Below are 57,671 nucleotides of genomic sequence, written 5' to 3'. Positions count from 1 at the left end.
GATATGAAATTTGTTTTTTATAACCGTAGGATTCAATAACGATTTGCTATTGTCTTCCTGGACTTTTTTAATCTCTGCATCGCGAATCATCTTAATTATTTGCGCAGAGTTTAGCTCAATACTGCAAATAATATCATCGACAGATTTCCCGTAGATACGAAATGTGTTGTGCGGTAATGATTTGCTGTGGGTAATTTCGAATTTATCCGTATTGGCTTTTTTAACTACTATAATGCTGCGGCTATCGGTCACAAAACCTTCAAGTAATCGGGCCGGATATTGATTTATGGTGAATAACGGTTCTTCCTGGGTGAGACCCAAGACCGGTGAGGCAAATTTATTTCGGATACTGTCTCCTACTTCCCCGTACCACAATTGATCGTCTATAATGATAGAGATCGAATTGGTTTTACCGGATACTGGCTGAGATTGTTTTTCGTTCCTGAAACACGAAATGAGCACAAACGGAATTAACAGTAATAAAAAATGGGTTTTATTCATCTTCTTAAGTTATGAAATAAAACCCAAATTTATATAAGATTTTTTATTATCCGTTTATTTTAAGTTTCATTCCTGGTTTTATTTCTCCGTCTTTAATGTTATTCCATTTTTTAATATCAGAAATCGTAACTCCTGGATATTTTTTAGAAATACTATACAACGAATCTCCTTTTTTAACGTAATAATCTTCTCCAAGATCTTTAGCCGAAGTTGCTTTTTTCCTGAATGAATCAATCGAAGAATTGGAAGCTATTGCTGTGGCAACTGCATTTTCCTCAACGATTTCAGGAACTGCTTTCGCAACTACCAAAGTTTTACCTAAACCAATATTATTTGAAGTCAGACTATTTAGTTCTTTTAGGTCAGCAATAGTCGTACCGAATTTTTTAGCAATACTTCCTAAATTGTCTCCGGCTGCCACAACATACTCTTGTGGGTGTGTGTTGTTTTTATCATCAGCAGCAGCAATGGCTTCTTCTGATCTTTTCTCAACAGCAAGAGTTGATTTTATCTCTTTTGGATTTTTAATAACCGCATCAGCTTCTGATTTGATTTTTAAGCTTCTTCCCAATGCAACAGCATTTGTTTTAAGGTTATTCCATTTTTTCAAATCGATAACATTCACATTATACTTTGCAGCTATGGTGCCTAAATTATCACCTCTTTTAACTTTATACCATTTAACATCTGTATCGATTGTTCTGTCTGGTTTTGCATTTGCTTTAGGAGCCACTTTTAACGCCAATTGAGCCGGTAACGTTTTATTTTGTGATTGATACGCTACGTAATCGTAGATTTTATCTTCGTTTGAAACAAACGTGGCAATTTTATCTTTCGGTAAACGCAAATAATGTGGTTCTCCCTGATAAAAAGGTACTACATTTAATTTATACGAAGGGTTTAAAAGCTGTATCTGAGATTGCGGCATGTCTAACAAATCTGCAATTTGTTTGAATGACATTTGATTTTTGATCTGAACGGTATCGGTTTCAAAGTTTTTAACGACAGCTCTCTGCGGATTAATTCCGTGTTCTTTATGATATTCAAAAAGATACATTGTAGCTAAAAAAGCGGGAACATAACCTTGGGTTTCTTTTGGAAGATGGTTGCGAATGTCCCAGTAACTTGTTTTTCCGCCGGAACGACGAATCGCTTTGGTAACATTTCCGGGCCCTGAATTGTATGAAGCCAAAACAAGCTCCCAATCACCAAAAACATTATACATTTTGGTCATGTATTCAGATGCAGCGGCAGTAGCTTTAAGCGGATCACTGCGTTCATCAATATACGAATCTATTTTTAAGGCGTATTGTTTACCGGTTCCGTACATGAATTGCCAAATTCCGGTGGCGCCCATTTTAGAAACTGCTTTAGGATTTAAAGCAGATTCTACAACGGCTAAATATTTAATTTCTAAAGGTACGTTCTGTCTGGCAAAAGCGTCTTCAAAAATTGGGAAATAATATTCTGATAAAGCCATTAATCGGGAAAACGATTTTTTACGATTCTTAAGAAATGACTTTATTATATTTTCTAAACCTTGATTGTATTCAATATTAAATGGTGATTTTCCATTCATTGCATTCAAACGCTGTTTCAGCAATTCTGTTGGCAATTCTTCATCAACTGTAACATCTGTGTTGATGGTTTGAATGTCTTTTGTTAAGTCATCATAAATATCTAAACTTACTAATTCGTTCATCCAGAGACTGTCAACCCGGGTTGCCATTTCATCTTTTTTGAATGAGTTCTTAACAGAATCTAAATAGGATATCTTTACAATTGGCTTAATTTCGACATCTGTCTTTGCAACATCCTGTGCAAAAATCGACATGGAAAAAAACACCGAAACTACTATTGATATTTTTTTTACAATCATATAACATTTTTTTAAAATTCTATAATTCAAACGATTACAGAAACCTTACTTTTGCAAACTTAACCAGTTTATGCATGTAAACTATCTAAAAAAATGTTAATTGTGATAATTTAGTCTAAAATCGCAGCGATTCCAGGCAAAACTTTTCCTTCTAACATTTCAAGCATAGCCCCGCCACCAGTGGATACATAACTCATTTTATCTTCGAATCCGAATTGTTTTACTGCAGCAACAGAATCTCCACCACCTACTAATGAAAATGCTCCATTTTCTGTAGCTTCGGCGATATAATCTCCTAATGCAATTGTTCCTTTAGCAAATGATTCCATTTCAAAAACACCTAACGGACCGTTCCATAAAATAGTTTTTGACTCTAAGATTACTTTTTTGAAGTTCTCTAAAGATTTAGGACCTGCATCAAGACCTTGCCATCCATCAGGAATTTCTCTAACGTCTACTACTTTTGTATTGGCTGTATTTGAAAAATCATCTGCTGCAATTACATCAACCGGAATATGAATCTGAACTCCTTTTTCTTTCGCTAATCTTAAAATTTCAAGTGCTAATTCTTGTTTGTCGTCTTCACAAATAGAATCTCCAATTTTACCACCTTGTGCTTTAATGAATGTAAAAGTCATTCCACCGCCAATGATCATGTGATCTACTTTGTCTAAGATATTTTCGATAACGGTGATTTTAGAAGATACTTTAGATCCTCCAAGAACAGCAGTAACCGGTTTTTCGCTATTTTTAAGTACTTTGTTTAAACTTTCTATTTCTTTAGCCAACAATGTTCCGAAACATTTTTCTGTTGGAAAGAACTGAGCAATGATAGTTGTTGAAGCGTGTGCTCTGTGAGCTGTTCCAAAAGCATCATTTACATAAATATCTCCAAGTGATGCTAATTCTTTTGCAAAAGCAACATCTCCAGCTTCTTCTTCTGCATGGAAACGTAAATTTTCAAGCAATAAAACTTCTCCTGGTTTTAGGTCTTTGGCAGCAGCCTGAGCTACTTCTCCAACACAGTTTTCGGCAAACTTAACCTCAACTCCTAAAATTTCTGAAGCTGTTTTTAAAATATGTTTTAAAGAATATTTTTCCTCAACACCTTTTGGTCTTCCTAAATGCGACATCAAAATTACGCTTCCGCCTTGTGCTAAAATAGCATCAATAGTTGGTTTTGCAGCTTCGATACGTGTAGCATCCGTTACATTAAAATTTTCATCCAGTGGTACATTAAAGTCAACACGGATAATTGCTTTTTTATTTTTAAAATCGAAATCGTTTAAAGTTTTCATTAGATAATTTTTTAGTTTTTTTGAAAGAAAAACAAAGATATAACTTTTAAAGTACTAATAAATTTGATAAATAATAAAAATAACAATGCTATAACAACGAAAACGATGTAAATGATAAAAAAAAACAAATTATGTATTAAATACGCTAAAAAAGCTCACTAATCACGAACCGGACTTTGTGTACAAGGACAGTTACTGATTGCTTGTAAGAAATCGAAACCTATGGTTACGGAATGTGTTCCTGTATTGTAACTTCCAAGCTGGTTGAACATTACCTGATAAGAATATCCGAAATAAAATTTAGATTTCATAAAGCCTACCATTGGCCCGACTGATAGAGGTTTTGGGAACTGGTCGTTTAAGAAACGGTATGAAACTCCTATCCAATAATAGTCTTCGTAGCGGTTGTAACGTCTGTATTTGAAGTTGAAATCGGTTGTAGAACGTCCGTCACTTGCAAAATACTGGTAGTAAACAGAGGGCTCGTATTCGATACGGCTGTTTTCTCCATCTTTAAAAACATAACCGGAATATACCTGATAGTTGGAAAGCAGGTTGGGCTCAATACCTCTGTATTTATCGGTGTTTTTCTTTAGGATGTTATTGACATTCAAACTGGCATAAAATCCTTTATTACGATACAAAAGACTGACATCAAAGTTGTTGTTGGCATTATAACGATTATCTGTTACGGAAGGATCTATAACGGGATGTTCTATTGTGGTATCGAATTCATTGGTATTAATTCGAAAAGTATTAAAGTTGTACGAAATACCAAAAGACAAATATTGTTTCGAATAATAATCTAAAATGATATGATGCGCAAAGGACACTTTTGCTCCTGTCTGACGCGTATAACCGTTTTTATCATTATAAAGTGAAATACCTACTCCGGAACGATCCAGAACTCTAAAATCAGCATAAAGTGACTGATTATCGGGTGCATCTTTAATACCCACCCATTGTGTAAGACCATTGGCTCTAATTCTAAGATTATCCCCAATACCGGCAAAGGCTGGTGAGATAACAAAAGGATTGTCTGCTAAATATTGCGTAAAAACTGGTAGGTTTAACTCTTGGCTGTAACTTGTTGTTACAGCCATGAGTACTAAAGATAAAATAAACTTTTTCATTGTAATTAATTTTTTAGACAACATCATTAGGGGCTCTTATTTTGTTATCTGTATAAAGTGAAATGTCCTACAAACTCTCTGTCATCTTTCGGGTCATTCAATTTAAGAACATACCAGTAATCTCCTGAAGGTAATTCGGCGCCATTGTATCTACCGTCCCATTTTTGACCGTAATGGTACTTAACAATTACTCGACCGTATCTGTCGAAGATCGAGAACTCAAGGTTGTTGTAAATATTCGTACAACCAGGACCCCATGTGGTATTAGTAACACCGGCCGGAGTAAAGTAATTATCAAGACATACATCAACATAAATTGCAGGAAATGTTATTGTCGCAGTACATCCGTTTCTGTCTCTTACCACAACGACATAATCTCCAGATTTGTAGATTTTGTATCTGTTTGAAGAGGTAAACGGCTCTCCGTTGAAGCTGTACTCGTAAGCAGGAGCTCCACCACCGGCAGTCACCGAAATGATATTCATTTCTGGTTTTCCTCCAGACACAGCAAGTGTCAACGGATCGTATGCTTTGATATCGAAACTGGCCGTTGGTACTTTACAACCATTAGTATGTCTCGCTACAATAAAGTGTCTTCCCGGAGCAACATTTGTAAAGATGTTACCTGGCTGGAAAGGACCTACATCACTATCAAGCGAATAATCGATCTGGGTAAGATCTGTATTGCTGTTATCCACTGTAACGGTTACCATGTTTGTTTGTGCATTGTTTACACAATCGTAATTGATATCTGCAATTGGATCTAGAATAACCGGTAATGGCATGTCGATTGTAACTTCAGTCGTACATCCGCTGCTATCGATAATGTAAACTATGTGTTTACCTCCTGATAACCCACTGTAATCTTCTGTATCGCCATCAACTAAAAGGAAAGGACCTTTTTCATTATCAAGACTAGCTGTATAAGGAGCTGTTCCTCCAGTAATCTGAATAGCAAATGCACCATTTTTGTCTCCCACGCACACTTCCGGAATCATAGAATTTGGAACTTCAAGACCTGAAAGCGGCGCTGGTTCTTTTACTTCGATATCCTGAAGGAATACATAACATTCATTTTCATCCTGAACTAATACATCATAGAAACCTGGTTTCAGGTTTTCGAATACATTTTTATCAAAGAACTGTTTAAATTCCGGCTCAATTGCATATTTGTATTTTCCTACTCCGCCATTTGCGTTTACAGTAATTATACCATTATTATAACCATTACAAGTTAAAGGAGTTGCTACCGCATCAGCTGTTAATGAAGTATCCGGTTCTGTTAACTGGAACAATGTTGACACAGTATCACAATCCAAGCTTGTAACTTTTACGATATAATTTCCAATTGGCAAATCTGTAAATGAACCAGGAGTTATCTGTGCTGGAGCTGGGGTAATATCAATTCCTGCAGCATTTTGTAAAGTATAGATGTAATTACCTAAACCTCCTTTTGCCAACACTCTGATAGAACCTGTAGCACCACCTTTACATTTAATGTCAATTTCGCTTGAGCGTTCGAATTCTAATGCCGGAACTGGTGAGAACGCACTCGTGTTAGACACATAGCTTTTACAACCATTAGAATCTTTTACAAAATACTTGTAATCAACTTTTGTAGTTGTTACAGGTAATGTAATATCTACAAAAGAGTTGAATGGTCCTGTGTAATTCGTTCCATCTGCACTATAATAGTATGGCCCATTTCCTCCAGTAGCTGTCAATGTAACCACCGGAACTTGTTTACAACTTTCCGTTTTTTGTATTACTAAAGTTGCTTTTACAATTTCTGGCTGATTGATTGTAACTTTATTAGAGTCATTTGTACAGTTCCACGTATCATTTACAGTAACGTAATATGTTCCTGCTTTTAGACCTGTAAACTGTTTTGCTCCTTGTGATTGCTCAACTGTAACGCTTCCATCAGTTAATACTCCGTGCAGCGTATAAGTATAATTTCCTGAACCTCCGGTAACTGTATTGATTGTGACTATTCCATCTTCATTGTCGAAACAAGTAAGCATTGGTGTAGCACTAATTGTTACATCGATTCGTGTAGGGTTATTTAAAACTACCGGTACAAAATCTTCGCAACCTCCAAAGTCTTTAACATAAACCTGATAAGTTCCATTTGTTAAGCCTGTGAAATCAGGAGAAAGACCATACGGTTTAATAATATCCGTGCCAGATCTTAATTCGTATACATAATCGCTTGGCCATCCGCCTGTTGCTGTTACCGAAATTTTACCATCACCTAATAAACAAGTAATTTCAGAATGCTTTTCGGTAATGTCTAATGCAGCTGTTGGCTGATCTATTTTAAAGTTTTTCGAAACAGTACAGAATGGTGTTCCGCTTAACGTAGCTGTAATTTTATATGTACCTGCTTCCAAATTAGAAATCTTAACCGGTCCGGCAGTAGGAGAACTTCCTCTTTGTACTTCAATTCCTGCAGCATCAAATACTTTATAGTCAAATGGTCCCGCTTCATCAGGATTAAGAGGGGTTGTTGTGATTAATCTGTCGATAAAAGTAACATCAGCACTACCGTTATTACCCGCAAAACAAGTCACATTAACAATTTTATCAATAGTAAGATCGAATGTATTGGGTTCGTTTACATAATGATAGGTCTTCACACTACATTTTGTATCTAAATTCGTTACCGTTACTAAATAATTCGCTATCGGCAAATCAATAAATTTACCATCTGTACTGATTTGTTTAGGATATAAAATTCCCGTTGTTCCATCAGTAGCATTTACATCAACTAAAGTATATTCTAAATTAGTTGGTGCTGTTGCTCCGGTATGACTCACAGAAACCTGAATTTCCTGCAAATTATTACATGTTATTGCTTTGGTTACATCGACCGTTATAAGATCTAAACCAATAAATGGTTTAATTTCTACTGTAGCCGGTGCTGTACCAATACATCCCTTACTATCATAAACATTTACGATATAAGTCCCTCCAGCTAAATCATACTCTGTGTAAAATGGATCAGAGCCTTTGTATACAGGAGTTGGAGTTCCTACTTTAATAAACTCAAAAGTTTTGTAATCATTCGAACCTCCTGTGATACCAGCAACATTTACCGTAATGGTGGCAAAATTAGCATCATTAGTACCTGCAGTACATCCAAATGGAATTACCGCTGGAGCAGGTACAGTTATAATCAATGGTGAATCAACATCTGTTTCTGCTTCTTCAGGACAGCCTCTGCCCGAAAGAACCGTAATTTTATAATGACCAGCTGCTAAATCTTTAAATACATTAGACTCTTGAGATGTAACACCTCCGTCGATACTATACATGTATTTCGGATTATCGTTTACACCTGCAGATGGCGCAGTCATAGTTGCCGTTATTGTTCCGTCAGTAGATCCAAAACAAGTTACTGCTGTTGGAGTTAACGCAAATCCAGTAATTGGGGTAGCATTTTCTATAATCTCAGTAATCATTTTTTTACATCCTGTAACTCTGTCTCTAACATACAATTTATAAGTATTAGGCAGCAATAAAGTGAACGTTGGTGACGGTCCGTAAGTAACATCATCTTTGCTATATTCATAGTCAGTACTTCCGCCTTGCGCTTCTACAGTAATTTCTCCATCAGGATTGTTACAAGTTGACACTTTCTTAGCTTTCACTTTAAGTGATAACTCTTCTAAAATCGTTACTTTGAGCTCATTTGTACATCCGTTTTTATCTCTTACAGTAACAGTATATTCACCTGAATTATCTACTGTAAATGTACCGGTTGGTTGAAAACCATTACCAATACTATATTCAGCACCACCAGCTGTTGTCGCCGTAACTATAAAAGTATAAGTTCCTGTAGGGCTCGGACATGGATCAAATGCATTTACAGCAAGATCATAAGGACTTAAATCCTCAGCAATTGTAACCTCTTCTTTTATTGCACAATCGTTTTTATCTTTTACCCAAACATCCCAGTCTGTATTGGTTGCGGGATCCAGTATTGCAAAACTATCCGGACCATATTTACCTATTGGCGAATCATTTCTCTTAACGAATGCGTAACTGTTTCCTCCACTTCCTCCGGAAATAGAATTTAAATCGATCGAAACTCTTGAACCTGCATTAAAGCAATTTTTAGGAACATTTGTTACTGTAAATCCGGTTAATGCATCTGGTTCTGTAATAGTTACAGGATCAGTTGTAAAATCGCAAACAGGATAAGCCGTTTCTTTTACAAAAACAGTATAAGTTCCTGCCGCTAATAAATCAGGAAGTACAAAAGAACTTGTTGTTGTACTATTACCTACTCCTGTAACCGGTGGAGTTAAAGAAGCTCCTCCTTTGAGGATCTCATAGGTGTAAGGTCCTGCGTAATCAACAACATTAATTTCTATTTGTCCTGTTTTGTTTGTATTACAATCTACCATTGCATACGCATTAGCAGTTACGTTTATTTTGTTGAATACAGGAACGTTATAAGAAGTTGACATTATACTACATGATGTATTATTATCAAAAACTTCAAATTTATAAGTAGCACCTTCTTTTAATGCATCAAACACAAATATTCTGTCAGTAACCGTTTCTAAATTACCAATTGCCACACCATCTTCGTATGCCTTATAAGTAAACTGAAGTGGCGTATTTGTTCCTCCTGCAATAGTAACTGTCATTTCCTGTTTCTTATTTAAACAATCCATTAGGTCACCGTAATCTGCAACAACAGAAATTAATTTAGGGAACGGCTGAATTATGATCTGATCACTAACAATACATCCTTTTGCATCTTTTACATAGTATGTAAACGTTTTTGCCAATTCACTATCTGAAACAGTAAATGTATTTTCATCCTGCCAGCTTGTACCGTCTGTACTGTACTTGTAATCTGTAATTACAGTAGGTACAGCACCAGCACCTCCGCCTGGAGTAACAGTAACTATTTTTTCATTAAAAGTTGTACCAGTACATTTAAAGTCACTTTCGCTTAATGCTATTGTAACTGGTAATGGTGCAAAAATCTCCGTTTGATGTTTGGTTTCGCAACCTTTTGCAGATTTAACAGTCACTTCATAAACACCTGCTGTTAATCCTGTAAATAACTTAGTATTTTTAGTAAGCGCACTTCCTAATGGAGTTGGCGAAATTTTATTCAATGTATAAGTATACGGTGTATCGGTATTTGTTGTTGGCAACTTAACCGTAATAGTTCCGTTGTTCAGGGTTCCTTGAGCACCAGCACAATTTGGTGCTGTATTCGCTAAAGTGAAATCCGGATCTAATGGAATTACCAAATCAATTGTTACATTTTTAGTACAACCTGTATTGAGATCTGTAACAGTAACAGTATAATTTCCTGCTGCCTGATTAATGAATACAGGATTATTTACCTGAACTGGACTTGTAACTAAAGTTGTGTTATTTACTAATGTATATTCAAAATTAGTAACTGGAGTTCTAAATCCTCCTTTTACATCAACAGTAATTATTCCGTCAGCATCTCTACAAGTTGGTGGAGTTGTAAATGAACCTTCAATTTCTAATGGTGCGTAAATATTAATATCTAAAACTGTATTACCACAACCATTAGCGTCTTTAACTCTTACAGTGTGCTCTCCTGACGATACATTAGGAATTGTAAATGACGGTGCTGACTGTCTTTCAAAAAAGCCACCATCTAAACTATAATCATAAGGTCCAACACCTGGATTAGTTAATGTCACTAAGATACCGAATTTACCTTCTGCGGCTGTACACTGACCAGTTGCAACTGCGGTAATTTCTGGTTCCGGATCTTTATCAACTGTAACTGGTTTAACAGCTATACATCCGTATGCATCACGTACATACACTAAATAATTTCCTGCTTCTACATTGAAAACACTTGCTTTATCAGAAGCAAGATCAAAAGATGCTGCCAGTGGACGACTATCTGTTACATCTTCTCCTATTGCACCGTTATCAATTTGAATTTTATACAGATAAGGAATGGCAGGTTTAGGATTTGTTGGATCCGGATCTGCTTCTAATGTTGTTCCTCCTTGAGCAAATGCCTCTATTTTACCGGCGTTTGTGTTACAATGATTAGCATTATTAGGTGAATTTGCATCTAAAGTTAATGGTGTAACCGAACCAGTAATGGTGAATGGAATAGAAGCAATACTACAGCCTTTTAAATCTGGAGTCGTAGTTCTATCTTTTATTTCAGTTACTACAATAATATATTTACCGAATGGAAGCGCTCCAAAATTAGTGATGTCTAAAGTTGAAACCGGTACTGTAGCAGCTGGTACAATACCAGATTGAGCAGGTCCCATTGGTTGCAATGTTAGCTCATTAAAAATTTGATAATCTACATCTGTAGCTACTGTATATTCACTTGAAATTTTGAATGATACATTTCCATCCGCTGTAGGAGGTGTTGTAAAACAAGTAATATTGTGAGCTTCTACATCTCCTTCAACTTTAAGTTTAGAATTTGTTGGAATTTCGTCTTCTGAAGTTTCAAAATAATAACAACCAGTACCTGTACCACCATGTGCAGCATCACTATCATAAACTATAAAAGTATATTTTACTCCTGGTGTCAAATTAGTAAATGTTGCTTTTTTATCTCCTGGTGCTCCTGCAATTCCTGGATTGTCTTCAGGCAACCATGCAAAAGAACCAACTTTATTAGGATAATTTGGAACACTTCCATCATAAATAGCGAAGTAAAACGGTCCATTTCCTATAATACTACTAGGATTAAGAGGGTCTGAGCCAACAGCAACAACTGCCGTACCTCCTGTAGAACAATCTACTGGTGGATTTGATACTGTTATATCTAAATCATCCGGTGGAGAAGCAACTAAAATGTCTTTTATAATTTTAGTACAACCATTTGCATCAGTAATGATAATTTCATAATAACCAAAATTAACTATTTCAAAAAATTGTGTTGAACCATCTTTGTTATCAAACTTTTGATCATAATTGATTCCTTTTACATTATAAGTGTAATTTTTTGTTCCTCCTTCTACAGTGTTAATAATAATTCTTCCTAATGAAACACCGTTATCGCCACAAGTTATAGGTTTTACTTTATAATCTACAACAATTGGATCTGGCTGTTTAATGATGATATCTGTTTTCTCATCAAAACAACCTTTAGCATCTGTTACTCTAACAGTATAATTTCCTGCCGGTAGTCCAGTAGTCTGTGCGCCATAAGATGTATTAGTTGTAGTATTACGAACACTAGTTACGTAAGGTCCTTCTCCAAAATCAGTATCAATTGTCACTGTTATAGAGCCAGATGCCTGGCCATTACAGAAAATAGTTGAATTTGGCGTGGCTGTAAATTGAGGATTTGTTTTTGGCTGAACTGTTCTTGTAGATGTAGTCGTACATCCTTTTGAATCTGTAAATGTAAATACATAGACTGTAGATGTCGTTTTTGGTGTTGTAGTAGTTCCTGCTGCAATACCACTTGCATCTATATAGCTAAATGTTCCGTCAGCAGCCGTAACATTATGTGTCGTTGCAGGAGATTCAGGATTTCCGTCAATTGTAACAGTATAAGTATATAATGGATTTCCTGTTGCTCCCGGAGTACCTCCAGAAACTTTACCTCTAATTTCAACATTTGGGGTATTACATTTAGGACCAGCAAATAAATTGGTATTTGCCGTTAATTCTGTAGCAACTGTTTGTTCTGCTAAATCTATATAACATCCTGTAGATGTGTCAGTAACTCTAATTTTATACTTACCCGGAGCTAATCCTGTAAATGTTCCATTATCCTGTGTTGTTAAACCATTTAGGGTATAGGTATAATTTGCATGTGTATCTGGAGTAACATAAATAGCCGCTTTAGCCGCATCTTTATAACATAAGTTCGTTGTTGCAGTTATACTTGCATTAATTGCTACGATTCCTCCAATTGTGAATGTTCCTGTTTCCTCACAACCTTTTAAGTCTTTAACTGTATAATTGTAAAGACCATCTTCTAAATCAGCAAAATAGTTATCGTTTTCCTGCACAATTGCAGGGCCAGTTGGTGGTGTTACCGTATAAGTATAATTCGTATTCCAGCCTCCAGTTACATGAATAGTAGCGGTTCCTAAATCATCACACGTTTTTGGAGTAACTGTAGCGGGAGTTAAAATCAATTTATCTAACGGCTCAGCTACATGCTGAGTTCTTGAAACAATACAATTTGTAGTTCCATTTGTTACGTCAATTTTATGATTACCAGTATTTAAATTTGAAATGGTGATCTCAAAAGTAGTTCCTGTTGGATCTGTTGTTCCAGTTAGAATATTTGTTGCATCACCATCAATTATGTATGAATAAGGAGTGCCATTACCAAAACCTCCAATTATAAATGTTACTTTACCATTAGATGCTCCTTTACAGATTACAGTATTATCAACTCTACTATTAATAGAAGTCTCCGGTAATTTATCAATCGTATACTCTACTCGTTTCGTACAATTGTTTTCGTCTTTTACTTCAAAAGTATACGTACCCGGAGCAAGATCCGTAAATGTTGTCGTTCCTTGATAAGGTGTTTCAGATGCAGTTGGCAACACAATACGGTATTGGAATGTTGCCATTGTACCTTTTCCTCCGGTTACACTTTCAATCGTTACATCAACTTTATTCGACGGACATTTTAAAGCCGTATGAGAGAAAGTCATAGCTGTTGGAGGAGTTAAAGCCTCTATTGTTCCTGCCGAAACAGTTAACGGACATCCTTTACCATCTGTAATATCTACAGTATAAGTTCCTGGAATAGTGATATCTATAAACTTACCATCTTTATTTGATCCTACTGCCGTATTACCTCTTTTTAATACATACGTATAATCACCGTTTCCATCAGTGGCAGTGGCAGTAATTACTGCTTTTGTATCACATGTATATTTTGGTGACATAACAGCAGAACCCGCTAAAGCAACAGGAGCTGCAATTGTAACGTCTAATTTTCCGATACAGCCTTTACTGTCTTTTACATAAAAAGTATGAAGACCTTCAGATAATCCAGAGAAAATTCCTGTGTTATTTGTAAATGTTGTACCATCATCACTGAATTTATATCCTCCTGAACCTTTTTCTCCAGTTAATACAACAGCTCCGTCAGTCTTACCTTTACAAGAAACATTGGTTTTACTGGTCTCTTTAATTGTAGGATCTGTAATAGGATCTATCTTGACTTTTAATGTTTTTGTACATCCCTGTTTATCTGTAATCAAGAATTCATAATCACCCGATACACCAGTTGTGTAAGTAAATGATCTTCCTGTATCTGCCGGAGACGGGCCATCTAATGTTCCTCCAGCCGGACCTGAAACTTTCGTAATTGTAAACGGAAGATATCCGCCTGTTATATTACCTGTTATTATGGCATCTTTTGTTGTTGGTGAAGAACAGTCCAGTGCCTTAATAGAAGGTGATACTTTTAATTCTGGTTCAATTGTAATAGATATCTCAAGTGACGAACATCCATTATCATCTGTTACAATAATTTTATGAAGTCCTGGTTCAACATTTTTGAAAATATTAGATTTCTGTCCTGGTTCTTTATCCAAACTATAGCTGAATGTACCAGTTCCTCCACTTGCTTTTACTACTAATGTTGCTTTATCAGTTGTATCATAACAATAATCTGTAGCAATATCCAATTCAGCAGTTACATCTGGAGATTTATCTACTTTTATTTCCTTTCCGTCCGGGCTAACACAATCTTTATTGTCTTTTACAAATACAAAATAGTCGCCTGGGTCAACATCTAAGAACTCTCCATTTTTCTGGAAAATTCTGTAAACACCTCCTGCAGCATATCTTAATTCATATTCGTATGTACCTGATCCACCTGTAGCGCTAGCTGTAATAGTAGCCCCTTCAGAACATTTTGCAGGAGTTGTTAAAACTGCTCCGGCAATTATTACTTCTGCTGCTTTAATGGTTGGTGAAGATGTTCTAACACAGGCTGATCCTTCAGGAGTGTCATCATAACGCATTCTGACATCATATGTACCTGCACTAAATCCTTTTACGATTAATGGAGATATTGTTGTTTTTGTCCAATTTGAACCACCATCAGTAGAATACTCATAACCATTAGTAGCATCAAAATTTGAAGCTGTAATAGTAATTTCACCATCAGCTGCTCCTGTAGCACATGTTACATCTTTATTCGTTGCTGCAGATGCAGTAAAACCTTTTCCTGTTGGAATTGAAAAAGGAACATCTACGGTAGTTATACAACTCTTAGGCAATTGATAGACTTTAATATCATCAATCGCAACGTCATTACCACTTGTTTCCTTTAAATTAGAACGAACAATAAATCGTAAAGTCGTATTAGCCTTCGGATCAAGAGTAATTGCCGTTTTAGGGTATTTTTCCCATTTTTCAGATTTCGGGATTCTTCCTGAAGGAAAAGATGAAATTTCATTTCCGTCCATATCCATCAAACCAACTATTAAATCAGGATCAGCCTGACCGTTGTCCTTATTTAATAAATTAAATGCAAAGTATTCGACATTAATTGGCTGATGTGGAATAATATCTTTTATTGTTTTCTCGTACAGAATAGCCGTTACAGGTATTTTGTCTCCAATATTTACAACTAAACATCTTCCGTTTGCTTTTGCAGGTACTGGAGGAGGAGTATGATCACCTGGCTGTAACCAAGGTCCAAAAGGCTGAACAATTCTGGCTGTTACTGAATAATCTCCGTCATTGATTTCTATGCTTCCTCTACATTTCGTTGCCTCTACCTGTCTTTCAAAACAATAATAATCTTTATTGATACCAGGAGATTCAACATCACCACCGTATCCAAAATCTTCCATCAGTAAATTACTGAAAGTAGGAACGGTAACCAATTTATATTCTACACGAACCGTATGCTCTCCAGGTCCAACATTTGGAAATACGTTTGGTGGATTATTGGTATTAGCAACAGTACTTTTATCTAAATAATAATTATACTCAAAATTTCCATTTCCAGGATTTTTTACTGTAACAGTACTTGTAGCACTTCCGTCACAATTGAAATTAACAGGTGTTTTTACTTCAATCTCAGGTTTTACCGGTGGCAATTCTATTGTAATACCAGACATTGAATATATACATCCATTATCATCTTTTATATATACAGTATATGTTCCGGGATCTTTATAAGCGTCGTTTGTTTTAACCCAGGTTTTCTGATCATCAAAACTATAAGTATACGGTTCTACACCTCCTTGTGGATTTGTAATACGAATCTTTCCTTCGCCTGCTGCTCCACAACCTGCTAACTCCGAAACTCCGGCAGAAGCAGTTAATTCAGTTGTAGGCTCACTAATTGTAACTTTTACTGGTGGATCTACACATTCTACTTTATCATAAGTATATTTTACAATTACATTATAATCTCCGGCAGCTAAATTTGAAATTGGTGAAATAGTATTAAAGTTAGTACCATCAATACTATACGAAACATCATAGCCAGAATCTGCAGGGGTTACCACAAATTCTAATTGACCCGTTTTATAACCATAACATTTAATATTAACCGGATTAATTTTTAGAACAGGTTTTGGGGCCATAATCATTGTTACCGGGAGCAACATAACTGAACATCCTTTAGCATCGACAACTTCAATATTGAAGATGCCATCCGCAGGTAATGTTTCTGGTGTAACCACTATTTTAGGATCTGTAACATAATTAGCATTACCATTTATATAATACATATAATATGGTGGCGGTCCCGGCCTTGGAGTTCCTCCGTGTACCGTTACCTCAATTATACCATTATCACATGCTGAAAGCGTTTTAGTAATTTTTGCTTCAGCTGTCAAACGATAATCGAAAACCTCTACTTCTTTAACGACACTACAGCCATTATTTGCAGTAGACATCTCTACCTCATATGTATACCCTGGGTCAACACCTTTAAATAAAATAAAATTATCTGATATAAATCCAGTATTTTGAATCTCAACGTCAGATCCTTTTTTTCTAAGAATAAATTTATAATTACCAGGAACATTACTAATAGTAGCATTTATAGTTCCGAATTCTCCATTACAAATTGGGTGAGTTGCTTTAAGTTCTGTTTTAAATTCAAGCTCTTCAACATTCACATCTACATAAAACGGACATTTTGAAATTTGACCGTTTATTAATACAGTTTGTCTAATTTGAACTTTATAACTTCCTTTGGGAACATCATTGAAGGTACTTTCGGGTTGATAATCAACTCCATTCAGGCTATAAAGATATCCTGAATTTTGAGGTGGATTTGTAACTGTAATACTTCCTTTAGTACCACAAATTATATCTTGCTTTTCAGCTTTAGGATCAAGGTTATTTTGGTAAACATTAAAATAATGAGTAACAAAACAAGTGTTGCCATAATTTACAACCACTCTGAAAACACCTTCTCTGTCAGCAATAAATTTAGTATCGTTTTCTACAACTGTTGTCCAGTTTTTTGCTCCTTCAAAAGGACAGTTCTCTGGATTAGGCTCTTCTTTTGAAGGCACATCTTTTGTTTCCTGCCACGTTACTTTTGTTGCTCCCGTAATTCCTGTATCAATTTCTCTCTTGTCATTAAGACCACATAAGAAGATTTTAGGAAACGGTTTTTTATCCCTGACACAAGCGAAAGCTTCTCCTGTCTCCGGATCAATATTGTCTCCTTTAATCGGATTTTTAATTGTTGCAGCAAGATAATCTGTTACATTAAATGTTTGTTGGATAGGCTCACAATTTTCTGCGCCACTATTGTTAACAGTATATTTTCCAGGTTTGGTAATTGTAACGATTCTATTGTTATCACCAAAAATAAGTCCGTTTGGATCTCTCCATACATAAGTATTATACCCCAAAGCGGCCGTTAAAGTTGCTGTGCCACAAAGTGATACATCTCTACTGAATAAACATTTATCAATACCTACTAAAAAGTTTGTTGCTGTTGGTTCTCCAACATTACATTCTGAAATCGTAGAATAACTTCCTTCTCCAAATCCGTCTGTAGAGGTGTTTTTTACACCATAATATTTAGAATATGCTGTGTTTTCAATTTTGTTTGCACAAGCGTCAATCAATTCATTACAATCATCGACCACTTTTACTTTAAATTTAATAGTGTAAGGATCCAGAGGTCCATTTGTCACAACCAATGCATCAGGTATTGTAAACACAAGTTTTCTTGCAGCTTCGTCATAAGTTGCAGTAATTCTGGAATCCATCGTCATACTGCTAAGACCACCAAAAATTACATTTTTAGGAAGGATGTCTGTAATGGTAAAGTTTTTAGCACTATCATTTCCTTCGTTCTTAAACTTAATTTCGTATTGAAGCTCCTGACTTAAAGTTACTGGCTGTCCATTAATATTTTTGCCATCCTTGTCTAGTACATTTTTTCTCAGTACTATTTTTGGAGCAATAATTTCTACTGACAACGCATTAAAAAACATGTAATATGAATCTGACGAAGTACTTATTCTAAGTGTAGCATTTGTCTCATCATTTTGTATAATCTTATTATCCTTGTTGTCTACCTTTACAACACCTGCATCATAACCTAATGTGTTTATGCTGGAAGGAACCCGTCCGCCAAGAATAACATCTCCATCTGTGATACTACTATTAAAAAAATTAGGTATTGTTTTAGGGCGCTTGCCACCAGTAACCTCAATTGGTCGCGTTAGTGAAGATATTGCACCCCAATCAGAAGATTTTGTGCCTTTAATTTCAAGACCATCTCCTTTTAATCTATTATCTCCCTCCAACGCGCTAAATGCTAATTTTACATTTACATCTCCAAAAGGATTGGTTCTAAAACCAGAAATAGGAATATCTAACGGACCATCAGTAGCCCTAATAATACTAAAACCATCAAAACTGGTAATGTATTTGTTTGGAAGCAAGGGGTCTTTGTAAATAATAAAAATACTCCATCCTGCAGAGTTACCTCCTCTTCCATTATCTAACTTTCCTTCAGAACATATTACGTCAGCTATAGTATAAACTCCTTGTTTAGCAGTCTTAACTTCGTCTGTAATTTCAACATAACAAGCATATGGTTTAGAAACATATGCATTATCTACACCAGTAGCACCTTCATCCCACATTAAATCACCGGTAAGCTCTTTATATTTTGCTCCTGCTTCTGGTGTTTTTAATTTAACTTTGTTGATGTTTTTTCTGTCAGTACCTTGATAAGTTCCTCCCCAATACAAAGCTGCATAAACAATCTCGTAACAAGTTTCACTCGCTTTTGGAATTGTTAATGTTGCTGAACTTGAATTTTTAGTTGTGTTATCAGTATCGATATCAATATATTTCATATTGAATTCATCGTTTACATAACTGTCATCCCCAATGTCATTATACGGATCTTTAGGAACTTTAGTTGAAGTTTCCCTATTTAGTATATTGTTACCAATAACCAAAATATCTCCATTTAAACTAGTTGCCTTTCTCGGAGTAAACCCCTTTCGTAACTGGGCATGAGAAGAAATACTAAGCAATATAAATACAGCTGCAATAAATACTTTAAAAATAGTAGGTTTTTTCATAATCTTTTTTGTTTACTTACATCTTATTTACTAAGGGGCGTTAGTGAATAAAACAATTAGTATTCTATAACATTTATTATAAGATCCTTCTTAAAAAAGAAGGATCGGCTTTACTTAATCTTTTATTAATTCTCCACTTTTACGATCGCCATTTTCCCGTTGTATGGCTTGGTTCCTTTTGCTTCTAATGCCTTAGTTGCTTCCGGTAAACCATCGAATTTCTCGTAGTAGATGTAATACTTGCTTGTTGTCACATTATAAAAGAAATTAACATCTGAACGTCCCGCGGCAACAGCCTTAGTCAGGAACTGATCTCTTTTTTCGACACTGTTGTGAACAGCAATAATTAGATAATAACCACTATCAGAATTTTTGATATTCTTGATAATCTGCATGTTCGACTGGTCTTCACCAAAATCAAAATCACTTGCGGTTAAAGGTGTACTGCTTATTTTTGTCGTTTCTTTTATACGTTTAAGGGCAGCAACGTCCTGCGCATATCTTCCCTGATCATTCTCATAAGCGGCACGTTTGATTCTACGTTTTTTCTCGATTTCAGTTTCTGCTTTAATACGCTCCAAATTCGACAATAGGGTTGCACTGTCCTGCTCCATTTTTAATTGGGCAGCTTTCAACTGATTGATCTTATCAAGATATGCTTTGTTTAAAGCATCATTTTTATTCGGGAATTTCTTGAGTCTTTCGTTATATAAATTAGTCAACTTAGCGATTTCCTCTTTTTGAGCTCTGTTGGCATCAGCAAGCTGCGATTTTAAAGCCTCTAACTGACTATTTTCAGCCGCAACGCTTTTGAACGGTTTTGGCTCTTTATAAATTCCTTTTTCGCTTAAATCATTCTCTTCTTTTAAATCATTCAAATCCCTTTGTTTATTGGCCACGGTTGTATTAAACTGCGATAATAAATCTTTCTGATTTTTAGTTGAACTCTCAATAGACAGCGTTAAATCTTCTATCGCTTTAGCCGTATCATCTTTAGTAGATGCTGCTGCTTTTGCAAGTGCATCTGCTGCTAATTTAGCCTGTAAAGCTTCTGCATCTGCTTTCGCTTTTGCATCACCCAACAGTTTCGCCTCACGTGCTTCTTCTGCTAATCGCAATTGTCTTATTTCTTCTTCAGCTTTTAATTTTTCTGTCGCTTCGGCATCGGCTTTGGCTCTTTGATCTGCCAGTAATTTGGCCTGAGCTGCCTGCATATCTGCTTTGGCTTTAGCATCAGCATCCAGTTTTGCTTGTAAAGCTTCCGCATCGGCCTTCGCTTTGGCATCTGCAGCTAATTTTGCCTGAAGTGCCTGAGCATCTGCTTTTGCTTTTGCATCGGCAGCTAGTTTTGCCTGTAGTGCTTCTGCATCTGCTTTCGCTTTGGCATCTGCGGCCAATTTAGCCTGAAGTGCCTGAGCGTCTGCTTTCGCTTTGGCATCTGCGGCTAGTTTAGCCAAACGCGCCTCTTCAGCTTCTTGCAATTGTTTCGCTTCGGCATCGGCTTTGGCTTTTGCAGTTGCTTCTGCGTCAGCTTTAACTCTGGCATCGGCAATTAGTTTTGCTTGTAGTGCTTCCATATCTGCTTTTGCTTTCGCATCAGCAGCTAATTTTGCCTGTAAAGCTTCAGCATCGGCCTTCGCTTTGGCATCTGCAGCTAATTTTGCTTTTGCAGCAGCTTCTGCATCGGCTTTCGCTTTGGCATCTGCGGCTAATTTTGCCTGAAGAGCTTCGGCATCCGCTTTGGCTTTTGCGTCTGCAACTAATTTTGCCTGTAAAGCTTCAGCATCAGCCTTCGCTTTGGCATCTGCAGCTAATTTTGCTTTTGCAGCAGCTTCTGCATCGGCTTTCGCTTTGGCATCTGCGGCTATTCGTGCTTCTCTTGCTTCAGCATCAGCCTTGGCTTTTGCATCTGCAGCTAGTTTTTCTTTTAAGGCAGCATCTTCAGCGGCTTTAGCTTTTGCATCTGCAGCCAATTTTGCTTTTGCAGCAGCATCTATAGTTGCTTTCGTTTTTGCAGCAGCAGCAGCAGCAGCTTTCGCTTCAGCAGCTAATCTTGCCTGAAGGGCATCTGAATCTGCTTTGGCTTTTGCATCAGCAGCCAAAATCGATTGTAAATCTGCAGCTTCTGCTTTCGCTTTAGCATCTGCTTTACGTTTTGCTTCAGCAGCATCTGCTTTCGCTTTCGTATCTGCTTCTAACTTTATTCTTAATGCTTCGGCATCAGCTTTCGCTTTGGCATCCGCTTGTAATTTTGCTTTTGCAGCAGCTTCAGCATCGGCTTTGGCTTTTGCATCTGCAGCTAGTTTTGTTTTCAACGCTTCTGCATCAGCCTTCGCTTTATCAGCAGCCAATTGCGCCTGAGTCTTTTGATTAGCTACGACTGGTTTATTTGCACTGGCAGCTTGCGCTCTTGCAGCCGCGGCGGCATCAACTCTGGCTTTATTATCTGCTGCCAACTTTATTCTGCGTGCTTCAGCATCGGCTCTCGCTTTATCCGCAGTCAATTGTGCCTGTGTTTTTTGCTCTGTAGCAACTGCTCTGTTTGTTGTTGCTGTTTGTGCTCTTGTTGCATCTGCTTTTGCTTTTGCATCTGCGGCTAGCTTAATTTTTAAGGCTTCAGCATCGGCTTTAGCCTTATTATCTGCTAATAGTTTTGCTTTCGCCGCAGCTTCGGCATCAGCCTTCACTTTTTCAGCAGCAGCCAATCTTATTTTAATGGCTTCGGCATCTGCTTTAGCTTTAGCTTCAGCAGCAAGTCTTGCAGTTTCTACACCACTTACTCTTGTTACTGGTGCACTTTTTGGCTTAGCCATTACTGCTTTTGGCTTCGAAGGATCTATTAATGAACCTTCTTCATCATCGCCGTAATAATAATTTTTACTTTTAAATCTATATGCAATTGCAAATTCGTGAGAACCTCCCATATTGGTGAAGTTGCCCATTCCTCTTTCGTAATTGTATTCGATAGCTATGCTGGGAGAAATATTAATACCCAAACCGGCTGAAATTCCGTATAACGTATTATAACCTGCCTGAGCCCAGACTCCTTGCGGAATGGCAATCATGGCAAGTCCGGAAATTACTGTTTTATCCTGTTTGATTTCTGTCTTTACGATTCCTGAAAATTTACTTCTGTCAAAAAAACCGTAACTATCAAGATATCCAGTATACATAGCATGCAACTCGATGGCTCTTTCAGGGTCTTCTTTTACGATACCCGATCCAAAATTGTAAAGAATTAAATTGTTTACAGAAACCCCAAAATCAAGAAATGCTGTTCCGTAGTTGATACCCGGATTAACCGTTAATAAAGTGTTTGAAGGATAATCACCATTTAAAAGTGTTGGATCATCAGATATAATTTTTCCTTTGTTTAATCCACTTTGGTAAACTCCAACGTTCATACCAAAAGTTAAATTACTGTCTTGTTCTAAAACGATGTTATGGGCAAAATTTCCTATTCCGCCAAAAACGGTCATGATACCATAATTCTGTTGAAATAAACCAAAAGCAAAGGCTTCATTTTCTCTAAAACGGCCTGAATAATTGGCTAAGTAAGTATTGGGTGCATTCTCAAATTGTACCCATTGTCTTTTATTATAAAAACTTGCATAGGCATTGGTTTCACGAACAAAACTAAACGTTGGGTTGATTAAATATCTGTTAAATTTTAAAGAATTTCTTATAGGTAATGAAAACGAAACAACTCCATCCTCAGTAGCTGTCTGTGAATAGAGTGTATTTGAAAAACCGTAAAATAAAGTGATGAATAGTAAAATTTTCTTCATATTATCGTATCACAGTTATTGATCCTTTTTTCTCACCTGCGTCGCCTTTAATGACATAGTAATATACCGGATTTACATTTTTAAAATTTATTGAAGTTTGAGGCCAGTCTCCCTGATAATTGTTAACATCAAGAACCATATCACCATTCGAACTTATAATCATAACCTTGGTATTTGCATTTTTGTATTCATCCGGGATATTCCAATACGGACTGGCACCGCTCAGACTAATTATGTTTGGAATAACTGAAGACGGGCCTGCTTTTCCTTTGGCTTGAAAAATAAATTCTTTAGAAGATATACAACCTGAAGACTGCGAAATTCTCACTTTATACGTACCAATAGCGGCTACCAAATAACTGCCTGATGTAGCACCTGAAATAAGATTGTTATTTAAATACCATTCGTAAGTTGGACTTGTAGCATCTGTTGTAACGCTAACGCTTAAAGTTTCTCCTTCTTCAAGTTGAAACTCATCAGCAACATCAATACTGGCAGTAAAACCGTTACTTTTTAGATCAATTGATCCGGTTGCAACACAGCCACCAAAATCGACATCTACAGTATATATTCCGGCTTCTGTTGCTTTAACAGTGCGGGTATTGCCACCAAAGTCTTTACCATCTTTTTTCCATGTGTACTTATTACCGCTAGTTGCTGTTAGTACAGTACCATCTGTACTTGCACAAAAAGGGTTTCCTAAACTTGATACAACCGTAACTGATGAACCAGATGCGACTGATGTAACGGTTACACGATTGGAATACGATTCAGAACTACATGTTCCGTAATTTGTTTCTACATAATAAACTCCCGGAGAAGTTACAGTATAACTTGGTCCCGAAGCTCCTGCAACAAGAGTGGGAAGTGTAGTTGTACCATTATCTCTGTACCAGTTATAGTTTAAAAATTTATATTTTAATGGTGAATCAGGATTTTTAATTTCATCATCTATAGTCAGTGTATAACTACCACCTGCACAAAATGCGGCACTACCACTAAAATTATTTATGGTATACTGCCTGTCATGTGCCCTGTAATAAATTGGAAAAGAATTTTTAAGTCCAAAAGAAACAAACTTGCTACTTGAAAATCCAGTAGTAGAGACTCTAAGACTATACGTATCAGATCCCGGAAGATTGGTAGGAACAGAAAAAAGTATTTTCTTCTGATTACCTGAAGGATCTGAAACTGATATTGTATTTGCAGTAATTATATCCACAAAATTGTTAGTTGAAAGCTCAACCACAAAAACTGTTCCTGCAGGAAATCCGGTATAAGTGAACGTTGCACTATATTCGTTACCACCAGAACCCGCACAGATTCTGTCAAAGTCTAAAACCTGTGGATTAATCGCTTTGGTCTGCGCATACACATTTGATTTAGCAAAGAATAAAATGCTAAATAAAATAATAGTAATAAGTGTGGTATTTTTTGGGGTATTTTTTCGAATCATATAGTGCGTTTTCGGGCCAGATCTATATTCTCAAAAAATAAAATATCAATAAATGTTTCAGAAAAATCATATCTGTAGTTCTCAATAATGTCTTTTGCAAGAACGGAATAAGAAGCTGCTACTGATTGATCTCCTTCACATTTTGGAGTACGTTGATTATCCAGATCAGTTGCGATAGGAAGGCTATCCTTGGGGATGGATAGCCCTACTATAAACTGATTAGAATTCTCTAATTGACCGCTACTATTACTAGTATCAGTTATGTCTTTATTTTGGTTATTTGACGCAGTCATGTTGCATATAGCAGCAATAGGATGTGGTACTTTCTCTATTGAACTTTGTGCATATAGACTTAACGTAATAGGTGAAACCAAAAATATTATATTTAAAAAATATTTTTTTGTAGATTGAGCCATTATGTCTTGATCTTTATTTGGTCCGGTTTAAGACGAATACATAAATTGTGTCTGGGGACTTTATTAATAAAATTTACGCGTTGAAATAAAAATCTAAATCTATTATCTGTTTCCGCTTGAAGCAGTGATTTTTCCTAATTGTAGTCTGAAATCTGGTTTTTTAGCATTAAAAATATCAATAAATGTTTCTCTGTTACTGCTTTGAGAGTACACGTTGAAGAAAACACTGTTTCCATACCAGCTCTCTAAATCTTCATTGTTAGAATTGTATTCTGTAAAGATATTTCCTTTACATAGGTTAAAATACATTTCCTCGAATTTGATTTTTTTAAGGTTGGCATCATTGATTTCTGTTTTACTGTCTAATAATACTGCCGGATTAAATCCAGAGATTACACTTCTTTTCATTTCAAGAGAAGCATTCTCAGCAACATAAACAGCCTCTTTTACTAAACCTGCCTGAATATCAGCATTAATATTTTCGCTGTCATTAAGCATTGTAATATTAGTTGCAACTACTAAAGTTTGTTTTTTAGTAAAATCTGTTTCGCTTTTCTTTTCGTATGATTTCACTTCCATACAACGGGATCCGTCTTTAGTACTTGAGAAGTATGAAGATCTCACTGCAAGTGAGTTATAGAAACGACATTGCACTCCCTGAGAAAATTTATAATCGTCGTTGATCGATTTATAAGAAACAAATTTTGTAGCATTTACATCTCCGCCTAAGAAACCAAATGAGTCACCACCAGCGTAGCTCACCATAATGTTTTCAAGTATTGTCTTGTTACCAACACCAGCCAAAGTTAAAGCATTGAAAGTATCTGATCCCTTCACTTTTTTACCTGCAAATTCGATTCTCACAAATCTTAGAATTCCTGAATTTCCGGCAACGTTATCACCTCCATAAGTAGTAAGTGACGGGTCAAGGTCCAGGTTATAAGATCCCATGTTTCCAAATTTATTGATCGGAGCATCACCAAGAATTACAACTCCACCCCAGTCTCCAGCTTTTTTCTGGCTGCGGTTTGAAGTAAATACAATTGGGTCAGTCTCTAAACCATCAGCAATAAGTTGTGCACCTTTTGTAACTACCAAAGTTCCTTTAGTTTCGAAATCACCAATAATCAAAGTTCCCGGTTCAATCGTTAAAACAGCATTGTTTGTTACATAAACATTGCCTTGCAAAACATAAATATTCCTCTTGAGCAATTTAGTATTAACAGAAATATTTCCTGCTAAAATTTGATTTGCTTCTCCATACTCTATTTTGTTAGGCTTAAATTCGGTCCAGTTATTCAACCAGTTGTTGTAGCCCATAATTCCTTTCTCTTGCTGAGCACTCATAGTAGTGACTGTCAAAAGAACGCAGATCATTTGAGTAATTTTTTTCATGATAAGGGGGTATTACGGTTAATAATAATTTGGGTATGCGTAAAAAACTCATCTCGAGTTTTCTGACTTTGCCAGAACACATCAAGGACGAGTTGTTTTTTATCTCTTCTTAAAGCGCTGCGTAAAATCAACCCATTTACGTAAACATTCTAAAAAAAGTTTTATAAAATATATTTTCTATTACATTTCGTTCAACTCATTGAACTCGTGTAAAGATTTTAATGTGCTTTCGTAAAATAAAATTGCTGCAATTAAGTTTCCTTTATCAGAATACGGCATCATTTTTCTTTGAAACTCTACTGTTGTATCTAAAAATGTATTGGTACCAACAGCCTGAGCATCTAATACTTTTTTGTGTTCGTTATCGTCCGGAATACCTAAGTCTGCCATCGTGACACCTGGTTTAGTAACCAAAGCAATGTAAGGGAGAGTTTTTACTAAAACTTTTATACGCTCGATGTATAATTCCAAAAGTTCTCCTTTTTGCATACCACTCAATTCTTTTTGATCGTGATATTTACGAATAAGAGCCGTTGTACTAATTATACTTCTAGGAGCATTTTTAGCCTGAGCTGAGATAGCCCCGGTTGTCAATATAAAAAGTGCACTAAATAAAATAATTTTCCCTTTCATAGATTCTTATTAAGTAGGTTATTGATGAAAACAAAAATATATAAATTAACTCAAATTGCAACTTTATTGATTTCTTTTTTCAAAAAAAAACCTTAAATAAACCTTAAAAATCAGCGCTATGTCGAGAAAATGTGCGTTTTAACGGCTTTTTTGTTAAAATTCTTAAAACAAAAACCGTAAGACATTACTTGCTAATCATTAAATTTACAATATATTAATAACAAAAAAAAACTTACGTTTATCGATTTTCCGAAAAAACTATTAACAAAAAACTATTGATATCTCCTCTATTTCTTCTTTTTATTAACAAAACTTCGTTAATAAACCACAAAAAAACAGGCGAAAAAACTTCATTCTGGCATAAATAAAAGGCAGCTGGTAAACTTTTTGTCTAAAATTTTTGACTACATCATTTTCTTCTATCTTTGCTTCATGCAATTTTCTCAAATTTTAGGTCAAGATTACATCAAAAGTCACTTGATAAAAAGTGCGGCTTCCGGACGAATACCTCATGCGCAATTGTTTATTGGGCCTGAAGGAAGCGGTACCTTATCAACTGCAATTGCTTATGCGCAATACATTTTGTGTAACAATACAGGAAATGAAAACTCAAACGGAAATGATTCCTGCAATTTGAAATTTCAAAACTTATCACATCCCGATCTTCATTTTATTTATCCAACAGTTACTACTGAAGATGTAAAAACAAAACCAAAAAGTTTAGACTTCATTCAGGACTGGCGCACATTTATTCAGGAAATGCCTTACGGAGGATTATTTGACTGGTATAAAATTTTAGGTGTTCAGAACAAACAGGGAGAAATAAGGGTCGAAGATGCCCAGGAAGTTTTAAAATCACTTTCGTTGAAATCATACGAAGGAGGGTATAAAATTATGATTATCTGGATGGCGGATAAAATGAATATTGCCGCTTCTAATAAACTCTTGAAACTCTTAGAAGAACCTTCAGATAAAACGATATTTATTCTAATTTCTGAAAACGAAGAAGACATTATACAAACCATACGTTCTCGCTGCCAGGTTATTCACTTTAACGGATTACCCGAAAAAGTAATTGCTGAAGCATTGGTTTCTCAGGAAAATACAGACGCTAACTTAGCTAAAAAGATTGCGCATCAGGCACAGGGAAATTTCAGCAAAGCCCTGCATCTTTTAAAAGAAGATGATTCAGAATATCCTTTTGAGCAATGGTTTGTAAACTGGGTTCGCGCCGCTTTTAGGGCAAAAGGTAATGCAGCTGCTATTCAGGACCTGATTTCCTGGAGCGAAGAAATTGCCGGTCTGGGCCGAGAAAGCCAGAAAAAATTCATTCAGTTCTGTATCGAAATGTTTCGTCAGGCACTTTTGCTCAATTACGAGGCACCAACTTTAGTTTACATTGAACCTAAAGTCGAAAAATTCAAACTCGAAAATTTTGCGCCTTTTGTAAACGGAAATAATATTCACGAAATTTTCAAGGAACTTTCAGATGCCATGTATCACATTGAAAGAAATGGAAATGCAAAAATAATCCTGACGGATTTGTCTATAAAACTGACTCGTTTAATTCATAAAAAATAGTTTTCAAATGAATAATAATGTTGCCTCCATTTTACTATTAGCCTTTTTAGCCTTAACCTTCTTACAATCAGGATATGAAAAAATCTTTTATTGGAAAGATAATGTAGAATGGCTTAAAGGGCATTTTGCTAAAACACCACTAAAAAACCAAGTACCGCTTGCACTTTTGCATCTTTTAATTCTTGAATTAATTTCCGGAATTTTATGTGTAGTTGGTGCCATACAATTACTAACAAATAGTGGACGAGAATTTGGTTTTTACGGAGCCATTTTTTCTTGTATCTGTTTATTGATGATGCTTTTTGGGCAAAGATTAGCCAAAGATTATGACGGTGCGAGAACCATTGTAATTTATTTTATCCCGGCCGTTATGGCTGTTTACTGGTTGAATTAAACTGATCGAAATTATTTAAAAAAATAAGCCACAGATTTCGCAAATTCACACCGATTTTTAAATCTTTTTAATCTGTGGCAAAAAATAAAATTTTACATTAAAAAAATGAATCCAAAACACCCTTCAGAATCTCTAACTGTATTAACTGATTTAGTTTTACCGAGCGAAACAAATCCTTTAAATAACCTTTTTGGAGGTGAATTATTGGCACGTATGGATCGCGCAGCCAGTATTGCCGCCCGCAGACATTCGCGCCGAATTGTAGTTACAGCATCTGTAAATCACGTTGCTTTCAACAGGGCCATTCCGCTTGGAGCCGTAGTAACAATAGAAGCAAAGGTTTCCAGATCTTTTAAAAGTTCTATGGAAGTTTTTATCGATGTCTGGGTAGAAGACCGTGAATCCGGAAGCAGAACCAAAGCCAATGAAGCCATTTATACTTTTGTTGCAGTGGATGATAGCGGAAGACCTGTTGAAGTTCCGCCAATTGCGCCGGAAACTGAGCTTGAAATACAACGTTTTGAGGCTGCTTTACGTCGTAAACAATTGAGTTTACTACTAGCCGGGAAAATGAAACCTTCAGAAGCAACAGAATTAAAGGCTTTATTTTTATAGTGAAAATTGTGACAATTTAGAACAATTTGAGAGAATCAAACTTCAAAAAAAAGAACTAATTTTACAAAATACAAGCCTGATACAAATCTAAATCAGTAAGTTATCATTTCTGGTTTGTTTTTGAGAATGAATTATAAAAATTTACATGAAAGAAAAAGAAAAAAAAGAGATGAGTTCAGAGAAAGAAGCCAAATTAAAAGCGCTACAACTTACGCTTGACAAACTAGATAAAACGTACGGAAAAGGAACCGTAATGAAAATGGGCGACAAAGCCATTGTAGAAGTTGAAACGATTTCTTCAGGTTCTCTTGGTGTTGATTTAGCACTTGGAGTAAATGGTTACCCAAGAGGAAGAATAATCGAAATTTACGGTCCTGAATCTTCTGGAAAGACTACTTTGACTTTACATGCAATTGCTGAAGCTCAAAAAGCGGGCGGAATTGCAGCTTTTATAGATGCTGAACATGCTTTTGACAGAAATTATGCCGAGAAATTAGGCGTTGATATCGAAAACTTAATCATTTCTCAGCCTGACAATGGTGAACAAGCTTTAGAAATTGCCGAAAACTTAATTCGTTCAGGAGCAATTGATATTGTCGTTATTGACTCGGTTGCTGCATTGACTCCAAAAAGTGAAATCGAAGGTGAAATGGGAGATTCTAAAATGGGTCTTCACGCACGTTTGATGTCTCAGGCTTTAAGAAAGTTAACAGGAACTATTAGCAAAACAAATTGTACTGTTTTCTTCATCAACCAGTTGAGAGAGAAAATTGGTGTTATGTTTGGTAATCCTGAAACTACAACGGGTGGTAACGCCTTAAAATTCTACGCTTCTGTACGTCTAGATATTCGTCGTTCTTCTCAGATTAAAGACGGAGAAAATGTTATCGGAAACAGAACTAAAGTTAAAATCGTTAAAAACAAAGTGGCTCCGCCTTTTAAAACTGCTGAATTCGACATTATGTATGGAGAAGGAGTTTCTAAAACAGGAGAAATTCTTGACTTAGCGGTTGAATTTGAAATCGTTAAAAAAGCAGGATCATGGTTCAGCTACGGAGATACAAAATTAGGACAAGGTCGTGATGCTGTAAAATCTTTAATAAAAGATAATCCGGAATTAGCAGATGAATTAGAAATTAAAATTAAAGCGCATATCAAAGAACTAGCAAACGCTTAAAATCATAATAGTGAGTACTTTACTTGCTTATTTACATCAAACCCGACAGTTTTAAAAAACTTGTCGGGTTTTTTATTTTTAGAAATTAAAAAAAATGACGCAACCTTTTTTAAATAGCTTCATCTATTAAACAGACATAAGATTTGGTGTTAGCCATAACGCCCATTCTGAAGTTTTTTTTAGGATAAATTTGGTTGTTTATTCAATAGAAATCCGTTAGCTGTTTGGTGCTAGCGGATTTTTTATCTTTTATTTAAAAAAAAGATAACTTTTTCGACGCAACCTTTTTCATCATTTACTCTCTATTATATTGTGACGTTAACTTGAGTTCTAACCAAACTCTTTATTATCAACCGTTAATATTTTTAACCATGAAAGAAAAAATAGAAGTGTTGTACAGTAAAAACCGTAGAAAAACCAAATTAAAATTTAAAAAAGTATTGCGTTTTATTTCTGAAAAGATCATTCACAGATAGTACTGAATATAAAATGGGGGATTTTAATTCAAAAGAAAACCCGGCAATTTAAAAGTTGTCGGGTTTTCTAATTACTCTTTTACTGCGTTTTTCTTCTTCTTGAATTCTAATAATCCTTTGTAAATCAGCTGTCTTACTTCATCACGAAGTGTTTTTCTATTTTCGCTGGTTAATCCCTGTGTTTCAACAAAAGTTAATATTTTGACGCGCATTTTTCCTGGGCTTCCACTCATAAAAGTATAGGAGAATCGTTCTTTATTATCTGCAAAAACAATCGGAACAATAGGAATTTGATGTTCAATCGCCAGTCGAAAAGCGCCATCCTTAAACTCATCCAGTAAAATAGATTCATCATCAGGAACTCCTCCCTCAGGAAAAATACAAATACTCAGTCCCTGATTTAGCCGGTCCTGTGCTCTCTTGAAAACTTCATTTTTACTTTTCGAAGAATTTCTGTCTACCAGAATGCAAGTCCTTTTATAGAAAAATCCAAACAATGGAATTTTCGAAAGTTCTTTTTTACCCACAAAAACAAAAGGATTTCTCACCACGGCCAACATCAGCATAATATCTGTCATTGAAGTGTGATTCGCCACGATCATATAGCTTTTATTCCTGATTAGTTTCTGCTCACGTTCGACTTTATAATAGAAACCCATCCCAAAAAGGATAAATTTAGCCCAAATGCGGGCCATTTTAAAGAAATAGGGATAACCACTCTCAGACACAATAGAAATCAGCAAAAACGGCAACATAATCAATATCGGAATGGCCATTAAGATATAAAACCAAATGCGCCATAAAACCCAAAAAATAATCTTTAATCCTTTCATGGTTTCAAATGTAAGAAAACAGAAATTAATTTAGATTTTTAGATCGTTAGATTTTTAGAATATTAGACTTTCTTTTTAAATTAATCTTTAAATGAACGATATCTTCAATAATCTTTGCTGACTTTGCGAAAAACTTTGCGAACTTTGCGGTTAAAAAAAATAAACTTGCAATCTTTGCGGTTAAGAAAAAAACTAGAATGGCAAAAATACTTACTGGTGTTCAGAGTACTGGAACGCCACACTTAGGCAATTTATTGGGAGCAATTATTCCGGCAATCGAATTATCAAATGACCCGGCAAACGAATCTTTTTTGTTTATCGCTGACTTACATTCGATTACACAAATTAAAGACGGCAAAACTTTGCGCGAAAACACTTTTAGTGTAGCCGCAGCATGGCTTGCTTTTGGACTGGATATCGATCGTGTTACATTTTACAGACAATCAGATGTGACCCAAACAACTGAATTGACCTGGTACTTAAGTTGTTTTTTTCCATTTCAACGTTTGACTTTGGCACATTCTTTCAAGGATAAAGCCGATCGTTTAGACGATGTAAACGCTGGTTTGTTCTCTTACCCGATGCTAATGGCAGCCGATATTTTATTATACGACGCTGAATTTGTTCCGGTTGGTAAAGACCAATTGCAGCATTTAGAAATTACTCGCGATGTTGCTTCTCGTTTTAATCATCAAATGGGAGAAACGTTTGTAATTCCGGAGGCTAAAATTCAGGAAGACAGCAAATTGATTCCCGGAACAAACGGTGGAAAAATGAGTAAGTCTGCAAATAATATCATCAACATTTTTATGGATGATAAAACGCTCCGTAAGCAGGTTATGAGCATCGAAACGGACAGCACACCACTTGAAGACCCTAAAAATCCGGATACTTGTAATGCATTTGCGATTTATTCATTGTTAGGAACTGAAACCCAAATCGCTGAAATGAGAGCCAATTATTTAGGCGGAAATTACGGTTACGGTCATGCCAAACAAGCTTTATTTGAATTGATTACAGAAAAATTTAAGACTGAAAGAGAAAAATACAATTACTATATCAATAACCTTGACGAAGTGGATACTTTACTAAAAAAAGGGGCAGCAAAAGCTTCTTTAGTTGCTGATGGCGTTCTGGTAAAAGTTCGCGAAGTACTTGGATTTGGAAAATAATATTCTAAAAGCGGCAGGTTTATCCGGAATATTCCGGATAAACCTGCCGCTTTTTTATTTATAAATGCTGCCTTTTTGATTCATCGAAATATTGAGAAAAATATTTACCAAATACCTGTTTGCTCTTCTGATAACCCTTTTTACATTGGGCTTTTTATTGGGTTATTTATTTGGAGATGAACAGTCTTATACAATAAATAAAACTGTTGGCTGGGCGTATACTCTTTCGAATCAAATTTATCTGACTGCATTTTTTGTATGCTCACAAAGTCTTTTTATTCTTGGATACCTCCTATTATTTCTTCTTCGGCGAAAGACAAATTATTACCTTTCTTTAGCCCATTTCGAGATTATTATATTGACAATCTACCTCATGTCTTCCGAAAAATTAATTCTTTCGTTAATTTTTTGCATTCTTTCTGTAATCCTTTTTTTCATAAACCTTTTTAAATCACATAAATAGAATTTACAATTGTTTATATCGCTTCAAATAATTTCCCCGGTAATGGTCTGATCAGGCCTTTCAGTTCCATATTCAGTAATAATCCGGAGATTTTATAAATAGGAAAATCACATGTTAACGCTATAATATCCAGCAATTCTTTTCCATTTTTCAAAAGAAAGTCATACACTTTTTGTTCATCAGGCTCCATCTCTACAAACAACTGTTTCTGAATAGTTTTTTCTTTGTTTCCAATGTCCCAATTGAGGATATAAACCAAATCAGCAGCACTTGTCAGTACATTTGCTTTTTGAGTCTTAATTAGGTTATTACAGCCCTGACTGTACTTGTCTGTCACTCTTCCGGGAACGGCAAAAACATCACGATTGTAATCATTGGCCAGATTTGCCGTAATCAACGAACCTCCTCTGTCTGCTGATTCTATGACAATTGTAGCTTCTGTCATACCGGCAACAATGCGGTTTCTGCGTACAAAATTCTCTTTATCAGGATTTGACGAGCTCCAGAACTCTGTAATAAAACCGCCATTTTCTTCTATTTTGGCAACATATTTTTTATGTGATTTTGGATAAACCTGATTCAGACCATGTGCTAAAACACCAATGGTCTGCAAATTAAAATCAATTGCCAGTTGGTGCGCTACAATATCAACTCCATAAGCAAAACCACTCACGATTACAGGATCAAGCGGCGCTAAATCCTCGATAAGCTTCCTGCAAAACTCCATTCCGTACGATGTTATCTGCCGGGTTCCAACAATACTGATTATTTTTTTGTTTTTTAAATTAATATTTCCTGAAGAAAAAATCAAAACCGGAGAATCGAAACAATGTTTCAGACATTCAGGATAATCCTGATCCTGAAAAAAAGACACCTTTACATCATTTGATTTTATAAATTCCAGTTCACGATTTGCTTTGTCAAAAATGCTATTATCTTTTAAATTCTTTAATAAAACAGATCCAACTCCGTCTATATCAGCAATTTGATTTATTTTGGTTTTAAAAACATTTTCGGCATTACCACAATGCATCAGCATTTTTTTTGCCATTATATCTCCTACTCCGTCCACTTTTAATAAGGCTAATAAATAAAATAAATCTTGATCTGTCATGAATTGAATACGGTTTAATGGCGGCGAAAAATAGCTTATAAAACAAATCCTAAATTGTAATTTGAAGCACGGCAAAGATATAAATTAGAAGTAAATTCTTTCAAATAAATAAAAAATAAAGATATACGAATACTTTCGCAAAAATCTTTCTATAATGTAACTCACTGGAGAATAATGAACTGTAAAATTATTCGAATTGTTAATAAAAATTGTGAATAAAATTTTGATAACTATATTCGTTGCATAACTTTGTTACTATGAAAATCGAAAATTATATAGCACAGTTATTGTATCGTTATCAGTGTGTAACGGTTCCAGGGTTTGGAGCATTTTTAACCGAAATTCACTCGGCACAGCTGAATGAAAGTACAAATTCGTTTTTTCCACCCAAAAAATCAATCTCTTTCAATAGTCATTTAAAAAATAATGATGGACTATTAGCAAATCATATTGCTAATGCAGAAAAGACATCCTATGGTTTTGCAGTAAGCGCTATTGCTTATGAAGTTGCAAACTGGAAAAAAACATTAGAAGAAAATGGCTTTATAAGTCTTAAAAATATTGGTGAAATGCGTCTTAACGCAGAGAAAAACATTGTTTTCACACCTAACGATCAAACGAATTATCTGGCGAGCTCTTTTGGACTAAGCCCTTTTGTATCTCCGGTTGTTAAAAAAGAACTGTTCGAGAAAAAAATACAAGAAATCCACGAAAGAGAGCCTGTTGCTTTGTTTGAGGAAGAAGATGGAAAATCTTCGAATTCATTCTTAAAATATGCAGCAATTTTTATTTTAGGACTAGGAATCACGGGAAGTATCGGATACCCTTTGTATCAGAATCAAATCGCTGCCAAAACACTTATTGTAGAAAGCGCTGTTCAGAAAAAAGTACAAAACAAGATACAGGAAGCTACATTTTTTATTCAGAGTCCATTACCGGCGGTAACACTTTCAATTGATTCTGCAAAAGTAGAAAATACTGAAGAAAAAGCAATGCCTTACCATATTATGGCTGGTGCATACAGAAGTGAACAAAATGCAAAAAAAGCCTATAATCAATTGGTTAAAGATGGTTTTAAAGCGCGAATGCTAGGCGAAAACAAACATGGTTTATTTCCTGTTTTATACGGAAGCTATGCTACTATGTCTGAAGCGCAAAAAGCACAAAAAGAAATACAAAAAGGTGAAAATCCGGAAGCCTGGATTCTAATCGAAAACTTATAATATCCTCTAAACCTATTCGCTTTGAATAGGTTTTTTTTTGACCTTATGTTATCCAAAAAAAAAACTCATTTGGCTCTCTTTCACCTATTCGCCACAGCTGACAGGATTTTTTTGTTTAACGTGAAACAATTGTAGCATCCTGAGAAAGAATAACTTTACCGCCCTCATAAATCGTTAATCTGGCCGGAGGCGAATTTTTTTCGCCTAAAACTATAATGGCACATTCATAAGTATAGTTGTCTTTTTTGAATTCATACTGATGATTCCCTCCAATTCCTTCTACAACTAATTCTCCGCCATTAAGCACTAAATCAGGCTTCTCTGTCATTTCTTTTTCAATTGACCATGAAGCAAATCTATAATTATTTTTCCCCAGATTATCAATTCTGATCTTGAATTTAGACGTTTCGAGAATACAAATCGGCGTCTGAAAAAAAGCAATGCTGGGATCAAGTGCCTTTTTCTGTGAACTAATTATTTTATTTCTAAGCTCAGTTTCAGCTTTTGACTGGTAGTTTACAGCCGTTAAGCGTCCCTCGATATCCAGCCAGATACTGCCATGATTTAGCATTACTCCACGCAGTCCCATCTCAGTCCAGCCTTTTGACGGAGTAGATTTGATGATTTCATTTTTTAATGTTGCATCAAAGATTTCAGAATATCTCTTTATAAAATCAGCTTTTTCGGTAACATCAGGTATTGGATACTCTCTTTTTAACGGATATACGACCCAATCACCAATTGCTTCTTTGTTGTCGCTTTTTATATTTTCAATGAATTTTTTAACCAATTTCTGATAGTCAGTTTTCGATTCCTGCGCCATCACAAAACGGCTGAACAAAATTAATATTACTAAAAATACGCTTCTTCTTTTCATCTTGAAATATTTTTAATTGATTATTAATCTGGTAATTACATTCAAATATAAATAATTTATATTCGATTTGAACAAAGTCAAAATACGTACGAAACAAAAAATCCCATTCGCCGAACGAATAGGATTTATGTTTAACGTGGAACAATTTTAGCGTCCTGATTGAGAATTTCTTTTCCGTTCTGATAAATAGTTAAATTAGCTGGTGCTGAATATTTTGTACCCAAAATAGTAATATAACACTGATAAAGAAAATTTCCTTTTTTGAAATCGTAATGATTATTTCCTCCAGTTCCGTCCCGAAACCATTTCCCGTTGGTAATGATTAAATCCGGCTTTTCGCTCATGGATTGTTTTATCGACCACGAAGCATATCTGTAATTATCATTTCCCAAATCATCAATTCTGACTCTGAATTTAGAAGTTTCTAAAATAACTTCCGGTGCTTTAAACTTAGCAATCGATGGATGAAGTTTATTTTTTTCAGACGCTATCAATTTGTTTTTGAGATCATTTTCAACTTTTGACTGATAACCAATAGAAAAAACTTTTCCGTCAGTATCCATCCACATAGTACCCTGATTGAGCATTATGCCTCGCCAGCCTACTTCTGACCAGTCTTTTGCAGGATCCGATTTAGAAATTTCAGCTTTAAGTTTAGCATCAAAAATTTCAGCATATCTTTTTACGAACTCTGCTTTATTCTTAATAGACGGAATTGGATTTTCTCTTTTTAAGGGATATTTAATTGCCTCGGCTACAGCCTCTTTTCTGTCGTTTTTTACATTATCAATAAAACTTTTAACGAACTTTTGATATTCGGGCTTTAGGTCCTGCCCTGAGGCGTTATGAACAAATAAAACAATGAATATCAGGTACATTAGCTTTTTCATATGCTATCTATTTTACATAATGTTTTTAAGAAATAATACAAATTGAATACTCTAAGTTACAAAATTCCGGAATCAATTGATGCTGGCTTTGAACATTTTAAGTTCATCCCATGTAAATTCGTCTCCATGTTTTTCTTTTAAACCATTCAAGGATTCTTCCTGATAAAACTGAAAAGCGTCCCGAAGTGCCAGGATTTTATCATAAGGCAATACATCTGAAATCTCGACTTTTTTAGCCTGAATAAGTTTCACCAAATGCATTTCGATAGTCTGTACGGTTAACTTTCTAATTCGGGCAATATCCTGAATCGAATTTTTCTCCAGCCATAAATCATGCGTTTCTTCTATAGTTGTTTTCTTCTCAGCTTTTGGAGTGGTTTTATCCAGTTTGCGTGCAGTATAACGCACGACAGGTTCTTCCGATTTAAAAATATCAGTATTGGTCATATTAAAATCCTCGCGAATCTTTGCAACCTTGTCTAATTTGTAGTTTTTAATCGCTGTAGACGTTAGTTTTTCTTTACAGATGGTTTCACTTGCAACGACAATTTCTATGAGCAATTTGGCCTTCATTAAACGCAAAACAGCTTTTGTCTGCAGATCATCTAAAAAGGCGAGCTCTTCATAAAATTCTTTTACTTTTTTGAATTTCTGAATTTCGGCCATTTTATTCAAAAGATCCGTAACCAGTTTGTCCATCGGTTTAAAAAAATAATCGTACGCCGCCACTACCCTTTCCTGCACAAAAAATAAATCAACGGTTTCTTTATTGAATATTTTATTGAGCTGATGAACAAATTTCTGAGACGGATCAACAAGCGAATCTATAATTTCTAAACGTTTGTGCGCCCAGACAGAATGTTTCGATTTTTCTGATGCAACCGCATTTTCATTATAACTAAAACGATGATTACGCCATTCCTGAGCCAAATCGGCCCAATTGAAACTACTAATCAAATAGTTATGAATAAAATTCTTCGTTTCGAAATGCAAAGAATGTTTCAAAACTTCTTCGGTTGCTTTGTTTAAAGCATAATCCATCACATCCTGATCGTTCGAAATACCATTCATCTGCAGCGGAGACAGTAAAATAAGCCCGTTTAAGGACGTTAAACGCGATAAAGCAACATATGCTTGTCCGGGCAAAAAAACCTGCGATACATCGAGCGCAGCTTTCTCAAAAGTTAAACCCTGGCTTTTATGCACTGTAATGGCCCACGCTAATTTAAGCGGATAATGCGCAAATGTGCCTAAAACTTCTTCTTCGACTTCTTTGGTGAGATCGTTTACTTTGTACCGGATGTTTTTCCATTCGTATTTCTCCACTTCAATGGTTTTATTTTCTTCCGGAAAGTGTATAAAAATTTCTTCTGGTGAAAGTGATTTTACAACGCCCATTTTTCCATTAAAATAACGTTTATCAAAAGACAAATCATTTTTTACAAACATCACCTGAGCGCCAATTTTAAGTTTCAGATTTTCTTCTACCGGGAAAATTTTCTCCGGAAAATCCCCAACTATAAACGGCTGATAAGCAAACTCATTTCCGGCTAAATCACCAATTGCCTGCTCGTTAATAGAATCAGCCTTAGCATTATGCGTTGTAAGAGTTATGTATCCCGGATTATTTTTTAAGTCGAAATCAGGTTTTACATATTCGTTTAGAACCTGAATATCCTGAGCCGTAATCTGATTGTTTCGAAGATTGTTTAAAACCGAAATAAAGGTATCATCGCTCTGACGATAAATCTTTGATAATTCGATATATAGCGGCGGATATTGCTGAATTACATGCGAATGAAAAAAGAATTTTCCTTTGTAATAATTGCGTAAAGTTCGCCATTCTTCATCCCTAATTACCGGCGGAAGCTGTAATAAATCTCCAATAAAAAGCACCTGAACTCCACCAAATGGACGTGAAATTTTACGAACAGTCTGCATCATAAAATCGATAGCATCCAGTAAATCAGCACGCAGCATACTGACTTCATCAATAATCAAAAGTTCCATGTTTTTTATCACGTTACGCTTGACATTGTTCATTTTGAAGTGTCGGCGCAAGGTTTCCTTATTCTCAAATTTCACCGTTTCAGTAAACTGCGAAGCTTCGTCATACGTTGGAATAAAGGCAGAAAATGGCAATTGAAACATCGAATGAATCGTAACTCCGCCAGCATTTAGCGCTGCGATTCCGGTTGGTGCAACAACCACAGTGTTTTTATGCGTTGTAGCAATGATTTCGCGTAAAAGCGTAGTCTTTCCTGTTCCTGCTTTACCAGTCAGGAAGATCGATTTTTGCGTTTGATTGATGAATTGTAAGGTGTAAGCAGCTGCTTCTGTAACGTTTTGCATTGGGCGTATATTGAAAACTAAAAGTATCGCATTTTTATAAAAGAAAAAACCTAAATCTTGACAGATTTAGGTTTTTAAATTTAGTTAGTTAGTTTGGTATTATTTTTTTGCAGCTTCTTCTTTTACCGGAGCTTTTTCTTCTGTTTTTGGAGCTGCTTTATACTTGTCGTTCAAAGCTTTAATGATATCTTTTGTAATATCATATTTCTCTTCAGCGTATAAAATTGAGGCAGCATCACCAGTACCATAGATATAAGAATAACCGTTTTTCTTACCGTAATCTTTGATGAATTTTTTAACCCCGCTTACCAGAGAATCCATTTCAACACCGCTTTCTTGTTGCAATTGCTGAGACAAAGCTTGTTGAGCATAACCCAATTGTTGCTCTCTTTTTTGTAACTCAGCTCCTCTTTGTTGAGCCCAGGCCTGGCCGTTTGCTTGTGCCTGACTTTGAAAATTAGCAGCGTCTTGTTTAAAACGTGTAATCTCGGCTTGTAGTTGTCTTCCTTTTTCTTCAGCTTGCCCTTTGTATTTTGCTTCAAGGTCTTTTGCTTCAGTGTACTCTTTCATTAAAATTGAAGTATCTACGTAAGCTGTTTTTACTTCCTTAACTTCTGCAGTTTTAGTACATGAAACGGCGAAAATTGAAAGTGCGATAATTACTAATGCTTTTTTCATTTTTTGAATTTCTAATTTTTTAATGTATTGAAGACAAAAATATAAAAAAATAAATAGCATCAACATAAAGTTTAAAAAATGCTAGAATTTTATGATATTGTTTTTATTTATGGAAAGAAAAATGTCAATAATTCTACCCTATCAAAAGTGGCTTTCATAGCTTTTAGTAGAAACATTATCTCAAAAAAGACATAATTACTCCTCACTTAGACTAAGAAAACGCCAGAAACGCGCTTAAATTGCGTTTTAGTTGTTTTTTAAGACATAAATGTGCGATGAATACTCTTTTGTACTCCCCGCTTTCAAGTTTGACTTTAAACCAACAAAAAAAGCACTGATGTAATTCATTTTTCCCGTTTTGTATTTTTCGGATAATAAACTCACATAAAAAGAATCAAATTTCATTGGAAGCACTTTTTCTAACTTCATATCTACTTTTTCAAAAAGCGACTGAATGGCTTTTTTGGAGAAATGCCAAAAATGAATTGGCACATCAAAAGCTGCCCAAAATTCTTTGTAATGTTTTGCGTCGTACGATTTAAAATTTGGAACCGCAACAATTAATGTTCCAGTTGGTTTTAACAAACGCTTTAATTCCCGGATTTGCAATTCTAAATTTGGCACGTGTTCTAAAACGTGCCACATCGTAATCACGTCGAAAGAATTATTTTGAAGATCGCCAATTTCGTTCACAAAAGAAATCCCTTTTTGAATTGCAATATTTTTTGCTCTTTCGCTGGGCTCTACTCCAACAGTTTCCCAACCATCATTTTTGGCTGTCAATAAAAAATCTCCGGTTCCTGCACCGATGTCTAAAATTCTTCCTTTGTGCAATTGTTCCGCATTGATCAAATTCAGTTTATTCTTTAAAGCAATATTTTTCACAAAGTGATATGCTTTTTCAAACAACGATCGTTTGTTGTCTGTATGAGAAATGTAATCTTCGCTTTCGTAATATCTTCCCAGATTTTCCAAATCTGGTTGCGGAGATGTAATCAACATGTCTAAAGTTTCGTCATGATACAATTCGAAAATTTCTTTAGATACAGAATGGTCTTTTACAGTAAGAAAATGTTTTTTGTTTAAAACGTCCATTTTTAAATTATAGGGTATTTTTTGGTTTAATTTCATAGTAAACCCTAAAAGCTAAAATTCAGCTTTTAGGGTCAGTTTTTATTATTTTTTCTTCAGCGTTTCCAGTTTATTTTAACGCCTGACATTTTTTCGTTTTCAATTCTGATCTCTTTACAAATTGCAAATCCGTTCTTGATATAAAACGCCATTGGCGATCTGTACAATGTTGCATTTTGTTTTACTTCATTTTCATGATCAATAACCCAACCGTTCAAACTAGTATTATTCTTTTTTATTTCATTCATCAAAAAAGATCCATTTCCTTTTCCTTGTATTTGAGAATCCAAAATTATAGCAAACCATTCTTCCTGATCTCTTAAAAAAGTAAAAGCCCAACCATTAATTTTATCTGATTCATCAAACAACAAATAATGTTTGGTTTTTGAAAGTCCAGCTAAATACAATTCAAAACCTTCAATAGTTTTCAAATTTAATTTTGCCGGATACTCGTTATTCCAAAGTTCACGTAAAACTTCTTTTTCTTTTAATGACAAAACTTCTCTTTCAACGATCTTCATAAAACAAAAATTTAGATTTCATCACTTTTGTCATTCCGAGGAACAAGGACATGAGCGATAGCAAACTGGCGAAGCAATCTTCGCAAGAAGCTCCACAATCAAAGAACCAATGTTTGTCGATCTTATGGAGATTTCTCGTTCTCGAAATGAGAAACTATACCAATTAGTTTCACGTGGAACAAAAATAATTTTAAATTTCTTAGTTTAGATTTTAGATTCTTTTAAACATAAAAATAAATAAATTCAAAATAGTTTCACGTGGAACAATTCAAACTAAATGCATAATATATTACAACAAACAATCTAAAATCTAAATTTCTTATCGACCCATATAAATCAACAACACCGAAATATCACTCGGAGAAACTCCGCTGATTCTTGAAGCTTGAGAAATGGTTATTGGACGAATCTTGCTTAATTTTTGTTTTGCTTCAATCGACATTGATTTAATTTTATTGTAATCGAAATTTTCCGGAATTTTCACTTCTTCTAAACGAGTTAGTTTATCAGCGTTATTTCTTTCCTTTTCTATATAACCAGAATATTTGACCTGGATTTCGGCTTGCTCCAAAATTTCCTGATCAACATCATTTGCTTCAATATATTCCTTTACTTTTTCAAATTTCATCATATCCTCCAAATCGATTTGCGGACGAGAGAATACTTTAAACATTTTATCACCTTGCGTAATCGGAGCCGTTTCTTTCGCTTCCAAAATTGGATTTGTTTCCGCAACTGAAACACTTGTCTCTCTAAAGAAAGCAACCATCTTTTCAGACTCGTTCAATTTCTTTTCCATTCGGCGTAAACGAGCTTCCGAAGCCAAACCAATTTCGTGGGACATTGGCGTTAATCTGAAATCGGCATTATCTTGACGTAACAATGTTCTATACTCTGCTCTTGACGTAAACATACGATATGGTTCTTCTGTTCCTTTCGTAATCAAGTCATCAATCAAAACTCCAATATAAGCTTCGTCACGTTTTAAAATCAACGGCGCTTTCTCATGCACTTTTAAATGCGCATTTATTCCAGCCATCAAACCTTGTGAAGCTGCTTCTTCATATCCTGTTGTTCCGTTTATTTGTCCGGCAAAATATAAACCTTCAACCAACTTGGTTTCCAAAGTATGTTTCAATTGTGTTGGCGGGAAGTAATCATATTCGATTGCGTAACCCGGACGGAAGAATTTCACATTCTCAAATCCAACAACAGAACGCAATGCTTTAAATTGAATATCTTCTGGTAACGAAGTTGAAAATCCGTTTACATAAACTTCACAAGTATTCCAACCTTCCGGCTCCACAAATAATTGGTGACGCTCTTTATCAGCAAAACGATTTATCTTATCTTCTATCGAAGGACAATATCTTGGGCCGAGACTTTTGATTCTTCCGTTAAACATTGGCGAACGATCAAAACCTTCTCTCAAAATATCATGAACATCCAGCGACGTGTATGTCATGTGACAAGATCTTTGATGCGTTAGCGGAACGGTTAAATCCGAATAAGAAAATTTATCCGGCTTTGCATCTCCTTTTTCTTCGTTCATTTTCGAATAATCCAAAGAACGTCCATCAACACGTGGCGGCGTTCCTGTTTTCATTCTTCCTGACTCAAAACCAACTTTTACTAAATCTTCTGTGATTCCGGTTGCAGCACTTTCACCTGCCCTTCCTCCTCCAAATTGTTTTTCTCCAATATGAATCAAACCATTCAGGAAAGTTCCATTTGTCAAAACAACAGATTTTGATCGAATCTCCACTCCTAACGAAGTTTTGATTCCTTTTATCTTTCCGTCCTCAATAATCAAACCTTTTACCATCTCCTGGTAGAAATCCAAATTTGGAGTTCCCTCCAACATCATTCTCCACTCTTCAGCAAAACGCATTCGATCACTTTGAACTCTTGGCGACCACATTGCAGGCCCTTTCGATTTATTCAACATCTTAAATTGAATTGCCGTGCGATCGGAAACAATTCCTGAGTATCCACCAAGCGCATCAATTTCACGCACTATCTGTCCTTTTGCAATTCCTCCCATCGCTGGATTGCAAGACATTTGTGCAATGTTCTGCAAACTCATTGTAACCAACAAAGTTTTGGATCCCAAATTTGCGGCCGCTGCCGCGGCTTCAGATCCGGCATGACCTGCACCAACTACAATAACATCGTATTCTTCTAAAAACATTTTATTTTATATTCTCTGGGATACCATTTAAGTCGGTTCTCAGAATTAACTTCTTTATTCTTTTGTTCCACGTGGAACGTATTAGAAGTTTCAGGTTTCAAGTTTCAGGTTCGCTTTACGAAAAGTTCCACGTGAAACATTTTAATTCCCTTTTTAAACTTCAAATCAAAACTTCAAATCAAAACTTCAAATCAAAACTTCAAATCAAAACTTCAAATCAAAACTTCAAATCAAAACTTCAAATCAAAACTTCAAATCAAATGTTCCACGTGAAACATTCTAATTTTCGTTATCAAAACTAAATATGTTTCACGTGGAACGTTTAGGTACTTCTATTATTATAACCATTCATGTTTCACGTGGAACACTTAATTCACTTTCTTAACCTGAAACTTGAAATCAAAAAAACCTCAAACAAATTTCTCTACTGTTCCACGTGAAACATTGCAATCTTCTCATCTTCTTTAGAGCGCATAAGTTCTGCGTCAGCATCACTTTTGTCTTTATACCCACAGTAATGTAAGATACCGTGAGCAAGAACACGTTTTAATTCTTCTTCAAAAGAAACATTAAAATCCTTAGCGTTATCAGCTACTCTTTCAACAGAAACAAAAATATCTCCGTTTAGTTCATTACCAACTGTGTAATCAAAACTGATAATATCCGTTAGTGTATCGTGATTTAGATATTCTACATTTATCTTATGAAGATATTCATCATCACAAAAAATATAATTTATCTCTCCTTCGTTCTTGCTTTCAGAAACGATTACAGCACTTAACCAATAGGCAAAGGCTTCTTCGTTGTCTAAAGTAAATTCGGTTTCGTAATTAAAATTGATCATTTTGTATTAAAATATTCTTGAACCTTTTGATTAAAATTCGAGCGCAAAGGTAGTGATTGTCTGTTTAATATCTCTACACTGTTTAAATAATCCAATAATGAACTTGGCAAAGCATTTGTTCTATTAGAAAACTCCGCTTTATTGGTTTCAGATTGGCGCTTTGTATCTTGTCCTTGTTGCTGTACTGCATTGTTTAATTTCAATAATTCTTGCTGAATATTCAGGATACGCTGCAAGTTTTCATTCTTAAAACCTTTATTTAAAAGTTGCTTTTCAGAAGCTTTCATCTGATCAATTACAGATCTGCCCTGAGAATCTAATCCTTGTTTTGCTAACTCTTTTTGTAACGCTTCGCGAAGTTTTACCTGCTCTTTATAAATCTCCATGATAGCTTCAGCATCTCCCTCCCCATCATTTCCGTCTTTATTCTCATTTCCTTTTCCTTCATTTTTACTTCCCTGTCCATCCTTACCTTCACCACTTTTCCCTTGTCCTTGTTTTCCTTCGCCAGGTTTATCTCCAGATTTGTCGCCGGGTTTATCTCCCGGTTTCATTCCGGCTTTCATTTTATCTGCCAGACCTTTTTGTTTTTGAATAATATCCGGCAATTGCATTCCTTGTCCGTCACCCGGTTTTGGTTTTCCCGCTCCCGGTTTAGACATTGACATCTGCATATTATTTAATAAATCACTTAAAAAATCAGCCAATTTATTGGCAGATGAAACTGCATATTGTTGATGCGAAACTCCTTTAGGAACCTGAACATCGCTTAAAGTTTCAATAGCCTTGTCTACATTGTACTGTACATTTCCAATTTCTTTCGTCACATCTTCAGCCACTTTTGGGTTACGAAGCGACAATGCAAACAAACTATCATCGACATGTTTGAACTGTTGTTTTAAATTCTGCTGGATTTTAATGTTTTTTGTAAAAGCCGAAGAACCCAGTTTCATCGTTCTAAATTGTTTCATCACATCTTCCTGAGATAAAGAATACGCTAAAAGATTATCTAGAACCTGACGAAGCATTGCTACATCTTCTTCTAGTTGTTCCTGTTCTCCACCTTCCATACCGGCATCCATTTTCTCTGCCATACTCTTCATTTTCTTGGCTGCACTTTTTTGTTTTGGTTTGGCCGAAGAAGAATTCTTTTTACTCAACTCTTCCGAAGCTTTCTTCAAATCATCTTTTAAATCTTTCTCTTTTGAAGCATCAGACGGAATGTCTAAAGGCGCTTTTAATGTCTTATTTTCTTCTTTCAAATCTTTTAAATCTTCCTGAATTTTATCAAAAGCTTTATTGATATCCTCTTGTTTGTCTTGTGTGTTTTCTTTTTCCTTATTAGAAAGTTGCTCTTGCTGATCAGCCAATTTCTTTAATTTATCTGCAACCTGTTCTGCTTTTTTCGAAACATAAAAACGTTTGGTCAGTTCAACCAATTGCTCCAGATTACGAGATTGATTCTTGCTGATTTGTTTGAACTTTTCCATCTTATCAAACAACTCTTCGCTATTTAATTTGTCATTCAAGTTCTTCAATTCATCCATCAACTTCTGATTTTTTTCTAAATCTTTCTCTGCATTATCCAAACGTTTTTGCAAATCATCTACCGTTTTATCTTTCTTTTCAGATTGAAATTTATCCAGATTTTTATTCATTTTTTCCGCAAATTGCTTCATCAATTCGTCTTGTTGTTTCTGACGTTTGATAAAATCATTTACTTTTTGCTGATCTTTAAACTCTAAATTATCTTTCTCTTTTCCTGCTTTCTGAATCTTATCAATTTCAGAAAATTGCTTGGTTTGATTCTTTAAAGACTTTTCTAAACTATTGATATTCTCGTTTTGCTGTTGCAATTCAAGATCATGAACTTCGTCTGTAGTCGAAACACGATCAGAAAAAACAGAAGACTTTGTACTCTTGAAACCATGTGGCGCATCGTTATCAAAAACCTCAAAATAGTATTCGTAAGATACTCCTTCCTGCACGGCAAGATTACTTGGAAAGTTAAAAACAAACTGATCAAACACTCCGGACTTTACCGGTATTGTTCCACGCTTGGCAGTGTTCGGTTTGTTGCGTTCGTAATACACAACCTGAAGTTTAGACAAACCATAGTCATCCCCTAACCTGCCCAAAACATAATTTTTATCCAGCTTTAAACTGTCCGGTGCAAGACTAACTGTGATCGTTGGATGCTGATCTTTGATCACCGATAGCTGATAATCCAGTTTTTCGTAGTTTTTGACTTTATTATTCGATGTAAGAATTTGATATTCTGTATTTTGAGTAATATTTTTAGCCAATTCAAACTCGTTTTCGTCTTTATTGAACTTGAAAGTCGCATTATCATCTTTCCAAACAATTTCCTGAGTCGATTGTGTATTCATTTTCCAGGTTACCAAAGTTCCTTCGGGTACGATTGCATTACCTGTTCCCTGAATTGTTTCTGATTTCTTTTTTAAATAAGATGGAAAATTCAATACCATTTCGAAGTTGGCAATTGACGGAACTGTGATTACTTTCAACTCATATTCTTCAGATGAAACTGAATTTCCTTCAAAAGAAAATTCAACATTCGATACCGGTTTCTCAATCTTGAATTCAAACTTTCCGGGTTGAGACGATTCCATAAAATAACTTTCGTTACCAATATGAATCATTACATTTTCCGGAACTACTTTTCCAACAGATTCCATCTTGATAATAAAATCTTTATTTTGTTCTGTTTGCAAATTCTGATTTAGAACCACAAATTTGAAAGGTGCCGGAGGCAAAAATGTAGCATTAAAATGCACTACTCTATTTAAACTTTGAGAAATTACATTGCTATTTCCTGAAATATAAAATACGGCAAAAAGCAAAATTGGAATGACTGCCAATGGTAAATACTTTTTGTTTGTTTTAAAATTAATGGCATTACCAAACGGTATTGGCTGCAACGAATTTGCTTTTTGCTCTATCGAAGCCAACATCAACTCTGAACTTTCAGACGAATTTTCAGAAGCTGACAATTGTAAAAAGTTCGTCAGTTTATCACTTACTTCTGTAAAATGGTTTCCAATAATCGTTGAAGCCTGATTATAATCAATTCCTTTTTGAAGTTTGAACAGCTTAAAAACTGGGAACAAAATAAAACGAAACAATAGAAAAACTTCTACCGCAATAAAGATCCAAAATAAAAATGTTCTTCCAATTGGTTTTAGCCAGAGAAAATACTCTATAAAAAGTGTAAACAAAAAATACAACAATCCGAAACCAATAAAAAGAAGTGCTCCTTTTATCAATTCATTGGTATAATATTTTTTTATAAAAGCTTCTAACTTTTGGTATATAGCAGATGTTGTTTTCAAAGTGAATCTGTTTTATTTATAACCCATAAAAGTACTAATTATAAGTATAAGTTTGAAAGTCAAAAGTCGAAAGTCAAAAGTTAGCATCTTGACGCAAAAGCTTTCAGACTTTCGACTTTTGACTTTTGACGAATGTTGTATCTTTGCATCAAAATTTAAACAAATGTCAAAGCAAGTTCGTGTGCGTTTTGCACCAAGTCCAACAGGACCTTTACATATTGGCGGCGTTCGTACTGCCCTATTTAATTATTTATTTGCCAAAAAAAACAATGGTGTTTTTTATTTAAGAATTGAAGATACAGATCAAACCCGTTTTGTTCCTGGTGCCGAAGCTTATATTATGGAAGCATTGGAATGGTTAGGAATTGCTCCTGACGAAACTGTTGGTAAAAATGAAAAATTTGGTCCGTACAGACAAAGTGATCGTAAAGATTTATACCAAACTTATGCTGATCAGTTGATCAATTCAGGTTGGGCATATTACGCTTTTGATACTCCCGAAGCGCTTGATGCTTTGAGAAAAGAACAAGAAGCTGAAGGAAAAACATTTATATACAATCATACCATCCGTGAAAAGCTGGATACATCTTTGGTAATTGCTGCTGAAGAAGTGGCTAAAAGAATTGCAAATGGAGAACATTATGTAATCCGTTTTAAAACTCCGGTTGATGAAACTTTACACTTAAAAGATATCATTCGTGGAGATGTAAAATTTGAAACGAGTTTACTTGATGATAAAGTATTGTTTAAAAGTGACGGGATGCCAACGTATCATTTAGCCAATATTGTTGATGATCATTTGATGGAAACTTCACATGTAATTCGTGGTGAAGAATGGTTGCCATCTATGCCGCTTCACGTTTTATTATACAGAGCTTTTGGTTGGGATGCTCCGGAATTTGCACATTTACCATTGATCTTGAAACCAGTTGGAAACGGAAAATTATCTAAAAGAGATGGCGACAAATTAGGATTTCCTGTGTTTCCGTTAGAATGGAAAACCGAAGAAGGGATTTCATCTGGTTACAGAGAGAAAGGATTTTTCCCGGAAGCGGTTATAAACTTCCTTGCTTTATTAGGATGGAATGACGGAACGGATAAAGAATTATTTTCATTAGAAGAATTAATTGAGTCTTTCGACTTGAACAGAGTACATAAATCCGGAGCTAAATTTGATCCGGAGAAAAACAAATGGTTCAATCACCAATATTTAATCAAACAAAATAATGCTGATTTAGCGAAAAGCTTCTCTCCTATTTTGGTAGAAAAAGGCTTCTCGACTCCGCTCGAAGTGACAACGAAAATTGTTTCACTCGTAAAAGAAAGAGCTCATTTTGTTTCTGAATTTTGGGATTTGACTGATTTCTTTTTCCAGGCCCCAACATCTTATGATGAAAAAGCAAGCAAAAACTGGAATTCAGCAACACCGGCTTTAATGCAGGAATTGATTTCGACCCTTGAATATATTGACGGTTTTGATTCGGCAAATATTGAAGCAATCGTAAAAGACTGGTTGACTAAAAACGAAATTGGAATGGGTAAAGTAATGCAGCCTTTCCGTCTAAGTTTGGTTGGAGCTCTTAAAGGCCCTCACCTATTTGACATTGTTGAAATCATTGGGAAAGAAGAAACTATTGCGAGAATTCAGAAAGCGATATCAACATTATAATTTTTTTTTACCATTAAGAAATTAAGAAAAATTAAGTCAGGCTTTATGAACTTAATATCTTAATGGTAAAATAATCTAAGCGCTAAGAACATTGTTAAAATGTACTTAGCGTTTTTTTTACGCTAAAAAAAATTGAATTTGGCAGATTATTCGTAATTTACCAGATCATAAAAACTAAATCAATATCATTATGAATCCAGTACTTATTATCTTTTTAGTCCTCGCTCTCTTTATTTTCATGTCTTCCTTCTTTACGGTAAAACAGCAAAGTTCTGTTGTTATTGAAAGATTTGGAAAATTCCATAGTGTGAGAAATTCAGGATTACAACTAAAAATTCCGGTAGTTGACAGATTGGCCGGACGTGTAAATCTAAAAATTCAACAGCTTGATGTTATCATTGAAACCAAAACCAAAGACAACGTTTTTATCAAAATGAAAGTTTCGGTTCAGTTCAAAGTGATTCAGGAAAAAGTATACGATGCTTTTTACAAACTGGAATATCCACACGATCAGATTACAGCTTATGTATTTGATGTCGTTCGTGCCGAAGTTCCTAAACTAAAATTAGATGATGTTTTTGAAAGAAAAGATGATATCGCCATTGCAGTAAAAAGAGAATTAAATGAAGCCATGACTACTTACGGATATGATATTATCAATACTTTGGTAACCGATATTGATCCGGACATTCAGGTTAAGAATGCCATGAACAGAATTAATGCTGCCGACAGAGAAAAAACAGCTGCTGAATTTGAAGCTGAAAGTTCAAGAATCAGAATTGTTGCAAAAGCAAAAGCTGAGGCCGAAAGTAAACGTTTACAAGGTCAGGGTATTGCAGATCAGCGTCGTGAAATTGCAAGAGGTCTTGTAGAAAGTGTTGAAGTTTTAAACAGCGTTGGTATTAATTCTCAGGAAGCTTCTGCCCTAATTGTGGTAACTCAACATTATGATACATTACAAGCAATTGGTGCCGATGCAAATTCGAACTTAATCTTGTTACCAAACTCTCCGCAAGCCGGAAGTGATATGCTAAATAATATGGTTGCATCATTCTCAGCATCAAATCAGGTTGGTGAAATGATGAAGAAAAACAACAAGAAGATAGAGAAGAAACCAAAACCTATTGAACCACAATCAGGTTATGAAGATGACATTCTACCAGAAACTAAATAATTACATAAAACAAAAAAGAGGCTTAATTGCCTCTTTTTTTATTGATAAACCAATTGATTACAAATGGTAAAAGTGATTGTAAAATTTGTGGATATGATTTTGTAAAATATTCTTTATAAGAAGAAAAAACGCCTCCAACAATACTTTGTGGTGTAATAGATTCTTTCGTTCTCTGAAAACTTAAAACTAATTTCTGATAATTAATGTCTTTCTCTAATTTCAAAATTTCTAAGTCTCTTTCGATTGCTGCGTATGATGAGTATTTTTTATTTTCCATAATTAGTCATTAAAAAAGATTTCTGAAAATTTCTCCAGGATTGGACCTTCGACAACTTTATCTTTTAAGAAGAAAAGTAAAATTGTAAAGATAAAATAGATCCCTCCTACCGCTAAAAAACCAAGTGCATTACTTTCAAACAAAGATCCAAAAGCATATGCTGCAGCAAAAGATCCAAAAATCATAACCATACTAAAACACAATAAAATCAAAGTAAACTTAAAAATTAAAGTTGTTGATTTCATGGCAACTTTAAAACCCCAAAGTTTATAATACGCCAGATGACTGTCTATATAAACTTTAGCCTGATCCTGAATTTTTTCAGTATTTTCTTTTAATTCTTCAAAAGCCATAATTGTAATTTTAATTTAAAAAAGAAGCACAAAACTCATGATTTAATAATTGCGTTTTGATTATTCTAAAATTAAAATAACCTAATCAATCATTAAAATCACATTGAGCTTTGTGCTTCCTGGATTATTATTTTTGAAGTTTAGCGTTTTGCGCTTTTAAGTCAGCTAATTTAGTTTCTAAAAAACTGATTACTTCTTCTGTTTTATAACTCATATTCGAAAGTAACTCGCCATACGTCCCGTCAAGGTTTTCTTTTGCATGTGCAAATTTTTCACGTAACACTTCTGAACTTGCTGAAAGTGAATCTTTCAAATTATGTTTCGCATCATCTAAACCTTCCTTAAGCTTAGCACGAGTCTTTGATCCTTTATCCGGAGCAAATAAAATTCCGATTGCTGCACCTACTGCAGCACCAGCCACAATTGCTGCAACTGTATTTACGTTTTTTGACATAATATTAAAATTTAAATGATTAATAAAGGTAGTCATTTTTTGAATTACAAATTATTGGATCATTGTAATTTAATAAAAATTAACACTAAATTTAATACACGTAAGCTACTGCTTCATATTTACCATCTCCTTTTTCAACAATACTAACAAATGGATATCCGTTTGAAGCAGATTGGGTTTTGATTCTCATAGCAGTATTCTTCTGATTTGCAATTGGCGGTTCACCTTTTGTCTTTGTCGAGACTCCTGTAAAATTAGCCACTTGTTTTAACCCTACTGTCTTGTCCTGAGATAAAACAGTTACGGATTTATAATCTGATTTTGAATCTACTATAATTTTATCTGAAACTTTTTCAGTTTTGCTGGATTGTTTATTGGTAATTTGTGAAACAGCATACTTGGTAATTTTATGTTCTTCAGCACTTCCGTTCAAAGAATAATAAACTAAATCATTTTCCAGTTTAATAAAATTAACATCTAGTTGTTCACCATTGTGTTTTGTAATTTGGTGTGTTTGAGAAATTGCAATATTTGCAAATAAAATCGATAGCGTAAAAAATATAATTTTCATAATATTAAAATTTAAGGATTAAAATTTTTAATGTCAAAACGAAAGACAAAATTTCAAATAACCCATAAAATTAATTTCATGAAATTTTTAAATTATGAAATACTTTCTGAAAAATACTTTTACGCTATAAGTATTATCAAAATACAATCACAATTACAATTGACCATAAAATCAATCTTTAGAATTCAGATTTTGAATTGACTCTAAAACTAAAAATTATTCATTTTAAAATTTTAGAAAAACTCAGATTCGATTCTTCAGTGCATTTTGAAATTTGACACTTTAGATTTGACCTTTTGATAAAAATAACAACTTTATAAACAATTGTATGTTAACAACGCGTTAAACTAAGAAAAATAAGCTCTAAAACTTAAATAAAGCCCAAAAACAAACAATAATTTAAAAGTTGATTAATGATATAAAACAAATGAAAAATGCGCTTAAAATTAATTTATGAAGGCCTTTTTTTACTATAATTATCTATTAAAAAAACAAAAACCATAGTTAAAACACATAATAAATAAAACTATTAATAATATAAAACTACATCATTAAAATTGATACTTTAAAAGTTCACTAATTTTTACAATTGTTTTAATAAAATTCAAAATTCAAAATTTTTAAAGGAATTACTCTCAAGTCACTGTTATAAACAATCATGTGTTAACAACCCTAAAAACAAGGTAAAATAAGGTATAAAATCAAAATAAAGCGTTTTGTTTAACGATTTTTAAAAAGAGGATTAACGAGGTGAAAGAAATGAAAATTGAGCTTAAAAACAATTTATGAAAGTCAATTTCAATCATATAATTTTATTAAAATAACAAAAATGATAAATAAAATTAATAATAAATAAAAACTTTTTAAAATATAATACTATAACTAAAATTGATATTTTAAAATTATACTATTTTAAAAATATTGAAATTAAAATGAAAAATATTGAAATTTTATAAAAAGGTCATCTTCAGTCAACGTTATAAACAAGTGAATGTTGATAACCTAAAAAACAAGGTAAATCGATGCCTAAAATTAAAATAAAGCGTTCTCTTTAATTAATTTTTCAAAGAGGTCTTACGAGGTGAAAGAAACTAAAAAACGTCTTAAAATCAATTTATGAAAGTCAATTTCCATCTATAAAATCTATAAATTATTGTTTTTAAATAGAAAACAGAAATAATAAAAAAAGCGCTTATAAAAAGCGCTTTTCAATAGATTATAATGATATTATATTTTTACCATTTCAGCAAGAATTTCCTTTTCTCGCTCTGAGGCATTTTTCGGAGGATTTGAATATAATTTCAAAATATCATCTTCAAATTGATTTTTGAAACTTACATCTTCAATATCTCTTAAATTCAAAAGAGCTTTAGATCGAACATAAGTTGACTCACTTCTTAGAGACATTGTATATAATTTTTTGATATCCTCCTCTTCAAAATCTTTCGATTTCAAAATTGAATATTTCAAAATAAACTGAGCAAATAACAATGATCCTTTGTTATTGTTGATATTCTTCTTTAATGAATTTTGCAATAAAGAAAAACTTGAAACATTTTTGATGCTCTCCCCTATTGCACTTTCGATTGCAATACGTTCCGGTTTGGTCTCAACTTTAAAATATTTGTTGATATCTTTTAAAGAATTATTGATGCTGTTTTCTTCTTTTTTACCCTTTTCTTCCCAGGCATCTTTTAGTCCAACAGTCTTGTTAAATACTAATTTTGAAGCAGTTGAATCTTTATCAACAGTAAAATAACCTAAACGTTGAAACTGAAATTTATCTTCATTTTGAGCTGTTGATAAACTTGGTTCAACAAATCCTGTGATAATTTCTAAAGAATTTGGATTTACAAAATCTAAGAAATTTTTGTCTTTGTAACTGTCCGGAGCTTCATCTGTAAACAAACGATCGTACATACGAACTTCTGCTTCAACTGCATGAGAGATAGAAACCCAATGCAATGTTCCGGATACTTTTCTTTGGCTTGCTTCTGTCCCACTTCCGCTCAAAGAATCGGTATCATAAGTGACATGAATCTCTGTAATATTGCCGCTAGCATCTTTTATAACACTCTCACCTTTAATGATATAAGCATTTTTAAGACGTACTTCTTTTCCTAAAGTCAAACGGAAAAACTTAGCCGGAGCTTCTTCCAGAAAGTCTTCTCTTTCAATATATAATTCACGGGAAAAAGGCACTTTTCTGAAACCTGCATTTTCATCTTCCTGGTTGTTTTCAGCTTCTAACCACTCCTCTTTTCCTTCAGGATAATTTGTAATAATTACTTTTACCGGATCTAAAACAGCCATTACACGAGGTGCAATTTTGTTTAAATCTTCACGAATACAAAACTCTAAAACAGATATACTAATCAAGTTATCACGTTTTGCAATTCCGGTTGTATTGGCAAAATTACGCAATGAAGCAGCTGTAAAACCTCTTCTTCTTAAACCTGAAATAGTTGACATTCTTGGATCATCCCAACCATTAACATGCTTTTCCTTAACTAGTTGCTGTAATTTTCTTTTACTAACAACAGTGTGTGATAAGTTACGTCTTGCAAATTCTCTTTGCTTAGGACGCAGTTTATTATCATCTATAATTTGATCTAAAAACCAATCGTATAACTCGCGGTGAGGCAAAAATTCAAGTGTACAAAATGAATGTGAAATCTCCTCTAAGTAATCACTTTGTCCGTGTGCCCAATCGTACATTGGATAAATTTTCCAGGCATCTCCGGTTCTGTGATGATCTTTATGTAAAATCCTGTACATGATAGGATCCCGCATGAGCATATTAGTCGATTTCATATCTATTTTAGCACGAAGAATATGAGTTCCAGCCTCAAATTCACCGTTTTTCATTCTTTCGAATAAACCTAAATTTTCTTCGACAGAACGATTTCTGTACGGACTATCGGTTCCAATTGTAGACGGAGTTCCTTTTTGAATCGCCATATCTTCAGAAGACTGACTATCAACATAGGCTTTATCCTTTTTTATTAATAAAACTGCCCAATCGTATAATTGTTGAAAATAATCTGATGCATAACGTTCTTCTGCCCAGGTATATCCCAGCCATTCTACATCTTTTTTAATAGCATCAACGAATTCCTGCTCTTCTTTTTCCGGATTTGTATCATCAAAACGTAAATTCACAGGAGATTGATAATCAATTCCTAAACCGAAATTTAATGCAATAGCACTTGCATGACCAATATGCAAATAACCATTTGGTTCTGGTGGAAAACGAAAATGAAGTTTACTTTGCGAAAGACCTGATTTAAGATCTTCTTCTATGATTTGTTCAATAAAATTGAGTGATTTCTCTTCTGATGCCATTATTTTATAGTAATTTTAGCAAAGATAAAAAAAAGGTTTCAGGTTTCAGGTTTAAAGTTATTTAAGTGGCGGAAAACCTGAAACTTTAAACTTGAAACAACAAGAAAATGGGAGTTATAAAATTAAAAAACATTCGTACTTTTTCATACCACGGATGTATGATTGAAGAAGGAAAAATTGGATCTGACTATACTGTTGATCTAAAAATTAAAACTAATTTACAGAAATCAGCCGACACAGATCATCTTGCCGACACTGTTGATTATGTACATTTGAACAAAATTGTGACAGAAGAAATGGCCATTCGTTCGCATTTATTAGAGCATGTAGCCAAAAGAATCAATATTCGTGTACTTGCAGAAATAAAAACTGCAGAAAAAACAACAGTTTGGGTTTCAAAAATAAATCCTCCTATTGGTGGTGATGTTGAATCAGTTACTATCAAAATGACTGAAATTAGAGGATAATTTTTTGAATTAAAAAGCTATTTTTTTAAAATAGTTACTTTTAAACTTTTGAAATTTAAAGATTTTAGTTACTTTTGCCATCCGTTCAACTACGGCGTCGTGGCCGAGCGGCTAGGCTGGGCTCTGCAAAAGCTCCTACTCCGGTTCGAATCCGGACGATGCCTCAAAAACCTTCAAAGCAATTTGAAGGTTTTTTTTATGTTTAATTTTTAGAAAAAATTAGATAAAGATTACGTTCGAATCCGGACGATGACTCAAAAACCACTAAAGTAATTTAGAGGTTTTTTATGTTTAATTAAAAAAAAAATTACATAAAGATTTACGTTCGAATCCGGACGATGCCTCGAAAGCCTCCAAAGTAATTTAGAGGTTTTTTATGTTTAATTTAAAAAAAATTAAATCAAAGATTACGTTCGAATCCGGACGAT

At 34.7% G+C, this 57,671-nt stretch carries 35 protein-coding genes and 1 tRNA gene (1 of these 36 running past the window's edge); 10 read left to right on the top strand and 26 right to left on the bottom strand.

Annotation, left to right across the window (positions count from 1 at the left end; translation table 11 throughout):
- From B0A67_RS07365 to B0A67_RS07320, 10 genes are all read right to left on the bottom strand, one after another.
- On the bottom strand, positions 1-501 hold the 5' portion of the coding sequence (locus B0A67_RS07365; protein WP_072957513.1) for a DUF4837 family protein. Its footprint begins 468 nt before the window's first position; 501 of the gene's 969 nt are visible here — the first part of the coding sequence; it begins with the start codon at positions 499-501; its stop codon lies beyond the left edge, outside the window.
- Between the two features lie 46 nt (positions 502-547).
- Complete coding sequence (locus B0A67_RS07360) at positions 548-2,380, bottom strand: LysM peptidoglycan-binding domain-containing protein (RefSeq protein WP_072957515.1); 1,833 nt, start codon at positions 2,378-2,380, stop codon at positions 548-550.
- Positions 2,381-2,490: 110 nt separating this feature from the next.
- A complete protein-coding gene (locus tag B0A67_RS07355; RefSeq protein WP_072957518.1) occupies positions 2,491-3,678 on the bottom strand; it encodes a phosphoglycerate kinase in 1,188 nt (395 codons plus the stop codon).
- A gap of 158 nt (positions 3,679-3,836) precedes the next feature.
- Positions 3,837-4,811, bottom strand: a complete 975-nt coding sequence (locus B0A67_RS07350; protein ID WP_072957950.1) for a PorP/SprF family type IX secretion system membrane protein — start codon at positions 4,809-4,811, stop codon at positions 3,837-3,839.
- Between the two features lie 44 nt (positions 4,812-4,855).
- Complete coding sequence (locus tag B0A67_RS07345; RefSeq protein ID WP_072957521.1) at positions 4,856-19,360, bottom strand: T9SS type B sorting domain-containing protein; 14,505 nt, start codon at positions 19,358-19,360, stop codon at positions 4,856-4,858.
- 125 nt (positions 19,361-19,485) lie between these two features.
- The gene (locus B0A67_RS07340; protein WP_072957525.1) at positions 19,486-23,148 is read right to left on the bottom strand and encodes a PorP/SprF family type IX secretion system membrane protein; all 3,663 of its coding nucleotides are present in this window, start codon (positions 23,146-23,148) and stop codon (positions 19,486-19,488) included.
- 1 nt (position 23,149) lies between these two features.
- Positions 23,150-24,604 (bottom strand): gliding motility protein SprC, encoded by a 1,455-nt coding sequence (sprC, locus tag B0A67_RS07335; protein ID WP_072957528.1) that lies wholly within the window; start codon positions 24,602-24,604, stop codon positions 23,150-23,152.
- Positions 24,601-25,020: a hypothetical protein gene (locus B0A67_RS07330; protein WP_072957531.1), complete on the bottom strand. Its 420-nt coding sequence runs from the start codon at positions 25,018-25,020 to the stop codon at positions 24,601-24,603. Before B0A67_RS07330 ends, sprC begins: the two co-directional genes overlap by 4 nt.
- A 102-nt stretch (positions 25,021-25,122) precedes the next feature.
- Positions 25,123-26,415 carry a hypothetical protein gene (locus tag B0A67_RS07325; protein WP_072957534.1) on the bottom strand — a complete coding sequence of 431 codons (1,293 nt, stop codon included), beginning with the start codon at positions 26,413-26,415 and terminating at the stop codon, positions 25,123-25,125.
- A gap of 180 nt (positions 26,416-26,595) precedes the next feature.
- Positions 26,596-27,048, bottom strand: a complete 453-nt coding sequence (locus tag B0A67_RS07320; RefSeq protein ID WP_072957537.1) for a hypothetical protein — start codon at positions 27,046-27,048, stop codon at positions 26,596-26,598.
- A 432-nt stretch (positions 27,049-27,480) separates the two neighbouring features.
- Here B0A67_RS07320 and B0A67_RS07315 point away from each other — a divergent pair, with 432 nt between their 5' ends.
- The 4 genes from B0A67_RS07315 to recA all read left to right on the top strand — a co-directional run bounded on the left by B0A67_RS07315 (position 27,481) and on the right by recA (position 30,815).
- Positions 27,481-28,629 carry a DNA polymerase III subunit gene (locus tag B0A67_RS07315; RefSeq protein WP_072957540.1) on the top strand — a complete coding sequence of 383 codons (1,149 nt, stop codon included), beginning with the start codon at positions 27,481-27,483 and terminating at the stop codon, positions 28,627-28,629.
- A gap of 7 nt (positions 28,630-28,636) precedes the next feature.
- Entirely contained in the window at positions 28,637-29,023 is a 387-nt protein-coding gene (locus tag B0A67_RS07310; protein ID WP_072957544.1) for a DoxX family membrane protein, read from the top strand.
- Positions 29,024-29,128: 105 nt separating this feature from the next.
- Positions 29,129-29,638: an acyl-CoA thioesterase gene (locus tag B0A67_RS07305; protein ID WP_072957548.1), complete on the top strand. Its 510-nt coding sequence runs from the start codon at positions 29,129-29,131 to the stop codon at positions 29,636-29,638.
- A 169-nt stretch (positions 29,639-29,807) separates the two neighbouring features.
- A complete protein-coding gene (gene recA, locus B0A67_RS07300; RefSeq protein WP_089069519.1) occupies positions 29,808-30,815 on the top strand; it encodes a recombinase RecA in 1,008 nt (335 codons plus the stop codon).
- A 547-nt stretch (positions 30,816-31,362) separates the two neighbouring features.
- Here recA and B0A67_RS07295 read toward each other — a convergent pair.
- Positions 31,363-32,124 (bottom strand): lysophospholipid acyltransferase family protein, encoded by a 762-nt coding sequence (locus B0A67_RS07295; protein ID WP_072957554.1) that lies wholly within the window; start codon positions 32,122-32,124, stop codon positions 31,363-31,365.
- Between the two features lie 197 nt (positions 32,125-32,321).
- Here B0A67_RS07295 and trpS point away from each other — a divergent pair, with 197 nt between their 5' ends.
- Positions 32,322-33,296 carry a tryptophan--tRNA ligase gene (gene trpS / locus B0A67_RS07290; RefSeq protein ID WP_072957558.1) on the top strand — a complete coding sequence of 325 codons (975 nt, stop codon included), beginning with the start codon at positions 32,322-32,324 and terminating at the stop codon, positions 33,294-33,296.
- Positions 33,297-33,772: 476 nt separating this feature from the next.
- Here trpS and dprA read toward each other — a convergent pair whose 3' ends face one another.
- Complete coding sequence (gene dprA / locus B0A67_RS07285; RefSeq protein WP_072957561.1) at positions 33,773-34,873, bottom strand: DNA-processing protein DprA; 1,101 nt, start codon at positions 34,871-34,873, stop codon at positions 33,773-33,775.
- Positions 34,874-35,130: 257 nt separating this feature from the next.
- On the opposite strand from dprA, the gene B0A67_RS07280 reads away from it, so the two are divergent.
- Complete coding sequence (locus tag B0A67_RS07280; RefSeq protein ID WP_072957565.1) at positions 35,131-36,096, top strand: HU domain-containing protein; 966 nt, start codon at positions 35,131-35,133, stop codon at positions 36,094-36,096.
- 115 nt (positions 36,097-36,211) lie between these two features.
- Here the strand turns inward: B0A67_RS07280 and B0A67_RS07275 are convergent, their stop codons facing one another.
- The 9 genes from B0A67_RS07275 to B0A67_RS07235 all read right to left on the bottom strand — a co-directional run bounded on the left by B0A67_RS07275 (position 36,212) and on the right by B0A67_RS07235 (position 48,933).
- A complete protein-coding gene (locus B0A67_RS07275; protein ID WP_072957568.1) occupies positions 36,212-36,973 on the bottom strand; it encodes a hypothetical protein in 762 nt (253 codons plus the stop codon).
- A 131-nt stretch (positions 36,974-37,104) separates the two neighbouring features.
- Positions 37,105-37,863, bottom strand: a complete 759-nt coding sequence (locus B0A67_RS07270) for a hypothetical protein (protein ID WP_072957571.1) — start codon at positions 37,861-37,863, stop codon at positions 37,105-37,107.
- Between the two features lie 72 nt (positions 37,864-37,935).
- On the bottom strand, positions 37,936-40,215 hold the full coding sequence (locus B0A67_RS07265) for a helix-turn-helix domain-containing protein (protein WP_072957574.1): 2,280 nt from the start codon (positions 40,213-40,215) through the stop codon (positions 37,936-37,938).
- A gap of 99 nt (positions 40,216-40,314) precedes the next feature.
- Positions 40,315-40,893, bottom strand: a complete 579-nt coding sequence (locus B0A67_RS07260) for an OmpH family outer membrane protein (protein WP_072957952.1) — start codon at positions 40,891-40,893, stop codon at positions 40,315-40,317.
- 246 nt (positions 40,894-41,139) lie between these two features.
- On the bottom strand, positions 41,140-41,988 hold the full coding sequence (locus B0A67_RS07255) for a class I SAM-dependent methyltransferase (protein ID WP_072957955.1): 849 nt from the start codon (positions 41,986-41,988) through the stop codon (positions 41,140-41,142).
- Positions 41,989-42,080: 92 nt separating this feature from the next.
- Complete coding sequence (locus B0A67_RS07250; protein WP_072957578.1) at positions 42,081-42,545, bottom strand: N-acetyltransferase; 465 nt, start codon at positions 42,543-42,545, stop codon at positions 42,081-42,083.
- Positions 42,546-42,864: 319 nt separating this feature from the next.
- Positions 42,865-44,736, bottom strand: a complete 1,872-nt coding sequence (gene mnmG, locus B0A67_RS07245; protein ID WP_072957582.1) for a tRNA uridine-5-carboxymethylaminomethyl(34) synthesis enzyme MnmG — start codon at positions 44,734-44,736, stop codon at positions 42,865-42,867.
- A 424-nt stretch (positions 44,737-45,160) separates the two neighbouring features.
- Positions 45,161-45,580 carry an rRNA maturation RNase YbeY gene (gene ybeY / locus B0A67_RS07240; RefSeq protein WP_072957585.1) on the bottom strand — a complete coding sequence of 140 codons (420 nt, stop codon included), beginning with the start codon at positions 45,578-45,580 and terminating at the stop codon, positions 45,161-45,163.
- The gene (locus B0A67_RS07235; protein WP_072957588.1) at positions 45,577-48,933 is read right to left on the bottom strand and encodes a DUF4175 family protein; all 3,357 of its coding nucleotides are present in this window, start codon (positions 48,931-48,933) and stop codon (positions 45,577-45,579) included. The genes ybeY and B0A67_RS07235 overlap by 4 nt, the downstream gene beginning before the upstream one ends.
- 163 nt (positions 48,934-49,096) lie before the next feature.
- Between B0A67_RS07235 and gltX the strand changes: the two genes are divergently transcribed.
- Together gltX and B0A67_RS07225 are read left to right on the top strand one after the other, a co-directional pair.
- On the top strand, positions 49,097-50,602 hold the full coding sequence (gltX, locus tag B0A67_RS07230) for a glutamate--tRNA ligase (RefSeq protein WP_072957591.1): 1,506 nt from the start codon (positions 49,097-49,099) through the stop codon (positions 50,600-50,602).
- A gap of 190 nt (positions 50,603-50,792) precedes the next feature.
- On the top strand, positions 50,793-51,776 hold the full coding sequence (locus tag B0A67_RS07225) for an SPFH domain-containing protein (RefSeq protein ID WP_072957595.1): 984 nt from the start codon (positions 50,793-50,795) through the stop codon (positions 51,774-51,776).
- 22 nt (positions 51,777-51,798) lie between these two features.
- On the opposite strand, the gene B0A67_RS07220 is transcribed toward B0A67_RS07225, so the two are convergent.
- The 5 genes from B0A67_RS07220 to B0A67_RS07200 form a co-directional block, all read right to left on the bottom strand.
- Positions 51,799-52,053 (bottom strand): DUF6327 family protein, encoded by a 255-nt coding sequence (locus B0A67_RS07220; protein ID WP_072957598.1) that lies wholly within the window; start codon positions 52,051-52,053, stop codon positions 51,799-51,801.
- Positions 52,054-52,055: 2 nt separating this feature from the next.
- Positions 52,056-52,406: a competence protein gene (locus B0A67_RS07215; RefSeq protein ID WP_072957601.1), complete on the bottom strand. Its 351-nt coding sequence runs from the start codon at positions 52,404-52,406 to the stop codon at positions 52,056-52,058.
- A gap of 127 nt (positions 52,407-52,533) precedes the next feature.
- On the bottom strand, positions 52,534-52,860 hold the full coding sequence (locus B0A67_RS07210) for a YtxH domain-containing protein (RefSeq protein ID WP_072957959.1): 327 nt from the start codon (positions 52,858-52,860) through the stop codon (positions 52,534-52,536).
- Positions 52,861-52,951: 91 nt separating this feature from the next.
- A complete protein-coding gene (locus B0A67_RS07205; protein WP_072957605.1) occupies positions 52,952-53,431 on the bottom strand; it encodes a hypothetical protein in 480 nt (159 codons plus the stop codon).
- A gap of 1,227 nt (positions 53,432-54,658) precedes the next feature.
- Complete coding sequence (locus B0A67_RS07200) at positions 54,659-56,776, bottom strand: glutamine--tRNA ligase/YqeY domain fusion protein (protein WP_072957609.1); 2,118 nt, start codon at positions 56,774-56,776, stop codon at positions 54,659-54,661.
- Positions 56,777-56,883: 107 nt separating this feature from the next.
- Between B0A67_RS07200 and folB the strand changes: the two genes are divergently transcribed.
- Positions 56,884-57,243, top strand: coding sequence for a dihydroneopterin aldolase (folB, locus tag B0A67_RS07195; protein ID WP_072957613.1), 360 nt, complete (start codon positions 56,884-56,886; stop codon positions 57,241-57,243).
- Between the two features lie 93 nt (positions 57,244-57,336).
- Positions 57,337-57,407 (top strand) — tRNA-Cys (locus B0A67_RS24945).
- The last annotated feature ends 264 nt before the right edge of the window (positions 57,408-57,671 follow it).

This window comes from Flavobacterium aquidurense, assembly GCF_002217195.1.
Taxonomy (GTDB): Bacteria; Bacteroidota; Bacteroidia; order Flavobacteriales; family Flavobacteriaceae; genus Flavobacterium; species Flavobacterium frigidimaris.
This window is presented reverse-complemented; position numbering and strand designations above follow the sequence as displayed.

Coding starts and splice junctions, on each gene's coding strand:
- B0A67_RS07320 (WP_072957537.1), bottom strand. CDS start 27,048: ATGAAAGGGAAAATTATTTTATTTAGTGCACTTTTTATATTGACAACC.
- mnmG (WP_072957582.1), bottom strand. CDS start 44,736: ATGTTTTTAGAAGAATACGATGTTATTGTAGTTGGTGCAGGTCATGCC.
- B0A67_RS07220 (WP_072957598.1), bottom strand. CDS start 52,053: ATGGAAAATAAAAAATACTCATCATACGCAGCAATCGAAAGAGACTTA.
- B0A67_RS07260 (WP_072957952.1), bottom strand. CDS start 40,893: ATGAAAAAAGCATTAGTAATTATCGCACTTTCAATTTTCGCCGTTTCA.
- recA (WP_089069519.1), top strand. CDS start 29,808: ATGAGTTCAGAGAAAGAAGCCAAATTAAAAGCGCTACAACTTACGCTT.
- B0A67_RS07350 (WP_072957950.1), bottom strand. CDS start 4,811: ATGAAAAAGTTTATTTTATCTTTAGTACTCATGGCTGTAACAACAAGT.
- gltX (WP_072957591.1), top strand. CDS start 49,097: ATGTCAAAGCAAGTTCGTGTGCGTTTTGCACCAAGTCCAACAGGACCT.
- sprC (WP_072957528.1), bottom strand. CDS start 24,604: ATGATTCGAAAAAATACCCCAAAAAATACCACACTTATTACTATTATT.
- ybeY (WP_072957585.1), bottom strand. CDS start 45,580: ATGATCAATTTTAATTACGAAACCGAATTTACTTTAGACAACGAAGAA.
- B0A67_RS07330 (WP_072957531.1), bottom strand. CDS start 25,020: ATGGCTCAATCTACAAAAAAATATTTTTTAAATATAATATTTTTGGTT.
- B0A67_RS07215 (WP_072957601.1), bottom strand. CDS start 52,406: ATGGCTTTTGAAGAATTAAAAGAAAATACTGAAAAAATTCAGGATCAG.
- B0A67_RS07295 (WP_072957554.1), bottom strand. CDS start 32,124: ATGAAAGGATTAAAGATTATTTTTTGGGTTTTATGGCGCATTTGGTTT.
- B0A67_RS07325 (WP_072957534.1), bottom strand. CDS start 26,415: ATGAAAAAAATTACTCAAATGATCTGCGTTCTTTTGACAGTCACTACT.
- B0A67_RS07310 (WP_072957544.1), top strand. CDS start 28,637: ATGAATAATAATGTTGCCTCCATTTTACTATTAGCCTTTTTAGCCTTA.
- B0A67_RS07340 (WP_072957525.1), bottom strand. CDS start 23,148: ATGAAGAAAATTTTACTATTCATCACTTTATTTTACGGTTTTTCAAAT.
- B0A67_RS07315 (WP_072957540.1), top strand. CDS start 27,481: ATGCAATTTTCTCAAATTTTAGGTCAAGATTACATCAAAAGTCACTTG.
- B0A67_RS07210 (WP_072957959.1), bottom strand. CDS start 52,860: ATGTCAAAAAACGTAAATACAGTTGCAGCAATTGTGGCTGGTGCTGCA.
- B0A67_RS07275 (WP_072957568.1), bottom strand. CDS start 36,973: ATGAAAAGAAGAAGCGTATTTTTAGTAATATTAATTTTGTTCAGCCGT.
- B0A67_RS07200 (WP_072957609.1), bottom strand. CDS start 56,776: ATGGCATCAGAAGAGAAATCACTCAATTTTATTGAACAAATCATAGAA.
- B0A67_RS07355 (WP_072957518.1), bottom strand. CDS start 3,678: ATGAAAACTTTAAACGATTTCGATTTTAAAAATAAAAAAGCAATTATC.
- B0A67_RS07255 (WP_072957955.1), bottom strand. CDS start 41,988: ATGGACGTTTTAAACAAAAAACATTTTCTTACTGTAAAAGACCATTCT.
- B0A67_RS07250 (WP_072957578.1), bottom strand. CDS start 42,545: ATGAAGATCGTTGAAAGAGAAGTTTTGTCATTAAAAGAAAAAGAAGTT.
- trpS (WP_072957558.1), top strand. CDS start 32,322: ATGGCAAAAATACTTACTGGTGTTCAGAGTACTGGAACGCCACACTTA.
- B0A67_RS07205 (WP_072957605.1), bottom strand. CDS start 53,431: ATGAAAATTATATTTTTTACGCTATCGATTTTATTTGCAAATATTGCA.
- folB (WP_072957613.1), top strand. CDS start 56,884: ATGGGAGTTATAAAATTAAAAAACATTCGTACTTTTTCATACCACGGA.
- B0A67_RS07225 (WP_072957595.1), top strand. CDS start 50,793: ATGAATCCAGTACTTATTATCTTTTTAGTCCTCGCTCTCTTTATTTTC.
- B0A67_RS07345 (WP_072957521.1), bottom strand. CDS start 19,360: ATGAAAAAACCTACTATTTTTAAAGTATTTATTGCAGCTGTATTTATA.
- B0A67_RS07360 (WP_072957515.1), bottom strand. CDS start 2,380: ATGATTGTAAAAAAAATATCAATAGTAGTTTCGGTGTTTTTTTCCATG.
- B0A67_RS07305 (WP_072957548.1), top strand. CDS start 29,129: ATGAATCCAAAACACCCTTCAGAATCTCTAACTGTATTAACTGATTTA.
- B0A67_RS07280 (WP_072957565.1), top strand. CDS start 35,131: ATGAAAATCGAAAATTATATAGCACAGTTATTGTATCGTTATCAGTGT.
- B0A67_RS07270 (WP_072957571.1), bottom strand. CDS start 37,863: ATGAAAAAGCTAATGTACCTGATATTCATTGTTTTATTTGTTCATAAC.
- dprA (WP_072957561.1), bottom strand. CDS start 34,873: ATGACAGATCAAGATTTATTTTATTTATTAGCCTTATTAAAAGTGGAC.
- B0A67_RS07265 (WP_072957574.1), bottom strand. CDS start 40,215: ATGCAAAACGTTACAGAAGCAGCTGCTTACACCTTACAATTCATCAAT.